We start from the raw sequence: 57671 nt of genomic DNA on the forward strand, positions 1-57671 counted from the left end.
TGCTATCTGTAAAAGGTCCGAGGGTTTTGTATTATCAATCTATTACTGAAGCGCCGGTGCCATTTGAGTTGTAAGTGTTGCGTTGAGCATTAATTTCTTTAGACCAATCATTACCATACCGCGCAGCTTGCTCTAAAACCATATCGGTGGCAATGGCTTGTTGATCTGGTGGATAGCCGTATTTTGCTAAAGTCTTCTTTACATTAATGCGCAGTTTGGCCTGTACACTTTTACGGAACTGCCAGTCAATAGATGCATCTCGACGTACTTGCTCTACTAAGAGTTTAGCTATTTCACGAAGTTGCTGATCACCCATAACTTCTTGTGCACTACCGTTATCAACTAGTGCGTCATAAAAAACAACCTCGTCTTCGCTCAAGCCCTGCTCGGCGCTAGCATTCGCTGCCTTACGGATATCCTTACCGATAGCAATGAGCTCTTCTATCACCTGGGCGGCTTCTATGGTGCCGTTTTTATAACGATTTAGCGCTTTTGTAAGCATTTCAGAAAACTTGGCGTCTTTTACGGCGTTACGGCCAAACTTAGCCTTGACCTCATCGTTAAGTAGCTTCTTTAAGGCTTCTACTGCCAAATTCTTGCGTTCCATTGCACGTATTTCAGCAAAAAACTCATCGCTAAGAACTGATATTTCTGGTTTTTCTAAACCTGCCGCCTCAAAAACATCCACAACTCCAACTGGCGCGATAGCTTTGTCTACAATTTGCTTCAGCGCGGTACGGTATTCATCGTCGCCGATAACGTTGCCCCTAGATGACACTTTTTCTATGCGCGATTTAACGGCTTGGAAAAATGCCACTTCCTCACGAATGGCTAGTGCTTCGGGTTGCGGCATTGCAAGAGCGAATGCCTTACTAAGTTCTAGTACATGCTGTTTAATGCGCTTTTCGCCATTTTCTATGCCTAAAATATGTTCCTCTGCATCTAAAATTATCTGCAATTTATCATTTGTTTGCGCATTAAAGTAGTTCTTATAGTTAAAAGTTCCAAACATATCACGCACGATTTCATAGCGCATTTTCATTTGAGCAACTGCTTCGGCGATGTCAAGTTGCGGGGAGCCTTCGCCACCACTTCGAGTATAGTCGGCCATAGCGTCACGTAACGCGCCTGCAACCCCTAAATAGTCCACTATAAGCCCACCGATTTTACCTGGCCAAACGCGGTTAACACGTGCGATTGCCTGCATAAGGTTATGCCCCTTAAGCGGCTTGTCCAGATACATTGTATGTAAACTAGGCACATCAAAGCCTGTTAACCACATATCGCAAACTATCACTAGTTCTAGCGGATCTTTGGGGTTTTTAATACGCTTTTCAATTGCTTTAATCCGCTTTTTGTTACGAATATGCGGCTGCAAATGCTCAGGGTCGCTAGCTGAACCGGTAATAATAACTTTTATTGCACCGCTTGCATCATCGTCGCTGTGCCATTCGGGGCGATATGCGATAATTTTTTCGTACAACTCAGCAGCTATTCCGCGGCTCATCGTCACAATCATTCCTTTACCCTCTATCACATCTTGTCGCGCTTCAAAGTGCTCAATTATGTCTAAGGCGATTGTGTTTAACCGTTCAGCATTACCAACAATCGCTTCTTTTTGGGCGTACTCTGCCTTAAGCTTGTCTTGCCGTGATAATTCTTCGCCCTCTAGCAATTCATCAACTTCTAGATCAAGCCATTCTTTGGTATCTTCGTCCATGCCCAAATCTACAAGTCGGCTTTCATAATATATTGGTACTGTTGCACCGTCTTCAACGGCTTGTTTCACATCATAAATGTCTACATAGTCACCAAATACAGCTGGTGTAGATTTGTCATCTGATTCTATGGGCGTACCAGTAAAGCCAATGTAGCTCGCGCCTGGTAGGGCGTCGCGCATATATTTTGCATATCCGTACACTAAATGCGCGTCACTTTCTCGAATTCGTGCTTTTAGCCCATATTGGCTTCTATGTGCTTCATCTACCATAACAATTACGCTTCGACGATTAGTTAATACTGGCAAAGTATCATCTTCGCCTTCAGGCGAGAACTTTTGAATAGTAGTAAATATGATTCCACCTGCATTTCTTTCAAGTAACTTGCGTAGGTCTCCACGATTTTCTGCTTGTTTGGGGTCTTCGCCTAATAGAATCTCGGCACGCGCTAAAGGTGCCAAACAACTGTCCATCAAGATCATTCCGATCAGTCACTACGACAATAGTTGGGATTTTGCAGCTCACGGCTTCGCATCATTTTGCCTGTATAAAACACCATGCTGAGTGATTTACCCGACCCTTGAGTATGCCACACAACGCCAGCACTTCTGGTCGCCATCATCGCTACTAGCACGCACAGTGCTTTGCTAGTGCTTTATTTACTACCCAATATTGGTGATACGCTGCTACTTTTTTTATAAACTGCGTTTCGTCTTTGTCGTCGCGTTCAAATACAATAAAGTTTTGTACTTATATCCAGCAGTCGTGCTTGGTCACATACGCCACGCGTCAGTATATCCATCATTGGTACGCGCCCGACTTCTTTTTCGCCATCTATAGTCTTCCATGGCATCATTCGCTCAGGTGAGCTACTTATTGTTCCCATTTCTGCTTCTATGCCATCACTAATAATGCATAGTTCATTAAATCTAAAGAAGTCGCTTATCTCGCGCTTGTAGGTCTGAATCTGGCGATATGCAGCTGCTAGGTCTGCTTTACTGTCAGCAGCGTTTTTAAGCTCAACTAAAACTAGTGGCAGACCATTAACAAACAACACAACATCCGGTCGACGATGAAAATCACCCTGTAGTACCGTTAATTGGTTAACTGCTACAAACTCGTTATTTAGTGCATTGTCAAAATCAGACACCTTAGCGCGGTCGTACTTTATATCGCCAGTATCATTGTTACGATATTCTACTGGTACGCCACTAACTAATAACTCATGAAAAGCGCGATTATTTTCGATAAGCGTTGGTTGTTGCGCCCGCACTATTCGTTTGTGTGCTTCACTCAGAGAAGTGGCAGGTATTTGTGGGTTTAGCCGTTCTAGCGCAGAATGTAAACGATTATTTAGCACAGTGTCATGATAATCACGATCGCACGTGCCGTCTGGACCAATTTCTGGGCCGTGCAATATTTGCCATCCCATTTGGCCAAGTGTTTCTAAAATTGATTGCTCTATTTGATCTTCAGTCATTTTTTCTATCTTACCAGAGTTTACAATTGGTATAGCATTATTATGAAATGCAACACGAAACCAGCCTCTTCATTGACTAGGTTTAGTACCTGTTCCTTTTGATGATTATTTCAACCACTTCTCTGAAAATTTGACCATCATTTTCAATAAAGACTCTTTGTTATACAACGTATCTGCCGGCAAAATAATTTTGTCTTTATTCTCAATGAGCTGTTTCAATAGTTTACCCAATTGTGGTTTTTTCTCATTGGGATAATATTTATCACGCAACAACCGTAGATAATACATCCGTACAACGGGTGACTGTTTTCTCATCATCAAAATCGATACCATTTCTGAAAATCCCATGCTTCCGTCAATAGCTGGTCTGTACGCATAACCTCAAGTGCTTGTTTTTTCACCATTGGCGGCACCCTGTAGACCAATTTCATCTTTGTCACCTTCCTGACCCAATAGCACCATTCTTCACATTCACTTCTTTGAATTCAACAGCGTATGCAGAACTTGTTTTCATATAGTATGTTTTCCAGCGTTTTGCCTTCATTAGCGTCTGAAACTCTTTTCAATAAATATGAAAGCACGTTCTGAAATTTACTTAGGTCAAATTGAATATCAGCTATAAAATCAGCATATTTGCTTCGGAACGTAGTTCGCAACATTCTGATTGATTGGGTTCACTAATTTAGCCGTATCAATCATGTTAGAATGATACGGATCATAAAGTTTGATGAGCAACTTCATAACATTAAAAATCCAACTCAATATGCTAGGTAACATGTAGTTCGGGAAATTCTCCGTAAGTATGCTTTCATCAAATCTAAACGTTTTATCAAATGGTTCAAAATCTCTCATACTTTTAACTTTCCGGATATTAGGCGGGGTAATAATGTGTCGCGGAGGGTGGTGAGGGTTTGGATTTCTTGTAAATTCGTCTCAATTATTTTAAATATTGATTTGATCCCATGTTGAAATTCTTCAAGTAAAGTTTCGGATGGTATTACAATATTTATGTTCTCGAAATGAGCCTTATTCAAGTTCGGCACCGCTGAGCCTGAACTAGCCATACTCCTTAATGTCGGCTTTTTTGAAGTTAGCACAAAATAGTTAAAGAACGTATAATTTTCATTTTTTGGAATTACTGAATTAATTTGCTGGTTTGTCTGCATTTCTTTGCCAGCTAATGAAATTACGCCCACAGTAGCGATACAACTTACTGTTGTTGACCATTTTGGTATATACTTATTAGCCTGACTGTTAGCTCCTAATGTTGATAAATTATCCGCTGTATTGATAATTATGGTTTGATTATGCATGTCTGGTACTTTTAAAAAAGGAACATCGTTTCCATAAAAATCACCTCTTGTTTTACTTGGAGTTTTGCCGGTTATAACTTGCCCAAGATCGGATATTGTACCAATAGACCAGGTTTTGGCGGCGGGATTGGTGATGAAGTAATGGCGGAAGAGGGCCTGCCCCATCTGCTCCAGCGTTTCGTTCATTTTGCGATTCAGTTCGATTTTTTCATCAATTAGTTTCAACTGCTGTCCAATATAACGCTGTTCCTCTATGCTGGGTAGTAAGATGGGCATACTAGGCACACTTTTGACAGATAAATGCATTACTGTGCTGCCACTACTATGAGCAATCATATAATCGCGGGCTAAAGGCGATTTAAGATAGTAGAATAGATAGTCTTTGTCTATTTTAGAGTCATTTTTAATCTCTAATTTAGATAGATCAAGTGAAAAACAAGCTTCTTCGCCAAGCTCTGGCATAATGATTGGGCTACCGATGACTTCTCTGTCTTGTGTGAGGTCAGTGTTCGCAATCAATATGTCCCCAGCGTTTGTCATTTGAGACAGCTTCATCTTTCCGGCGTAATATTTTATGCCATCAAATCTGAAACCACCGCCACGACCTACGCACTTAAGATTGATGAATGCCTTACCCTTGCCTTTTACCGAATAGTCTGCACTCCGGTAAGAAATACCCTTGATGACATCTACCAAATCTCCAAGCAAAACAGTCTGGGTCATTTTATGCCCAACCCTGTTTTTAGATGTAAAGTATAATGCATTTTACTTAACATTTGCCAAGTAGATGTAAAGTAAAACGTACACATATTCAAGATATGACAAGTTGACTTAAGCATAAAGCGTATGATACCATTTAAGTACAAATGAAGTCGGCTCTGAACTGTCACCGTATGGTGTGCGTGCCTAGGACAACTAGGATAGGAGCCGATTTCGCTTTTACTGCTATTTAAAATACCAAACATTTTCTATCCTTTTTTCTAATATCTTTAAATAATCTAAGCTGTCGGTTTTGCCTGTTTGCGTAGACCTTAATATTGCGCCCGCTGTTAAATCTGCTAATTGAATTAAATTATTTGTTTTTGAATCTACAAACCGTACTTTGGCAATCTTTTGCGAGCTAGAATTAATTTCTCGCCTAAAATATGCGGTGGCAGATTTTTTATAATTACGCCCAGAGTGGCCGTCTAGTCTAATATTTGCAGCATTTAGATCTGTTGTTTTTGACAAGACTTCTTTAATAGCATAGTTGTAAAACGAATCTTGTTTACTCTTAAGCTCATGGCTGCGTATAAGTGATTTGTCTATACATATAGCCCGCACTCTAAATTTGCTTTGACTCACTTTTTGCAGTAGCTGTAAAACAATTGATTTTTTTGTTTTGTTAAACTTAAATTCTCTTTCATCTGCCCAGCCGATTTCTCTGCGAAACTTTTTAATTGCTAAGGCAGTTTCTTCTGCATCAAGCGTATCATCAAATATTACACATGCAATTACAAAATGACTACTAGAGCCTTTGCCAAGCTTAAAGCCTGGGTCACCTGAGTCATCTATAAAAACTAGCTGTTTATTCATAGTTAATAGCCTATAGTTTTTAGGTTTTCTTTAATTTTTGCTTCTAGCTCGTGGCTTTTGGCAAATTGTTCGTTCAGGTCTGCGGTTAGGCGTTGCATTTTTTCTTCAAAAGCTTCATCGTCATCTTCGACCTTTTCGGCACCGACGTAACGCCCGGGCGTTAGTACAAAGTCGTGCTCTTTAATTTCGTCTAGGTTAGCGACTTTGGCAAAGCCAGGTACGTCTACATGCTCGCCGTTTTGAGTCTTGAAGCTGTGATAAGTTTCGGCAACTTTGGCGATGTCTTCTTCTGTAAGCTCACGATTCTTGCGATTGATCATTTTGCCTAAATTTCGGCCGTCTATGAACAAAACTTTGCCATGGCGATTAGTACGTTCACGCGATACAAACCACAAACAGCATGGTATGGCTACGTTAAAGAACAGCTGGCTCGGTAGTGTCACTATGCAATCTACCATGTCGTTTAGCACTAATTGTTTGCGTATTTCACCCTCGCCACCACTCTGGCTACTCATGCTACCATTTGCTAAAACAAAGCCAGCCGTACCACGTGGGCTAAGATGGTGAATAAAATGCTGTATCCAGGCATAGTTAGCGTTGCTTTTTGGTGGTATGCCAAACTTCCATCGAATGTCATCTTGCAAGTGTTCCTGCCCCCAATCGCTAATATTGAATGGTGGATTAGCAATAATGTAGTCAGCTTTTAAATCTGGCAGTTGATCGTTGGTTAGGGTGTCGCCACGGCGAATGTCCGCATCGATACCTCGTATTGCCATATTCATTTTTGCAAGCCGCCATGTTGTCTCGTTTAACTCTTGGCCGTAAACAGCAATATCATCAATTCGCCCAGCATGTTCTGCAATAAATTTTTCGCTCCAAACGAACATACCACCACTACCACAACAGGGATCATATACCCTGCCCTTGTATGGTTCTAGCATTTCTACTAAAAGCTTTACAATTGAGCGTGGTGTATAAAACTCGCCACCGTGTTTACCCTCGTTATTGGCGAACATACCCATAAAGTATTCGTATACTTGGCCAAGTAGATCCTTCGCATCAGTAGTCGCAAAACTAATATTAGTAAATAGGTCAATAAGCTCGCCTAGCCGGCGCTTGTCTAATGCTTCACGGGCGTAGTCTTTAGGCAAAACACTTCTTAAGACTGGGTTGTCGCGCTCAATAGCTTCCATAGCTTCATCGACTAAAACACCTATATTTGGCTGCTTTGCATTTGTTGTTAAGTTATCCCAGCGTGCTTCTTTAGGAATCCAAAACACATTGTCGGCAAGGTAAAAATCACGATCTTCTGGGTCAAAATTCTCACCCTCTGCTTTTTTATATTGTTCAGTGAACGCGTCCGAAACATATTTTAAAAATATTAAACCTAGTACAACGTACTTATAGTCAGAAGAGTTAATATTTCCGCGTAACTTATCTGCCGCCGCCCAAAGTTGCTTTTCTAATTCTTGAATATTCAATTTTAGCTCCTTTTATCTATAGTTTACCCTGGTTGATAACTGTTGCCAATTATATGTAAGTACGAAATAGAGTTTTTAAGAAAAGTTAGTGGCTTGCTTAATGAAATGAATGAGAAAATCGTGATCATTGGAATGATCACAATACTTTGATATTATTTACTTAAGACCTTCGGCAGTAGTCATTGAACTACACAGCGGAAGGCCTTTTTCATTTCGTCAGCAGATATTATTATTGCTTGTTTCATAATATTCCTTCTTCGGCAAAGCTAAAATGGCCTTTGTGAGTTATTATTACGTGGTCTAGCAGTTTTATGCCGAGTAGCTTACCTGATTCTTTAAGCCGATTTGTTATTTGGGTGTCGGCGTCGCTTGGTTGTAGTGTGCCACTAGGGTGGTTATGAATGACTATTATGCTGGCGGCTCGGTCGGTGATTGGGTCGGCAAAGACTTCGCGCGGGTGTACAAGACTAGCATTTAAGGTACCAATACTGATGAGCCGTTTTTGAATTAAGCGGTGTGCGCCGTCTAAGCTTAGTACAATTAAATGCTCTTGCTTAGCATCTTTTAGCTCTGGCACTAATGCGGAGGCTTTTTCTGCACTATCTATAACTGTAAAATCTTTAAATTCCCTTTCTGCTAGTTCAAAAAGGGCCACCAGTTTAGTGGCTGTTGCGGTACTAACACCTTTTATAGAAGTAAGTTGGTCTATGATTATTTTATAACCATTAGTGTCTATGAGTTTTTTGATGTTGCGCGATATTTTTGTTACATCTGCCCCTTTTACACCGCTACCTATTATTACCTGCAATAACTCTGTCTCGCTTAAAGATTTTGCGCCTTTGGTTATTAATTTTTCGCGCGGCCTATCTTTTTTATCTAGTTTTTGTATTTTTACCATAAAAACTATTCTACCCCTGTTCGGCTGTTTTTGCTAACATGTCTTGGGCTTGTTTTAGTACTATTTCGCCCCTTAGGTTTGCTGACATTGCCTTAAGTTCTTTTAGATTAAACCAACCAAACGCCATGAGCTCGTCGGTTTTTAGTTTTATTTGTTGACTGCCTATGCTACCAGTAAAGGTGTTTATTGTTAATGGCCCGATGGGGGTTACGATTTTATATTGCTTAAATAGATTTGGTTCATATAGGTCTACACTTAGCTCTTCTAGATAAGGTATTTCTTTACTATTTCTAGAACTTAATAGCAGCGTAACTTTGTTGTCTAGCTTAAGATCATTGATGTATCTTAGCATGCTCATGAATGGCGTTATACCGATTCCCCCTGCACAAAAAATTAAATTTCCAGGAACATCAGGGTGTAGTACAAAATTGCCAAAAGGCCCCATAACTTGCACCTCATCGCCCGGCAAGATATTTTCTAGAGCATGGGTAAACTTGCCCATTACCCTAATACCAAATTCTATATGGCCTTGTTCTGTTGGTGAGCTCGCAATAGAAAAACATCTATATGACGATGGTCTGCCTTTGTGTTTAAAACTAATACTTGCGTATTGACCTGGCAAAAAAGCTAGGGGCTTTTGATTAGGGTTTTCTAAGGCTAAAGTCAACTTCAAGATAGAAGGAGTCAAGTGCTCGGTGCTTCTCACTGTGTATCTGGACATATCGTTTAATTATACCAAATATACGGGTTCTATGCGGTTATTAGCACAAGTGTTTTCAGAATAGTATTTAACAATTTTACCGATAAATTTTCGTAGAATCATTCATTACTTAATTTGCGTTAATGAGGACTTAGTTTTAGCGGTATTTAAGTTGTTGCAATATCTCTATGCCGATACCCTATAAAGCCAATTACCAGCATAGATATCACAATTGACATCATTGCTACTGAGCTCCCTAGGCTGAAGTGATCAAGTGAGCCATCTGTGACATGCCAAAATGGCGATATAGCAAGAACTTTATCGCTCAGCTGTAGAATCGGGCCTAGAATGGTAAGCCCAAAACTAATGGCTATAGCTAACCAAGCTAAACCCCGCAAACGAGGTTTGAACCCTACCAGCGCAACTGAGATACTAACGAGTACAAGCATCGCTGGTGCTGTAAGTAATGATTGAATGATAATCTTTACCGGTTCTATATTGGTATCATTAAAATGAGCTATACCAGCTATCATTAGCCCCACTATTATCATGGCTAAAAAAGTTCCTGTTAGCGCTATAGCAACATGTGATGAAAACATTTTTCTACGGGTAACCGAGCCAGCTAGGAGCGGTTCAATACGATGAGAGCTTTCTTCACTGATAAGTCTGAATACAACTTGTGTGCCATATGCAGCAATTACTATTCCTATAATAGTAAGCAGCGTTTTTGCAAATTCAAAAGTAAAATTAATTCCCTGTGCGCCTTGGGCACCAATGAACCTAGAAATGCCTTCATTAGTCGCAAAAGTATCTCCAACTGATGCCAAAAGATACCCGAATGTCGCACCCACGAAAATGAACGCCAATGTCCAGCCGATGATTGCCGTTCTTTGGAGCCGAAAAGCGAGGCCAAATATAGTACCGCTTCTACCAGCGCGCGCGTTCCCTGGCTTATCTGCAATAATTCCTTGGCCAAAATCTCTCTTGGACTTCAGCATATATGCGAGTGTCATGACAATAGCCCCAAAGAACAATAAAGCCAGCAAAGGTGCGTAATTATTTGTAGCAGATACATCCGTTTTTTGGGCCCAGCCTAGAGGCGATAGTGATGCCATCCAGCTTGCGCCATCTACGGTGTCGGCCACTCCTCTAATAAGATAAGAGAAGCCTAAAAATGTCACAGCAAAACTTGTAGCAGTTCTACTGTCTGAAGTTAGCTGGGCTGTAAAAGCGGCTACAGAGCCAAAGAAGACTCCAGCGGTTGCCAGAGTCGCCCCTAAAGCCAAGCTAGAAGCAGCACTTGCACCAATAGCGATGAGTAAACCCGATACAAATGCACCAGCAAAAAATGACGCGCTAAACGCAATAGCTAGGGCGACGGTAAGAATGGTGTATCTGCCAACAACACTTGATGCAATTAGTTCTTCTTCCCCAGAATCCTCTTTTGCTCTGGTGTGCTTGATTACAAGCAAAATTGACATCAAGCTAACTAAAAAACTACCTAGAACTACGGTTCTCCAGGCAGTGAAACCTTCTGCACTCATTAAACTATTTACATTGCCGAATATCAAATTAAAGGCCGGGTTAGCCTGAACAGTCATTGTAAGGTTACGCTGATCTTCTAAGGTTGGGAATAAGTTTCCGTATGCAATATGAGAAGTGACCGCCAGCATTGTAACACCCATAATCCAAGGTAAAGCCGTCTTAATGCTTAGGCGTAGGGTTGTTTTGTATAAAACTAAGGTGCCTTCTAGCTTATTTGTCATAAAAACTACTCGGTTACATTTTCGTTATTTTCATATTTCTTTTTAAATAGCTCTTCTAGTGAAGGAGGTTCGGCTATGAGGCTTTTTATACCTGCTTTTGTAGCAATTTGCATAAAGTCTTCTAACGCACTGGTTTCGACGTTACAGTTTATGTGGTTTCCTTTAATAGATAGGTTCTCTACACCTTTTAGCTTTTTTAGGCCTTCGGGGATACTTTTTAGTTCTATACTGACCTTGCTGGATGTTTGCTTGCGCATTTCTTGCAAGCTACCAGTTTCTATTATAGTGCCGTCCCGAATTATACTTATGCGATCAGCCAAAGCTTCTACTTCACTCATGATATGGCTGGATAACAATACGGTTTTACCAGCCTTCTTATCTTTTAGTACTTCTTCTTGGAAAACCGCTTCCATAAGCGGATCTAGGCCAGATGTGGGCTCGTCGAATATATATAAATCTACATCAGAACAAAGAGCCGCAATAATGGCTACTTTTTGCCGGTTACCTTTTGAATACGTCCGACTTTTTTTAGTTGGATCAAGCTCAAATCTTTCTATAAGATGTTTACGGCGATTTTCATCAAAATTGTCTCTTAGTTTGGCTAGAATATCTATGGCTTCGCCGCCTGTTAAATCGGGCCATAGGCTGACATCACCTGGTACATAGGCAAGCCTTTTGTGGAGTTGCGCTACTTCCTTCCATGGATTACCACCTAAAAGACTAACTGAGCCTGAGTCTGACTTAAGTAGCCCTAGTAAAACCCGGATGGTGGTAGACTTTCCTGCACCGTTAGGGCCAAGGAACCCATGGACTTCCCCCTTTTCAACCGATAAAGACAGGTTACTAAGTGCTTGGAATTTACCAAAAGATTTATGTAGGTTTTGGATGTCTATTATTTTTTCTGCCATAGTTGTTTTGTACATATGTTTAATTTTACTAGAAGAAACAAGACTATGATACTGTCGCATTCATTTTGACGCATATATTTCATCATAACCCGCTATAGGACTAGGCCTATAAGAAAATATATAAAAGCGTATTTTTGTCTTAAATATTTATCGCTTTCGTCCTTTTGGACTCATCAGCACAAATACACATTTGTGGAGCGAACATGACAAGCAGACATAGGTTTAAGGAAAACATCACGGCTATACGGCCCGTGAACCTAAGGTTTGAACCTATATCCACTTGCCATATTCGCTCAGCGGGGGGTCAGCCCTTGAGGGTGTAGTTCTGTTCGTTCCAGAACGGTCCGTAGTCTCCTTCGTAAGGCACGACGCCCATGTCAGCCAGGTACCAGTCAGCTATTACGAGTTCCCCCGCGTAGTTGATTGTCGCCACTGTCAGCTGCAGGTAGTCGTTCTTGCCCCTGAAGGGTTCACCGATGATGATGCCCTTCGTTGTCGAGCTCTCGCTTCTGATATTGCAACGCTGGATCCTGAGCCCCGGCTCAAGATCGTCTAGGTTGAGAGCCCGCGGGTGAAGGGGGCTACGCTCGGGTAGCTCCGTCGTGACCACGAATTCGAGGCTGTGCTCGTTGCCGGCGTCGACGGTGAAGGTCTGTACAACAAGACCCTCCTGCATGACCGTGACTTTGAGTTTGTTCTTGTATAGATTCGCAAACATTTTTGTCCTTAGGGTTTCCTCATGGCAGGGTGCCTCTCGCATAGCGAGCGTGTGTTTTCTATAACACACAAGATGAGGTTTCGCTTCTGCTATAGAAACAAAAGCCAAATCTCACCTTGTGCTTATTCTGCTTGTCAATGTGCAAAGGGCCAAATAGCCTCTTAGCAACCCCTTGACGGGATACGACGATTATAGCATAATATGTAATATATTGCAATACTGAAATGGAGTTTTGTAAAGAGCAGTATATAGTCGTGCTCAGGAAATATCTCTATTCGCAACCAGCTCAATCTACAGCGTCATTCGTGATGATAGCTTCTAGCTCTTCGTCGGACATTTCACTGATGCAGTCAGCTAAATCGTAGTAATAGCAAGCACATGCAGAAAGGGTGTACTACAGTTTTTGGTATAATGGCCTAATGAAAAGAACTCCGTTTAGCCTTTCTGATATTACGTCTTTTATTGAAAAATTTCCGACACCTTTCCACATTTATGACGAAGCAGGTATTCGACAATCGGCGAAACTGCTTACTACTGGTTTTGAGTGGAATAAAGGATATGCTAACTTCTTTGCCGTCAAAGCACTGCCTAACCCAGCTATTCTTACAATACTTAAGCAAGAAGGCATGGGTGCGGACTGTAGCTCATTGTCAGAACTAATTTTGGCAGAACGGTGTGGGTTTACCGGCGAACAAATTATGTTCACGAGCAACGATACGCCAGCAAACGACTTTAAAAAAGCTTACGAACTTGGGGCTATTATTAACTTAGACGATATTACACATATTGCTAGCCTAGAATCCACTATAGGAACTCTCCCAGATATATTATGTTTTAGATTTAACCCTGGGCCTGAACGTGGCGGAAATGAAATTATTGGCAATCCTGCAGAAGCAAAGTACGGGTTAACCCGTGAACAACTTTTTAAGGCATATGCTACAGCGAAACAAAAAGGAGTAAAACGGTTTGGCCTACACACAATGATTGCCAGCAACGAACTTGACGTAGCATACTTTGTTAAAACAGCACGAATGATGTTTGAACTAGCCCTAGAGCTTAAAGAACAAGGTATAGTGCTAGAATTTATTAATTTAGGGGGTGGCTTAGGTATTCCATATAAACCAGACCAAAAAGAACTTGATATTCAAACGTTAAGCAAACAAATAGAAGATTTATACACGAGTCTACTGACCAAGAATGCGCTTAGCCCCAAACTCTATACAGAATGTGGTAGGTACGTTACTGGGCCACATGGCTATTTAGTCAGCACAGTTTTGCACCGTAAATCAACCTATAGAGAATATATTGGCCTTGACGCTACTATGGCAAACCTTATGCGTCCAGGCATGTACGGTGCATACCACCATATAACTGTTCTGGGCAAAGAGCAGCTCCCGGCAGACTCTGTCTATGACGTTACCGGCGGCTTATGTGAAAACAACGATAAATTTGCAATTCAACGTAAACTACCACCTACTGTTCCTGGTGATATCATCGTGATTCATGATACGGGTGCGCATGGTCACAGTATGGGCTTTAATTACAATGGTATGTTGCGATCTGCAGAGCTACTTCTTGAAACTAGTGGTACAGTACGGCAAATTCGGCGAGCAGAGACGATTGACGATTACTTCGCTACCCTAGCATTTTAGTCTGCTAAGTATTTATACTTGCCAATTAGTGCAACGACGGCAAAAAAACTATATATTTTGCAGAACAAGTTCTGGTGTTTTTGCAGTCCTCGTAAACGCTAAATCAACAATATTCAGTATCATGGATTCGTAATCTATGTGGGCATTTAACTTGCACGCCTTAGGAAACGAACCATAATCTTCTATGAGGCTGGGGAGTAAATTTGCTTCTAGAAAATGTGGTACGCCGTGTTCATCTAGCCGAATATCTATACGACCATAGTCCCTAGCACCGAGCGCAACAAAGGCATCGAGTGCAAGCTGGGAAACTTGTTGATTAACTGCAAGGTCATCTACTGTAAGTACAACTTCTGAATTTGCCTCTTTTATATTACTGCTAATAAAGCTAACATCAGTACCTTCTTGCTGTGTACTCAGTTCTATTGCCAAAGAATCATACCCATCTGAATCAGGCTTGCGCATAATAGCAACTGAATATTCTTGGCCTGATAAAAATTCTTCTACCAGTACATCAGACTGTAGGCTATTGGTAACGCTACGAACTTTTGCATTAATGGCCGCTTGGCCGTAGGCAATAGAGAAATCGTCTATACCGATACCTCCGCCCCTGTTAGCAGGTTTTATAAACACTGGGTATTTTAAATTATTATTCTGCCATGTGGCTGGCATGCCTCTTTTGCCAACGTAATATTTGGCTGTAGAAATGTCTGCTTCTAGCATTAGATCCTTGGCGATGTCTTTGTTTAGTTCTTGTATATGTGCCCGCTTGCTAGAGCCTGTGTAGGGAATGCCATGTATATCTAGATGTTCACTTATCCAGTACTTTATAGGTTCGTTATGCACCATACTAGACACTTCTGGTACAAATTTCATGCCTAAAAAAACTAAATCTGGTTTGCGTTTAATCAGTTTTTTTAGATCGTTTGGTGTATCAATGAGGGTAATACCTACGTGCAGGTAATGTTTTTGCAATGTTTTTTGTATAGCATTTCTTGAGCGTTCACTCATAGAACTTAGTACAGGTAACGAAGAGCTGACTATTTCTATGTGTTTGTGTATCTTCATGTTTTTGTCCCAACCAGACCTGCAATAGCACGCCATTAATTAACAATACGTAACAAGTTACCGTATCTCACAAAATGATAATAAGTTTTAGCTAACTAACAAAAATAGAGATGTTGCTTGTAACAACTAGTACATATTATTATACCACATGTAGTAATATATACCGATATTTTATTCTATTCTAAGGTATTTATTAATCTAGTGTACACCAGCTATGCTATCAGTTATAGAAACGCTTTAAGAGCCTGCGGGCTGTGTCTTTACCTAGGGCGTATAATAAAACTATTGACATAATTAAGGAGTTGCAACCATGGCAAAAAAGGATACACTGCGTAAACTAGGCGTTATGCGGTCTGGTGCGGTATCGGGTACCTACAAAAATGCAAAAGAAAGGCCAACAGAACTTCAGATGGACGGTGTCTATGATGCCGAAAAAGACCTTGTAGGTGGTGATAAAACCAGCAAAAAACATCAATCTTCTGAGGAGCCACCCATGTCTCATGAGCCTTCTAAAAATAATCAGCAGCCAGAAAAAACAAATGCAATGGCAATTGCAGGTTTTGTACTTGCTTTCTTTTTGCCACTTATAGGGCTGGTGCTGTCTATTGTAGGCTTGGTGCAAGTTAATAAAAAAGGCCAGAAAGGTAAAGGGTTGGCCATTGCTGGTATAATCATCTCTAGTTTTGTCGCCTTACTGCATCTTATCCTCACCATAATGGTAATTATCGCTGTCGTAAGCAGTAATTCTATTACATTAACTGAATACCGAGATAGTGCTGTTGGCTATACCATTAAATATCCAGAAAAATGGAAAGTAAGCCAGCAAAATATAGAAGGTGCTAAGGGCATAATTATTAAAGATGAATACAAAGAAACGGGCAAAACATACGGGCAAATTGAAGTCGTTTATCTGCCTGCTCCTGCAAATGGCTATACAAGTGATATCTTAACAGCCATATCAGATAGTATAAAAAAATCTAACCCAGAAACAACGACTACATACGAATCTAGACAGATAAAAAATGGGCTTGATACGTTAACGCTAGTAACAACCTATAAAGGCGAAACAGAAAAGGTTAAAGCAAAAACTACCATATTTCTAAAGAAAGATGGCTCTGTGTACACGATATCTACCCAGAGCCCAGAAGCAAACTGGGATAAATACCAGGACAGTTTTGACGAGATTCATAACACGTTTCAGTATAACTAGCTAACCCTTAGCCAAAAAACCATTTCGTGCCTTGTGGTATTACCTAAATAATTCCGCGTGTGGTGTGTATTTGCTATAGAACCGTACGTCTTGTAGCGCTTTGCTAAAATACACAGCAAAACATAAGGTTTATGGCATACGCTATATAGAATCACACTATATATGGAGGTACTATGCAAAATACAGATCACATTAAAACATACAAACAAAGTAAGGGGTATTTACACTCACAATTACTTGGACTACACGTAACCTTTATTGCTGTTTATATAGCTATTATAGCCTTAAGCATAGAAGGAGACACGGTTTTTAATATTGCTGGGCTTATTGTTGGTGAGTTTGATATTTCAATTATTCTGGTGGGTTTTATTGTACAAATGTTATTTTCGTTCGTTGTCATGAATCATTGGTCTAACACAATGTTTAAAATTACAGACAATGCAGTTGCTATCACAACAGGAATTATTAGTCAGCACACGCAAACCATTTCTCTAGATGATATTGTTGCTCCGCAGGTACATCAAAGCCCGCTTGGTACATACTATAGTTACGGTACTATAACGTTTAACGTACGCTTTTCAGACGAACCAATACAATTACGTGGAGTTTCAATGCCCAACACATTTATCGAAGATATGCGTATTCAAATGCGGAACAGTGCGCCATATTATAATATGGAACAATCTTTACCTTTAGCGTACATACGCACGCACCAACAAACTATTCATTAGTAGCTATTTTTAGTTTTGTTGTTTTTATTAAGTCTATAGTAAGTGCCGCCGTCCACGAGAATTGAGGTGATCCTGCAGGTGTGCCGTCTATAGGAGAATAATATTCTGCGCAGACTCCACCATTTGCTACCATTGCTATCGTTTGGTTTCGCATTACTTCTGCTTCTTTATGATAACCATAACGGCGTAGCCCATCTATAATCAGCCAATTCATATTAACCCACACTGGCCCACGCCAATAATTTTTAGGTAAAAACCAACGAGAATTAGTTGGCGTGGTAGTTACCCCATATGCAGGCCGCCATATACCATCCCCGTGTAAATCATTCATCATGGCTTGGGCTTGTTCAGTAGATAGTGCCCCAGAATATAGCGTTATAAAATTTGCAATAGTTTGTTCTTTAATAAGCTTTCCGGTTGTTACGTCCCTACTCCAAAAGGTGCCTTGTTCGTATAACTGGTCTATTTTTGCTTTGGTGTTTTTACAATGTGCCACCAAATCTGCATCAATAGAATAGTCAATTTCTGCCGCGATAGTCATTAACAAATCGTTCGCTCGTATAAAAATTGCATTAAATACTAGATCTTCTATGACAGGGGCTTTGGTATTTGATATACGCCGCGCATTATATCCATTTTGTTTTGCTTGCCTAATAATATTATAAAAAATGTATAAATCTATAGGTTCTGGCCGTTCGCTTGCAGGAACCTGTTTGGTATCTTTTCTTGTCTTATTTAGCAACTTTTCTAAATGTAAAAACTGCAATATCTTTAGTTTTAATGGAGTATAAGTTCTCATTATTTTTAGCCAATATGGTGTGTTATCAAGCCCGCATTCCCACGGATGTATCAGGCTTATGAACGGCGAATTATTGATGGTTCTTTCTCTATATAACCACGTATGATATGCAATTATCACAGGGAGCATTTCTTGGTACCATTCTTTACGTTCGATGGTAGACAATTGTATACCAACTCTATAGACTGCTTCTGCCAACATGGGTGGTTGGGTTATACAACTTGTTTGCACGTCTTGTAAACCGCTCCATTTTGAGCTTTGCCACTTGTCTGGGCCAAAATGATACCCTGGTTCATCAGAAAAAATGATATGAGGTATCATACCGTTATGCCACTGGCCTTTCGCAAGAGATCGTAGTTCTGCTTTGGCTTGTTCTATATTCGTCCATCGCAAACCAATAGCAATAAAGCAGCTATCCCAAAACCATTGATGCGGATACAGCCCGGGTGCAGGTTTCGTAGCGTTACCAACCCTATTTGCCTTTAATACTGCTTCTGCTTGGCTTATAAGCATTTTTTGTATTTGCATACATACATAGTACCTTGTTTGTATTTTTACATGTACTGTCCCGGTGCATGTTACACTACACATATTAGTCGTTTGCTAATACGTAAGGATTTCACATGGCTCACATAGCTATCATTATTGCTCCAAAAGACTTCAGAGATGAAGAATATTTTGAGCCGAAAAAAGAACTCGAAATGGCTGGCCACACTACTATTACAGCGAGCAAAGTCATTGGCACTATTCAAGGTTCGCGCGGGAAAACAACTACTGCACAAATACGTATACATGATATTACACCTAATAATTATGATGCTATCTTACTGGTGGGAGGCAGCGGTTCGTATGTATATGATGACGACGCAGAATTACATCATGTACTTAAACAGTTTGCCGATACTAATAAATACATAACTGCAATTTGCCATGCGCCTGTAATTTTAGCAAAAGCCGGCGTACTTGTAGGCAAGAATGCCACTGTTTTTTCGGGTGACATACCCGCTCTACTTAGCCGTGATGTGCATTTTCTAGACCAACCGGTTGTAACCGATGGATTTATTATTACTGCCAACGGTCCAAGCTCTGCAACAGCCTTTGGACGTGTCGTTGCAACTGCCTTAGCCAGCGAATAAGCACGTAGGTACAAATAAACGATACTGCTGCGGCGACTCGTTAGCTAGGCAAGACTTTAGCGTGCGTGCATAGACGTACTCTTGTAGATGTTACTTGCAAGCAAATCATCTATTTGGCGAGTAAGTTGTATAATTACAGGCGCGTTCTGTTCTTTTTTAGTCACTGCCCAGATAGGCCGATATAACGGTTTTGTCGCAACAATGTCTAACGTGCCGTTGTCTATAGACTCACTTACGAGGTGGCGTGGCAAAAGAGCTGTCCCCTTGCCGGCCACCGCCATTTCTTTTAGTAGTTCCATACTCGTAGAATAGAACACTGGTGTCACCCGTAAACCTTCTTTTTTAAATAATTTTACAAAATGTCTATAGCTCGTAGAGTCTTGGTTGATTGCCAACCAGTCATCAATAGAGGTTACTGCTTTATTTGGCGCCATATATGGTGCACAAACAAAAACAAATTCTTCATTATGTAGCTTATGTGTCGTTACTGAATTACCTATGGTAGTTGGCTGACCAGTTATTACTCCAATGTCTATTTTACTCGCTAATACGTCGTTAACAATTCGGCGTGAATTGTCTACCATTACTTCAAAGTTATTTTTTAGCAATGCATCGGTAGAGTTATATAAAAGATGTGCAATGCTATCTATAATGCCTACATTGTACTGACTTTTATCTTGCGCATTAGTAAGCGTAGCTTCCATTTTTTCTATTTCTACAGCAATTTTTTTTGCTGAGCGTGCTACTACTTCACCATCTGGAGTTAAAGTAATTGTATGTTTATTTCTTACACATAGCTTGGTGCCAAAAGCACGCTCTAAAGAAGCTACCGCAAGCGTTATAGCTGGTTGGGTAACTTTAAGTTTTTTTGCAGCTGCAGAAAAACTACCTGTATCTGCTACCGCTAAATACTTTTTAAACCTATGGTCCATTAATCTCTATTATACAGTATTAGGTTTTCTTATTTTTATTATTAGTTTGTTTTATATGAATTAGTGAATTATTATGTATATATCGTAACAATTGGGGGGTGTATGTCTAAAATTAAAATTGCAGTCGTTGGAGCAGGTAACTGTTTTTCATCGCTATATCAGGGTCTTGAATATTACAAAGACCATGATGATAGTTCTATTCCTGGCATTATGTGGGCAACTATTGGGGGATATCATCCTAGAGACATAGAAGTGGTGGCTGTATACGATGTAGATAAAAGAAAAGTAGGTAAACCTACTGGTGCGGCTATCTTTGCAAAACCAAATTGCGCACGGGTATTCCAACCTAATGTACCAAGTGGGCCGATGGTAGAAATGGGTACCGTATTAGATGGTGTGTCAGAGCACATGCTCACGCAACCAGAAGATCAAGGTTTTCGCTTATCTAAAGAAAAGCCAGTTGATATTGTAGCTTCACTTAAAAAATCCAAGGCAGATATACTGGTTAATTATTTACCTGTAGGATCACAGGCTGCAACTGAATTTTATGCGCAAGCTGCAATAGATGCACAGGTTGCCTTTTTAAACTGCATTCCTGTGTTTATTGCCAGTGACCCAACATGGGAGCAAAAATTTATTGACGCTGGGTTACCTATAATAGGCGATGACATGCGCTCACAACTTGGTGCAAGTGTGTTAAGCCAAGTTCTCCAAGAACTGGCGTTCGATAGAGGTCTTATTGTAGATTTTCACCAACAACTGAATATTGGTGGCAACACCGACTTTAATAATATGATGGTGCAATCCCGCCTTGCCAGTAAGAAAAAAAGTAAAGAAAACGTTATTAGAGCCCAAAACGATTTACGCAATATACCCGTAGCAGAGCACAGTTTATTTGCAGGTCCTAGCACTTATTTACCGTATCTAGAAGATAACAAGGTTGCTTATTTTAATTTGCGTTTACGCGGTTTTGGAGATGCACCAGTCACTATAGATGTAAAACTTTCCGTTCAAGATAGCGAAAACAGTGCTGGTGTTGTAATAGACGCTATACGGTATTTAAAAGTCGCTCGTGAATTAGGTGTTGTCGGTGCTTTGCGTGGGCCGAGTGCTTGGACACAAAAAACACCACCACAACAAATGATGTACGCCGATGCTAAGAATGAGTGCGAAGCTCTCGCTCATCGCAAACTCACTAATTCTGTTAAACGTAAATAAGTAACAGGTAAATAAGCATTAGCAATATGCTAATTTTGTCGTTATAATTGGGTACAGTAAGTATATAAAAAAATGGAACAAGAAAGCCTTAATGCAGCACGAGTACTGATGGGTGATAGCCTTGGCTTTCACATAGTGTTTGTGATGTTTGGTATCGGTTTGCCTGTTGTTTTTTCTCTACTAGAATTCATTGGTATTAAATATAAAAAACCTCGGCTAATAGATGCGGCTAAGTTTATATCCTACATAGCCACTGTGCTTGTTATTACTGGTGTAGTATCTGGAACATTAATTGCTATTCAGATGTCACTCATGTGGCCTAAACTACCAGAGTTTGGTAGCGCCATTATTGGGCTACCGTTTATGTTTGAAGGTTATGCGTTTGTGCTAGAAGCCTTATTCTTAGGTTATTACATGTATACATGGGATAAGATTAAGGGGTACCGACATTGGCTGCTTAGTCTTCCTATAATACTTGGCGCATTTTTATCTGCGTTTTTTATTACCAGCGTAAACTCATGGATGAACAAGCCAGGGGGATTTGATATTGTAGATGGCAAAATAGTCAATGCTGACGTATGGGCTGGAATTTTAACACCAACAACATTCTTTATGGTGAGCCATTCGGTGCTAGGATATTATTTAGCTATATTTTTAGCTGTCATTGCAGGCTACGCATGGTACATAATGCGCCACAAACCCAAAGGGGCTAGTAAAAAAACTGCAGAATATATTATAAGTAGATTTGCTCTGATTAGCTTTGCAGTCGTACTGAGTATTGGCGCCATAGGACACTTTCAAACACAATACCTCGCTACGTCCCAACCCAGAAAACTCGCTGCCATAGAATTAGTGCCGCAAACAACTACAAACGCACCGTATATTATTGGTGGAGAACTGAGCGCCGATGGTCAAAGTGTCGAAGGTGGGTTACGTATACCAAATGGCCTCAGTATTCTAGCTGGCAACAGCCCTAACACAGAAATTAAGGGATTAAATGAATTTCCTAAAGAAGATTGGCCAAATTTAATTGTTAATACGTTTTTTGAAATAAAGATGGCCTTAGTAGGTTTTCTTATTGCTGTACCGCTATTATTTTTAATGCTGTACCGCTTCCGCAGAAACAAGGCTTTTTCAAAACCACTCCTCATTGGATTTATTATAACCGCCCCTATAGCATTTGTTGTTGTAGAACTCGGCTGGATGGTCACCGAATTTGGCAGGCAACCTTACGTTGTCAATGGCTACCTAAGAACGTCCGAAGCATTCGTCAATAATCCTGGCGTCATTCAGTGGGGTTACATTTTCCCTATATTATTTGTACTGCTCCTGGTAGTTACCGTGCTTGCTGTACGACAGGTTATCAAAAAATATAGTTATTTAGTGACTGGTGATAAAAAGTGATAGCCTACGCGTTTGTATTATTACCAATTCTAGCGTATCTTCCCTTTTTCTTTATTGAATCATGGGCGGCGTTTCAAAGAATCGGCAAAAAAAACCCAACCAGCAACGAGTATCTACATATAACATGGGAAATGACGCACACCTTATTGATACTTGGTGTTAATTATTTTATATGGCTTTACGCAAGCATTGTCGTACAGGTAGGCCAAGCCGTGTACTGGGGTTTAATCATTGCTGGAGCTCTGTTTATAATAAGAGCCGTCCTGTATCTGTATATTTTCTATTCCCGACCTTCGAGCCCTCGTTTACACAATGGACTCGCTGACTGGTTGTTTGCAATTAGTCACGTACTCATTATTGGTTGTTTGTTATACGTGGTCATACGGGCAGGCATTGTGCTTGCAACAAACGATTATACTGTTAACACTCAGTTTCTACCCTGGATGTATCCGGGCTTAATAGTTATGTTCATTATTTGCGCAATACCACTTGTGCGTATGTATAAAATTACTCGCTAACGCACGCTTGGCATATACCATATGCTTCAAAATGATGTCGCGTTGGTTGCATGCCAGCTTGTATGGTTACTCTGTGCATTAAATTCTCTATGTCTCTGCTATGTACAATCATACTTTTATGACATACCTCGCATGTAACGTGGTGGTGATGTGGTTTAAATACATCACTCAATTCGTACGTGTATGTAAAACCAATCGGTACTTGCTGTATAACACCAGCTTGCATCAGCGAATGGATTGTTCTGTATATTGTGGCATAATGAATGGTATTATTTTCTGCCACGAGTTCCTGTATAGTGACTGGTCTTTCAGCCATGAGAAAGTATTCAAATATCCGTGTTCTGGGTTTCGTGATACTCATACCGTGTGCTTTTAGACGCTCTTTAAGTAATGTCGTTTGCATATTTATATATTATTGCAAATAATTTGCAATTTTAATATAAAGACTTGTATATTTTAACTAGCACAATAGTAAAATCGTAAAGAAAGAAGTCAATAAATGTCCACGTTATGGCAAGTATTCATTTTTAGTTTGATTGGCGGCATTGTAAGCCTCATTGGAGGAATATTGCTCCTTGCTAACAAAAATAATGCCCATCGTTTAGCTTTGTATGCAACACCGTTTGCTGCAGGTGCCCTTTTAGCGGCAGCTTTCATAGATCTGCTACCAGAAGCCGCACACCAAGGCAATGTAGACACCGCCTTATACGCGACGCTTGGGGGTATTCTCGTCTTTTTTATGTTAGAGAGATTCTTACGCTGGTTTCATCATCATCATGAACATGAACACGCGCAAAACTCTAGCAAATCTGACCCAAGAGTACCGCTTATTATTGTTGGTGACACGGTACACAACTTTATAGATGGCATCGCGATTGCAGCCGGCTTTTTAGTAGACCCAGCAACTGGTATTATTGTTACGCTTGCTGTTGCTGCGCACGAAATTCCACAAGAAATTGGAGATTTTGGCTTGCTGTTGAGCAAGGGCGTGGCCCGTAAAAATGTCATTGTTATTAATGTTTTAAGTGCATTAGCGACGACAGTTGCCGCCGTCGTGTTCTTTACTATTGGGCAGTCACACACAATACCTATGGATGTCGTACTTGGGATTGTGGCCGGATTCTTCATTTACGTTGCGGTCAGTGATATTATTCCAAGCATTCATAAAAGTGAAGACAAAGTAATTGCTGGCCCCCAAACGCTATTACTCCTTATAGGAGTGTTTATTGTTGGTAGTATTACGAGCGTACTCCACCAATACATCGACAGTGGGCACGATACCCATAACGAATCTGAGACGCATCTTTTAGAAGAGTCTGTGGATTATCATCAAGAAGACAATTAAAGCATACGATATACTTAGATAAATATTATCTGAGAACCGGGTTCGTAACGGTTATAAAACTGCCCAACAGATAGTACATCGTCAACACCTTCCCATAGGTCTTCTTTGCCCAAGTGGAACATTTCCATAGCGAGCTTACAGCCAAAAATATGTCCATCGGCTGCCTTAATAATTTCTAAGAACTCTGGTACTGGCGGAACATCTAGTTTTTCCATTTCTTTCATCATCATATGTGTTGCAAGATTCTCCATTCCTGGAAACACACCTACTAATTCCGGCATATGCATGCCGGTATTCCCAGCTATCGCTACTTTTAAATGTTCCATTCGTTTTTTCGTAATGGCATCAAGCCCAAAAAACGTAAAGAACATATCAACTTCTATGCCTTCTGAACGAGCCCCATTGGCCATAATTAACCCGGCATATACACCATCAATGCCAGATTTTGAAACGACTATCATCATTTTTTTTAGGTGCTGTGCGCCCATTTGTGGTTGTTGCACTGTTTCTTCCATGTGTATTCTCCTATAAACAGCTTGTTGGTTTTTTTAATCCGGCAATTTTGGAAGCATTCTTAAGTGGCCCCCCCGGAAATAATTGGTAAAATTGTTTAATATCTACAATGCCAGACTTGCCTACTTTACGAATATTAACTTCTTGTCCTTGGTAGTGTTGTTCGCGTAGCCAATTGAGCACGTCCCAGTGTTTTTGTGTAAGTTCAATATGTAGTTCGCTGGCCAGCGCTTGAGCGATATCACCATTCCACTGATCTGGATTGGTCATATAGCCTTCTATATCTACGTCTATGTGTTGCCCTGCAATTTCTTTTTGCATATATACCCCCTTTTACACTACTTTTTTACCTTTTAGGCTCATTTTATTTGGTATAAATGGAATTGGCCTACCCGGAAGGAGCAAATACCAATATATATACCGGAATGCTAATTTGCCAAGATGATTGATTCTACTCGGTCGTAAGAGTTTCATAGGCCCAATGCCAGCAAATGGAAAGGTACCTTCATATGGCTGAGTATCGTAATTAAAGTCTAGCAATAACGATTTACCGCCGCCTGTTTCTACAAAGCAGTTTGAGTGCCCGTCAAAAAAGCCTGTCAATGGCTGGTTATAGAGATAGGCGAGCACATTTTCTTGTACAACGTGCGCCTCAAAGTGTGCGACTGATCCGGCTTTAGAAGTGGCGACGTTCGTAGAGTCACCTATCGCAAAAATATCTGTGTATTTACTGGATTGTAAGGTATGTGGGTCAACCTCAACAAACCCTAAATCATCGGTAAAGTCTTGTTTCTGGAGTAGCTTCGTACCTACGTTCGTAGGGATCGTCACCAACATGTCATAGTCAAACGAACGACCATCATAGCAATACACTGTTTTATTTGGTCCGTCTACTTTTTCTGTGTAAAAATCGGTAACAACTTGTATGTTTTTTTCTGTAAGTAAATGGCCCAACTTTTCGGATGCGACAGGCTTAGTAAATGCTCCAGAGAGTGGTGTGACAAATAGTAACTCTACTTGTTCCCTGACGCCTTTCTTTTTAAAGTAATCATCTGCTAAGAATACGAATTCTAGTGGAGCAACAGGGCATTTTATTGGCATTTCTGTTATCTGCACTACAAGCCGCCCACCCTCAAAGGCTTGTAATGCACCTCGGACTGCTTCGGCTCCGTCTGGAGTGTAAAAATCAAATATACTTATATGCCACTGTTCATTCATTAATCCATCAGTCAGGAGTGGGTCTATTTGTGTACCCGTAGCAATAATTAAAACGTCATAAGAAATTTCTGTACCGTCTTCTGTTACAATCGTTTTCTTGCTTGGTGCAATATCTGTAACGTGCTGCTGAAGCAAGTAAACATGTTCATGTAACAGCGTACTTGTTCTTTTGTGTATTTCATCAAAAGAGTGGCGATTAAAAGGATACAGCAAGAAACCAGGCTGATAATAATGAAATTCTGCAGGATCTACTACCGTCACCATAACATCAGATGTTTTGGCAAACTTATTAGCGAGCATAACACCCGCTGTTCCAGCACCTATTATGACTATATGTTTTTTATCGTTCATTTTTATATATAATGGTTATACTTAATATAATACGCTGTTTTCTTAATATGGCAATCTAACCACTCAGGTTCTCTTCAACTTTGTACGGTATAATAGTCAGAGGTATATGAAATTTGTAAAAATCATTCTGTTAGCTACACTGTTGTTTATCTTTGTTTGGGGAGTATATTACATTATGGCCCGGCAAGGGGATGGGATTAAAGGCGCCCAACAAGACAATGGAGAAATTCAACAAGAGCCTACACCACCACCTTCTTTTGATAACGAAGCGTTGCAGGCGAAACTACAGGAAGTTTTAGATCAGTATCCCACACTAGAGACAGCAGTAGCGGTTCAGTCTGCCACTGATAATCAAACTGTTGCTATAGATGCTGTTGCAGCTTACACAGCAGCAAGTACAACAAAAGTAATCGTGGCTACCTATGCACTTAAGCAAATTGAACAAGGCGCTATCAGTTTTACCACCTACATAAGTGGTGAAACGTTAGAAAATCACCTAGAAAAGATGATAGGCAAAAGTGATAATGACTCTTGGAAAAGTCTCCTTGAATATTTTGGCTATAAAAAAATCGGGGCATATGCCAATGAAAACGGAGCACCTAGTTTTGATGCGATTGCAAATACTATCCCACCGCAAGACATGGCCAATTTTCTAAAAAATCTTCAAGCAGGAAGTCTTATTAATCAAGGAAATGTTCAGTATTTAGAAAACTTAATGAAAGAATCATACACTGGGCCGATAGCACTTAGTGATGAACACAGTACAATAATTAGAAAGGCTGGGTGGCTCGGCGATCGTGCGCACCTTGTGGGTGTCATTACATCTGGTGACAAAGCTGTTTCATATGCAATTTACACAAAAACAATAAGTAACTCAGCGTACCCATTTACGTCTGGATCGGCGCTCATAAATGAATTACTTAGTGCGATAACCGATTCTTTACAAATCTAGGAATACGTAACTTGGCCAGATAGATAGCTTTTATGCTGTTCTGTGCAACAGGCCCATATACACGGCTGTCTGTACTGTAGGGAGCATTATCTCCTTGGAGTGTAATGTATTCTTTTTCAATGTTAGTGATGCGTTTTATCACTTCTCGTTTATTAACTTCTGCGACAACAATGTCGCCTATTTTTAGATGACGTGCTTTCTTGCATATTATGTAATCACCTGAGTGCAGACTTGGTTGCATACTGTTCCCAACGACGCGCCTTAGCAACATAGAATTATTTTTTTGAATCAGTAAATAGTGTATCTGCTTCTGTAACGTTATGTAATAGTTGTTCACACGCAGCTTTATCTACCGTTTGTTTAACGATACTTGCTTGTTTGGCGAGGCGCCAAAATACATCATGTAACTGCGGAAACCTGGTAAGATGTTCTGGTTTAAAGTAATCGCTCCATAAAATATATGCTTCATCCTTCACACGTTGGGCGTGTTTTTCTTTAATATCTACCATCCGAACAAAGTTATTCCATTTATCTTGGCTATCTAGTTCACCAAGTGCTTCAATTTTTTCTATCATACGTAGACAAGTCTCTGCCGCGTGGCGCATACTGTCTGTTTCGTATATCCCACACGGTATATCACAATGTGCATACACTGGTTTAATCATTTTTCGTATTATCACACGCATCACCTCCATTTATATATATTAGTATACCTACTTTATGGATGGTTTTGTAAAACGGTCACTTTGGTCTTGGCGCCACTTATCAATTTCTGCATGATGACCACTAAGGAGCACCTTTGGTACGTGTAAGCCATTAAATTCTTCTGGGCGTGTGTACTGCGGATATTCCCTGTTGTTACCTTCGCTAAAACTTTCTATTTCTGCACTTTTTTCACCACCAAGGACACCAGGAATCAGCCGTGTCACACTATCGGCTACAACCATTGCCGCTAACTCTCCACCTGTTAGCACGTAGTGACCTATACAGATCTGTTCATCTACAATTGTCGTAATCCGTTCATCGTAGCCTTCGTAGCGAGCACAAATAATTATTAAGTCTGCCCCGGCACTTGCCAAGCGTTGTGCGTCTGATTGTGTGTAGTCATAGCCACGAGGCGTCATGAGGAGCACTCTTGCAGACGGCGAACTTTTTTTACAATAATTTACTGCTGCGAACAGAGGTTCTATCATTAAAAGCATACCGTCGCCGCCACCATATGGCGTGTCATCTACCATCTTTCGTGGGCCAAGCCCATATTCGCGCAGCGGCACAACTTCAAAGTCAATAAGCTGCTTATCTTGGGCTTTCCAGAGCATACTATTGCCAAGTACACCTGCAAACATATCTGGAAACAAACTAATGATATATATTTTCATCTGTTAATAGTATAGCAAACAGTTTGGTTACTATTGTTAGTGCCATAAAATAAAACCACCCGGTGTTTATACCGGGTGTTTTTATCACATAAAGCTCCCTTTTGCTTAACTTTTTTGAAGCAATCGGCTCGCACTGAGCTTATTTTAGTGTTTTGGGATTTATAGGTTTTAGACAAGTCGTAAACGACTTGATTAAATTATACGTCCAGATCGTCTAAATCTGCAAGTTCTTGGCGTGTTTTGCTTACAACGGAACTGTGGGAACTGCTATCTTCTGAGTCAGTCGTTTCGTCCTTATCATCAGTATTGTCTGATGTAGCGGGTCTTACTCCACCACTTGGATCTACAATTTTTAAGTTATAACGAGCATCATTTTTCGTACCAAGTGCGCGCAGTAAGCTACGAATACTCTGTGCGGTAGACCCACGCTTACCAATCACTCTTCCTAAATCTTCTGGTGCAACTGTTAACTCTAGTAATACTCCCTTTTCATCAATAGTCCTTGTGACTTCTACTGCATCTGGATTACCGACCAGTGATTTTACTATATATTCTACAAATTGTTGATCAATTGACGACATATTCTGACATCCTCCGTATTAATACTGTACTTACTAGTATAGCAAAAAGCTCACCTTTATACATCAATTGTGAGCTCTTAAAATGGTCAACTACTTATGCGTCTGCAGGTGCTGGAGCTTCTTCTGGGAGGTCTTTGGCTACTTCTTCGGCAACTGTCTCTTGCTCGGGTGCGGGTTGGTTGGCGCGTAATTTATCTGCTTTTCGTACTTTGCGATCTTTTACTGTACGCTCTTTTACCCAACTAGGTATAACAACACCTTCTTTTTTGAATATGCTCACAACTCGTTCAGACGGTTGTGCGCCATTATTAAGATATGTCTGTGATAAATCTTTGTCTAGTGTTAATTCTTTGGTGTGTGGGTTGTATGAGCCTAATTTTGCCACTACTTTACCACTGGTAGGGGTACGACGTGAGTCTTGTACAACTACACGGTAGTGGGGCATTTTTTTACGCCCAGTACGCTGCATTCTAATTGCTAACATATGCCTCTTTAAAACGTTTAACGATTAATAATAAGTTCCGAACGTATAGTCTATCTGTTTTTAGCGTTAAAGTCAAGCAGATGACCCCTATGATTTTGGTTCTGGCGTTTTATTGGCATAGCTTGCCAGTGCTAACTCTGCAGCCTGTTGTTGAGCAGCTTGTTTACTGGGGCCAGCACCCTGCCCTTTTAATTGACTATCCACAAATACACCAACCGTAAACAACTTTTCGTGATCTGGGCCTTCTTCTGATAAGACTTTATACTGAGGCGTTGCATTATCTACACTTTGAGCAATCTCTTGTAAACGTGACTTTGGGTCCATCCATGAACCAGTTGCCAGTATTGTTTCAAAGGTGGTCAGCAAGCTGTTACTTATAAATGTGCTGGCGGCATCATAGCCTTGATCAAGATAGATAGCGCCTATTACCGCTTCGTAGCAGTTCGCTAATATTTGCTGCCGAGCACGGTCACTACCGCGTTTTTCACCCCTAGACAGTCGTAAATAATCATTAAAGCCAAGTCGCTCACCAGCTGCACTAATACTTTCTGTCCGCACCAACGCACTACGCCAGTTGGTTAGTATACCTTCTGGCTCAGTGTAATTGCGATATAAATATTCGGTTACTACCAGTTCTAGTACTGCATCACCCAAAAATTCTAAGCGTTCGTTATGTTCTTTTACCGTCTTTTTGTGCTCGTTTAAATACGAACGGTGAGTAAATGCCGTGACCAACAACATGACGTCAGAAAATTTGCCGCCGAGCACCTGGCTAGCGAGTGTTTGATAGTTACTATAATCCTGCATCTCTAATATCCTTTAAGCCCAGTAGTATTAACTTACCAATATCTTCATATTCAATTTTTTCTAGCGCATCGTTCGCATCGAGCCATGCAATACTTTTCATAAAGTCTTCTTTACGGATGTTGTTTGTGTCACCCTTTGCCTGCACTAAATATATGTGAGTAGTCATAAGAATCAGGCTATTTTGGCGGCGATATTGAAAATTTATCTTGCCTAACCAGTTCATCACTTTCATCTCTTGCAGCCCTGTTTCTTCACGTATTTCTCGTTCTGCAGTTTCACGGGCTGTTTCACCTGGTTCTATATGCCCTTTTGGAATCGTCCACCGTTCTTTTGGGTCTTTGTGGAGCAATATTTCTATCTTATTTTTCTTATTTCTACGCCATACAATACCACCAGCCGTAGCCTCTTTGACTACTTCTGTAATACTTGGGCGTTTCCGATGAAAGTATTTTTTAAAACCTTCTATAGGTTTTGGTCTATTGATTGCCATGCATATTACTTTGCTTTCTTGGAGGAAGCTTTTTTGGGTTTTTGGGCCTCTATGGCTCTATAAGAAGTACCAAGTACACCATTTATGAACTTAGATGAATTTTCACCACCAAATGCCTTTGCAAGCTCTACGGCTTCGTTAATGACAACTTTTGGTGGAACATCTTTTTCGTATTTAAGTTCATAAAGTCCCATTCGTAAGATAACACGATCAATCCGCGCTATTTTATCAATGGGCCAATCTGGCGCTAATGGTTGCAGCTCACCATCTAGTTCGGCTTCTTTGTCTTGCACACCTGTTACTAAACTGACGATAAAGTCTTTATCTTCTATCGTTTCGCTATAGCGTGCAATGTTTCTGTCTAGCACAGAAGACATCTCAAATTCTGCATCATTGCAGCTAATACGAAATTCTGCTTCGTATAGTGTCTGCAGTGCTACTATTCTTCCTAGGTGTCTATTTGATGCCATGCTAACTGCTTTCTGGCGTGCTTATAAAGTGCGAGCCGTTACTTATCTGCTTTTTTGCCGCTTTCGCGACGAGTTGTGTAGGCTTTAACAGGTGATTTTGCATTCACTTGTCTTGCTAGTTTAACAACTTCGTGGCTACGGCGTGCCCCAGTTCTGCGAGGGGTGGTGCGCTTTTTTGGCTTACCCAAGGTGCTAACTCCTAAAGTTATCTATAAATTTAATTGATATTCTTGGCTATTATACCAGCACCTTATCTGCTTTACAAGATAAGCTTTATCATATACTTGCTTTTTAATAACGTTTATGCTATTATACTTATCATGAGTAACGCATACCCAAAACATATAAAAAATACACCAAATCAACAACCCTCAGACGAACGTACTGGGAATTTAAAAAAAATCATTGGAGCCGTAGCAATAGGTTTAGTGCTATTCGTTGGCGGTGCTAAATTGGTAGATGCTGCTAGGCCTGACTATGGTTTTAGCAAAAAGACCCATACCGAGGTAGCTCACCCTGGTGATACACCCTGGAGTATTGCTTCAAACATTGAAGGTGCAGATCAAATAGACACTCGTTTAGTAGTAGAATATTTAATTGAGACTAACCCAAATCTTAGCGATGGTTTGCAATTAGGCGAAGCTGTAGAAGTGCCAAATAAAGTTAAAGTTAACTAGTAATTTTAGGGTTTTACATCTTTTGTATATTTGGTAGCTATTATTCACCATTCAGCTAGTATTTGATAATTACAGCAATAGTTCAATAGTATGCTCTTGCTCGCAACACGAGAGATTTATTATATTACAGACGCACCTTAAACGACGAAGTTGATGAGTTTTTTGGGTACGTATATGACCTTTTTGGGGTCACTTTTTATATAGGTGGCAACGTTTTGATGTATACGGGCTTCTTGCTCGATGGCTTCTTTACTAGCACTGTGTTCAACTTCTATTTCGCCCCTTAACTTGCCGTTGACTTGCACCGCTATTTTCATAACATGTTCTACTAAATACCTCTCCTGGTACTCTGGCCACGGAGCAACGTGTACTGATGAATCATTGCCCAATTGGTGCCATAATTCTTCGCTGATATGTGGTGCAAATGGTGCCAGCAATTGCATAAGTGTAGCCAGCGCAAAACCCCAATCTTTGGCTATAAAACCATACTGAGCTTTCATAATGTATAACTCATTAACGTATTCCATTAAGGCGGCAATTGCAGTGTTAAAGCCCATGTTATGCATGTCTATGGTGACTTTTTTTATGGCCTTGTGTGTAGCTGTAAGCAACTCGCCCGATTCGTTCTTTGAATTGGTGCTAGCGGCGAGGTATTCTTGAGTGAGTGTCCACACCCGATTCAAAAAGCGATAACAGCCACCCATACCTTCAACAGACCAGTTTGCTTCTTGGTTCCATGGGCCAATAAATAGTTCCATGATACGAATCGCGTCGGCCCCGTAGCCTTGGTCTATGAGTTCGTCTGGTGCAATTACATTACCCCAGCTTTTACTCATCTTGCGGCCATCTGGCGCCAAAATCATACCATGATTACGTAGCGCCTTAAACGGTTCGTCAAAAGTTATGAGCCCGGCGTCGTACATCACTTTCGTCCACATACGCGCATACAATAGGTGCATAACGGCATGTTCGGCACCACCAATATAATCGTCTACTGGTAACCAAAATTGAGCCTTTTCGGCAGAAAATGGTGCTTCAGAATTATGAGGGTCGGCAAAACGCAAGAAATACCAACTGCTACAAGCAAAACCATCCATGGTGTCTGTTTCACGTTTGGCTGGCTTGCCACAAGTAGGGCACGCTACATTCACCCAATCAGACACGCTTGCAAGTACGCTTGTGCCCTCGCCTGTTGGTTGGTAACTCTTAACGGGCGGTAGTTGTACGGGTAGTTGTTCTAATGGCACTGGTACAGCCCCACAGCTAGCACAGTGAATAATTGGAATAGGTGCACCCCAGTATCGTTGGCGACTAATCAGCCAATCGCGAATTTTATAGTTGGTTACTTCTTTGCCGACGCCCTTTTTTTCTAAATCGGCAACAATACTTTCACGCGCTTCTGAACTGCTTGTACCATTATATGCACCAGAATTGACAAGAATACCTTCACCACAAAAAACTTCAAGCTCGTGACCGTCAATAACTTGTTTGGCACGACGGAGCATTTCTAGCCAATGGTCTACCCCGCCTTTAACTTTTTTTACACCACGAATGATCTGGTCATAGTCGTACCAGCCCAGCTGAAACGTTTCGTGTTTTTCTAAATTTGTTTTGCCTTGGTCTTTTGCGTCAACAAAAAATAAAAACCCTTGGCCGTACGAGCGCTTGTTTACATCCTTGACATCATTAAAGTAATACGAATAGACTGGTTCGCCCAAAGCGACCATTTTTTGATACTTATGAAAACCAGTTTCTTCTGCCAGTTCACGCATGGCTGTGGCTTCAAATGACTCGCCAGATTCTGATCCGCCACCAGGTAGCCATAAACCATCATTCGTGCCTGTTTTAATACCAAGGAACTTCTTTGTATTTTGGTCATACACTACAACCACAGACCCTGTTACGTCTTTACTGTCTGGCAAATATGTACCAAAGTCTTGCGCAACAACGTCAATAATTGGTAGGTCAAACTTTTTAGCAAATTCGTAGTCGCGCTTGTCGTGGGCAGGAACGGCCATAATAGCACCGGTACCATAGCCATATAGCACATAATCAGCAATCCAGATTGGTATTGCTACATTGTTTACCGGATTTATTGCGTAGGCACCGGTAAATACACCAGTTTTTTCACGGTCTGTTTCTTGACGTTCGACATCAGATTTTTTTTGGGTTGCAGCTATGTATGTATCAACTGCTTTGCGCTGATCTTTTGTAGTGATTTTTTGGACAAGTGGATGTTCTGGCGCCAACACCATAAACGTAGCCCCAAACAGTGTGTCTGGCCGAGTAGTAAAAACTTTTATAGATGTTGTGACATACTCAAGCACAACCGGCTCGACAGTACCACACACATGATTGGTGTGTGCATCAAAGTCAATGATTCTTCCACCAATATTATTATAAATATAATCAGCTCTGTCGGCCGGAACAATAGAATCATTATTTGCACGCAGTATAACTATTTCTTCTACGTTTCGTTTAATTTTGTCAAAATTAAACTCCCAATTTGTAGTATTTTCAAATTTTCTCTCTGCATCTAAAAACCCAGGTTGAACAAAGCCTGCTACCAATACCAACCTCTTGATTGGTGTATCTAATTTCTCTAATACCTTAAGTGCTGTTACTGCGCCGTAACTATGCCCTAAAAGCACGGTGCTTGCGCTAAATTCAGTATTATTCAAAACATATTCTGCCTGAACATCGGCATTTGGGTTATCTGTGTTTGGCAAGTCTGGGCTAAATACACTAGCATTAGATTGAGTGAGTTTTTCTGATAGCCAAGGAAAAAAACAATCTTTTGAAGATCCAGTGTAACCATGGAGTAATACGTAGTTTATGGATTCTTGCACGTTAAAAGTAATTTCGGCGCCTTGGCTTTTGCCAATCCAGTTACGTTGCATAGATTTAATAGATTCTGACCAATCCAATGATTCTAAATCATCTACAAGTCTGTCTGCATAATCTGTTATTTTAAAGAACCATTGTTTTAAAGGTTTCTTGGTAACAGCGTTGCCACAGCGCCAACACTTGCCTGATTCTACTTGTTCATTTGCAAGGACGGTTTTGTCGGTTTCGCACCACCACTGTAAACTATCTTTTTGGTAAGCCAAACCCCTGTTAAGTAGTAAAATAAAGAGCCATTGTGTCCACTTGTAGTAGCGAGGATCACTACTGTTGATTTCTCGTGACCAATCGTAGCTAAAACCCATTTGGGTAAGCTGTTGTTTAAATTTTGCAGTGTTTTCAGCTATTGCCCGTTCTGGACTAATATTATTTTTAATAGCATAATTTTCTGCAGGCAGACCAAACGCATCCCAGCCCATTGGGTGCATGACATTAAAGCCTTGCATACGGTAAAAGCGAGCCATTGCATCGCCAATTGTATAGTTACGTACATGCCCAACATGCATCGCAGCACCGCTTGGGTATGGAAAATATTCTAAAACATAGCGCTTTGGTTTTGTGCTATCTTCTGTGGTGGCATATATTTGAGATTTTTCCCATTTTTTTTGCCACTTTGGCTCAATCTCTCTTGGAGTGTACTTATTCATTATCTTGCTCATTATAATCTGTTATTGCATATCCGTAAACTGAGCAACTTTTTTTGCCATCCAAAAGTCTGATTGGCGTACGAGATGTTCAATATCACTCGGGTTGGCGAGCAGCTGCTTTACAGCTTCTTCTGCAAACACCTTGTTTTGCGATCCTTTGACTAAAATAATTGCTCCGCTACTGGCATTTTGTGCTGCCACCTTGCCCGCTTTTACTGGGCTAAGTGTACGAATTACTTTGCAGCCTTGTTGTTCTGCTGCCTCAGCGATATAGGTGTTTGCTTGTTCGCCGAGTGTAACAACAAGGTCTAGCTTGTCTGGGTGGCACAATGCACCTATTTTTTGATGCGCGATTTGCGATACTGCGCCCAATTCGTTCATACTCCCCAGTATTGCAATACGTTGCGGGGCTTTCATCTCGTATAAAGCGTGCAAGGCAGCCTCAGTAGCTAACGGGCTCGAATTATAGCTGTCATCAATAATTATGGTATTTTGTATACCATCTAATAAACGCATTCGGCCTGGTGGTGGCGTTATGGTACTGAGGCCCTTTTGTATTTGTTTGGTACTTAGTCCTAGTATATCTGCAACCGCAGTTGCCGCTGCGAGTGGTTTTACACTATGTTTCGCAGCAACGTTTACATCTGTTTCTACGGCATGTTTAGATGGAATACTAATATGTACTTTAAAGCTGTGGTGAGACGTGCGATGCGCAGAAACTTTATACTGTGCTGGTGCATTAAAACCGTATTTAATGACTTTTTTGCTACTTGGAACAAATAATTGAAGATATTTTTTATCGCAATCGTCGCTACCAACTACGAGGCTAGTGCTAAACTGTGCAACAGACAATTCTTCTTCTGCTACTTTTTCTACTTCCTCGAAAAACTCCATATGCTCTTCGCTTATGGCGCTCACTACGGCAATATCTGGGTTTACAATATTTTTAAAATTTTGAATATCACCAGGTGCATCTGTACCAAGTTCTAGTACAACAACATCGTATGGGAACCTTCCATATATATACTTTTGCCCCTTTAACCAAACTTTTAGCCAGCCAAAAGGATTTGTCAGGGTTGGTAATTGCTGACCAGTAAGCACAAAAGAAAGTGTAAGCGGTACATTATAATTACCATCTTGGTAGCATACTCTGTATTTTTGCTTAAGGACATTGGCAATAGCTAATTTGGTACCGGTTTTACCTACGCTACCTACTACGACAACAATAAGTGGGTTATGAGCTTTTAATATCGCCTTGGCTTGTCTGACAAAAATGCTTGTCAAAATACTCTTGATTATTTTTTTCATATCTCTTTATTACACGACACTACACGATACAAAGTCAACGATATGCATAATAATAGCGCATCTATATATCTCTAGACCATGAAAAATGTACTGACTTATCCAACTGTTCTTCTATATACCCGTCCGCAATATATGCTTGCGGTGCAAGTTCTATCACATACCGCGCAATTTCATATCGTGTACGTAGACCTGGATAACTATTTGAGGTACGCTCTTTATAATATATCTGTGGTCCGCTTATTACACGATAATCTTCCTTACCAATACCAAGTTCTTCCTTTATGCCACGCCAGAGTGCCTGGAGGGCATATTCATTGACTTTCATTTTTTCAGCCATTGATACACTAGCAAGTTCTGTGCGTACACGTTTTACTCCACTGCGCATCACTTGCTTTTCTTCTGCGAGACGATATGTATCACCAGATTTATCAGTGTAGTATATAGATGCCTCGACTACTCGTAATAGTCTTTGTAATACTTCACCATTCTGTACGAACTGCGATTCACCATTACACACTTCCCTCTGTAGTTCATCAACGTCTTTTGCACCATCTTTACCCCAAGATGTGGTGTCTAGACCATGATGTGTAAGTAGTTCGTTTATATGCATGTAATGAAAACGTCTTTCACGGTGTTAGATGTTTCATAATATAGTCTACAAAATGCTGTATTGGTGGAGCATAGGAGATTCGAACTCCTGACCTCCTGCATGCCATGCAGGCGCGCTAGCCAACTGCGCCAATGCCCCAAACACAATGATTATACCCTAGTTTACGGTTTATTTGCTACAATAAAAATACGATGAACGATGAAGATCTGCAAAATTTAATGCAAAATGATTCTAATGAAAATGTGCCAACGGTAGAAGGCAACGATACCGAACCACCCAAAAGTAACCAAAATTATGCATTTATTACACCAACTGAAGCAGGTTTTGTGCCTACTAACCCTAATGAAATAGCTGGGTTACCACGCCCACAACCCGGCATGACATTCACACCAACTGGTGGATCTGTTTCAAGTATCAATCACCAGCTCAACAGACAAAAAGAAGATACAGAGTCGCTAAACAACGAAACTCCCCCTAACCAGCAACAATAGAGCATTTTACTGTACCATTTGTAAGAAGGCTTGTTCGTCTATGATTTTTGTACCAAATTTTTCTGCTTTGGCAAGCTTACTCGACCCAATAGTACCCGCTGCTACGAGGTGTGTGGTATTTTTACCAACGGACGATTGAAACGTCCCGCCGCGTTGCCGTATTTTGTCTGCGGCAGCTTCCCTGCTCATACTACTTAGTGACCCAGTTATTGCAATATACATACCCTGTAATGAACCTTGTGTGGTCGTGGTCACTGATTGTGGGACTACACCATTGTAAGCAAATTTACGTAGTAGTTTACGGTTTTCTTGGTCCGAAAACCAAGAAATGATACTTTCCGCCACAACCTCTCCAACTCCGTCTATGGTTTGCAACTCATCTAATGATGCTGCGGATAAAGCTTCAAGTGTTTTGTAATGATTAACAAGTTCGATAGCTGTCTGGGCACCAACGTGCCGAATTCCTAGACCAAAAATAAACTTCGCAAGCGGTGGATTTTTTTTCTTTGCAATGGCTTCAACTAAGTTGCTAGCACTGAGATCGGCAAACCTATCTAATGTGCTGATTGTTTGTTTTTGTAGGGTATATAGGTCTGCCGCATCGCTAATAAGATGTGCATCAAGCAAGGCTTGCACGTTTTTTTCGCCGAGACCCTCTATATCTAGCGCTGCCTTAGAAGCGTAGTGTTGAATATGTCGCCAGGTCCTTGCTGGACAATTTACATTGATGCAACGCCATACAACTTCGTTGGTTGGTCGTGTTAGTTTTGTATTACATTCGGGGCAATGCACGGGCATCACAAATTCAGTTTCTGTACCATTGCGAAGTTCTTTTATAGGTTGTACAACTTCTGGGATAATGTCACCCGCTTTTTGAATAACAACAGTATCACCAATGCGCACGTCTTTACGCTGTATTTCTGAATCATTATGCATGGTTGCCATCTGGACGGTGCTACCAGCAACCACCACTGGTTCTAAGACAGCTACTGGCGTTGCAGCTCCCGTTCTGCCAATACTAATGAAGATGTCTCTTAGGATGGTTGTAGCAGTCTCTGCTGGGTATTTTAACGCCACTGCACCACGTGGGTTTTTACCAACCACGCCCAACGTTGCATACAGCTGTCTATCGTTTACTTTTATCACTAACCCGTCAGTATTGTACGGCAGTTCATGACGCTTATCTTTCCATGATTCGTAGTACGCCAGTATATCATCGGCACTGTTTAATAGCTTTGCTGTACGACTACTTGAAATAAACCCTAGTTCTGCAAACGTGTTATACACAAACTGATAGGTAGAGATTTGTTCTGGGTCATCGCGCAATATATCATACGGTATAAAATGCAGCTTACGGCTGGCTGCTACCTTAGCATCTAGTTGGCGCATCGTACCTGCTGCTAGATTACGAGGGTTGGCATATACTTTTTCTCCTGCATCTTGAAGCTGTTTGTTAATATGAGCAAAATCAGTTTTATACATAACAATTTCGCCGCGAAGTTCTGTGCGACCATCAGAAAATGGGTGATTATGAGGCAGCGCAAGTGGAACGCTTTTAATTGTCTTAACGTTATTGGTGATATCTTCGCCAACAAACCCGTCACCCCTTGTGATTGCTGTTTTAAGCACCCCATTTTGGTAGATAATAGCGCATGCCAAGCCATCCATTTTGATACTTGCCCAAAAATGGGTAGTGGCTACTTTACTATCAATTTTTGTAATCCTACTTAGCCAATCTTCTAGCTCTTGGGTGCTAAAAATATCACTTAAACCCAACATACGATGTTTGTGCTCTACCTTTTGAAAACCACTCAAGGGTGAGCTGACAATTCGTTGGGTTGGTGATGATGGTTCTATAAGTTCTGGATAGGTAGATTCTAAGTTTTCTAGTTCAGCATGCAATGCGTCGTATATGGCATCGTCTACAGTTGGTTTATCAAGCACATGGTACTCGTACGAATATGTGTTTAGTAGCTCAACGAGTTGTTTAATTCTTTGGCGTGGCTGTGGGCTGTTCATCAATTAAGCTCCGGTATAAATTAAATAAAGCTATGTGTCCGATCCCATATAGGGTAATGATACTTACATATACACTAAGCGGTACAAGACGCTGCCAGACAATAGCCAGTGGAAATACTACGACAAAAAATAAGCTACCAAGCACGACCAATATGGCAAATTGGCGACTAAATATTTTAAAACGACGCCCTTTTGTAAGCATTGCGGCAGCTCGCATAGCACCGATGGGGGTTGTACCTGGCAACATGGCAATATACAGGGCTGGCCACCACACCAATAACCAGTAAAGACTGAGCGCCATGAGTAAAGCCCCGATAGTGTACACAAATGTCGCTTCGAGTAGTGAACCGACAATTGGTAGTGCGTACAGCAGAATTGTAGAGGCAATAGACGCAGGAATAAGTGTTAGTAACAATAGCATCACCACTAGTACTAAAACAACAATATTATTAGGACCTTCGTAGTACGCTTGCCGAATAGTAATCTTTTGTAAGCCACGTAACTTTCTTAAAGCCCAAATCATAGCCATACTCACGATTGCTAGCAACAGTAGTTGCAGCATGGTATTGCTTGGGGCAGAAACATTAATGAGTGAAACACCAACAAGCGTAAAAGAGTCTACAACTCTCCCAGCACTTGTGCCAAGTGTACCTATGATATCTTCTTGCAAAGATTCACTGCTTGGTAACAGCGAAAAACTCGCTACAAACACAAAATTAATAACCGCATAGATAACTAAAATACCACCTAAAAATCGCCAAAAAGAGCTAATATCTAACCATGTCATTTTAGTGAGTTGTTTGTATGAAACTACTTTTTTGGTGTGAGTTTTCTGTTTCTTTTTCATGCTTTTGTGCCCATCTCACGCAATCGGGCTATTCTATCTTCTATTGGTGGATGAGTGCTAAACAAACCCGCTATATTTTTACCTTTTAGCGGGTTTGCAAAAAATAAATGAGCTGTAGATGTACTTTGTTTTTGCATAGCAGAACTGCTGTGCTCGATTTTTTCTAGTGCACTGGCAAGACCCTCTGGATAACGTGTCGTGAGCGCCCCAGTCGCATCAGCTAAATATTCTCTTTTTCTAGAAATAGAAAGCTGGATAATCGTCGCCACTATGGGGGCGATTATAAGGGCTACAATGAGCACGATATACATTATTGGACTGCTATTTCTGTTATCGTTATTAAAGCTACCCCAAAATAAACCACGTAAAATCATGTCGCTAATAATAGAAACTACTGCAACTAAGCCAAATACTACTATTGCGACCCGTATATCGTAGTTTTGAATATGCCCCATTTCATGCGCCATAACTCCTTGAAGCTCACTATCGTCCATAGTATTTAATAGCCCGGTAGTAACAGCGACAGAAGCGTGCCGAGGATCACGCCCAGTGGCAAATGCATTGAGGGCAGGATCGTCCATAATATAGACCTTGGGCATAGGTAAACCGTTAGTAATCGCCAAATTTTCTACTGTACGCCACAATCTTGGGTTGTCTGATTTTTGGATTTCTTGAGCGTTATTTATTGCTAAGGCGGCTTTATCTGAACCAAAATAGCTCCATGCAATATACCCTAGAGCAAATACGAGTGCGTAAATAGTAATAAAATAGTCACCAAAATACCAAGCAGCCCCTGCAGCTACAGCAGCTATCAAGAAAAAAAAGCCGAGTATCAGAAAAATAGTTTTGCGCTTGTTGGCGGCAATTTCGCTATACATATGTGTCGAGTTTAGTTAAAATTTTACGTCTACAGGTTTTTCGGCTTTGGCGGTCTCTGCTTCATCAAGCTCAAAGAATTCGCGCTCTTTAAAGCCTAGGCTATTGGCAAAAATATTGTTTGGAAACGTCTTGATTTTAATATTAAGATCACGTGCCGAACCGTTATAGAAGCGGCGAGATGCTTGTATCTTATCTTCTGTGTCAACAAGTTCTTCTTGCAACTGTTTAAAATTTTCATTCGCTTTTAAGTCTGGATACGCTTCTGCAACAGCGAATAAACTCTTAAGAGCATCACTGAGCATGTTATCGGCCTGTGCTGTCTCTGCAACTGACTGAGCGTTCATTGCATTGGCACGAGCTTCGGTAACTTTGGTAAACACACTTTTTTCATGTGACGCATACCCTTGAACAGTGTTGACCAAATTTGGTATCAAGTCTAAACGACGTTTCAGCTGGACGGTTATGTCGCTCCAGGCTTCTTCTACCCGAACATTTAGTTTTACCAAACCGTTATATGTAGCAATAAGGTAAATTGCTAGCAGTACAACAATACCAAGAACTATCCATAGTACAATCATATTTAAAACTCCTTTATACCACTAATTATAGACGCAATATAACGGTGTTGCTAGTAGTAATATTTTACTGTTTATGGTGGGCGAGGAGGGACTTGAACCCTCAAGGCATTTCTGCCAACGGATTTTAAGTCCGTCGCGTATACCAATTCCGCCACTCGCCCATGTAGATATACAACAGTATACCAAAATGGAGGCACCTACGGGTAACGCTCCCGTCTACGCAGTTTTGCAGACTGCTGCCTAACTTCTCGGCCAAGGCGCCTTACTTACAAAATTATACAGTATACAGGGCCACTTGTGCATGAAGTTGTACTTCATGTATTTCATCGCTTCACAATCTCTACGATATTTTTAGGGTAAATGAGTCATTACATTATCTTATTGGATATCATTAAGAAATATAACCGTGCTACTTAATTGTAAAGTAGCACCCTACGATAGGTGCTACATACTTAGATTGCTATCTTTTCACAGATCTTTTACAAGACACCACGACGGCGACGGCGCCTATTCACTCCTGCCACAGATACTGGTGATAAAGGTCGTCCAATCATAATATTGTTCCTTTCTTAGTTATTACTACTCTTCTTCTACAATTTCACTTAATTCTTTCAGAGCACTAGCGATTTTTTCAGGATGTATTCTACCCTCGTCTAATAATTCTCCACCAGCATCGATAAGCGCTGCCTTTAAGCCCTTCGCCCATAGCTGCTCAATAACTAAGACACCTGCAGCTGTGTTGTTTTCCATTGCCATACCAATTTTTTCTATATCTTCTTCTGTTATTAGTTCATGACCGGCTTCTATGCCAAAACTAGCAAAGGCCTCTTTTAGCTCTGCTGGTTGATCGTTTAGTTCGCCACCCATCACATTGCCATCTGCATCTTTCATAATGAAAAGCAAATCTATAACTCTTATTGTACCCTTCTGTGTTGCTATGGAGAGTTCCTCTAGCACACTACCATCAAAGTTGTTACCTTTAAACCCAACAACTATATAATCTACTGGTCCTAACATATATTACCTCCATTAGCTTTGTTCTAGTTATTATTATACTCTTGCATGCAAGGAAAAGCTAAGCCATAAGCGTTATAAAGAGCATAATAACGAAGTGGAATAACCCCCCTGGCTTAGCACGTGCTATTAGGATCTTTAATTAGTCGTAGAGCTGTTGTCAGTAGTGGTGGTTGTATCCGATGGTGTTGTAGGTGATGCAGGTGTTGTGTTGGTAGTGTCTTCTGTCTTTTGTGTTTGGCTTTCTGTAATGGTCTGTTGTGTAGTTTTTACAGACTCTTGTAGACTATTGATTGACTTGTTGACAGCATCTATTGAATCGTTAATCTTTTGGTTCTGTTGATACTGATTATAAGCTAGCCCTAAAATTATAAGTAAAGCAATTACCAGTAATACTCCTAAAAGAATACTCAGCCCATTTGATGATTTTTTACTTGTAGGTTCCATAATGCCTCCCAGCGTTTATATAACCATTATACTCTTAATTGCTAACTATGGCTGTGATTACACTCTTTTATACAAGGTGGTGATGTTTTAAATAAATTTGTTTTTTGTGAGCCATCTAAAAGAAAATGCTCCCCAAATTGGTGGTAAGAAGAAAGTAAATAATCTATAAGATACAGTCATTGCATAAGCTGAACTCTGGTCTACGCCAGCACTAACTAACCCGGCTGATATGATAGCTTCTTGGACACCAATTCCACCAGGCACAGGTGCAATACCGCCAAGCAAAGTTGCACTCACCACAATAACTAATGCAGTCGCTATTGAAATATCTACTCCGAATGCCTGCGCTGTAATAACCATAGTTGTTCCCAACACGAGTTGCGATAACAAATTGCTCCCAAAAAGCGTAACTAGCCTAATAGGGTGTTCAGCGAGGCTAGAAAACGACCCTATAACATCTTTTAATATATTGATCAGTTTTAGTCTAAGAGTTTTTGAGTTATAAAGTACAATTAAGCCTATTAGAATTATTCCACCTGCAATAGAAAGCACTATTACCCAATCTGTGTTGATATTATTCTTTAGATTCAAATTTACGTCACCAAAAATAATTGCAATTACCAAAATTGTCATCTGCACTAAAAATCCGGTAAAGCTGTCTAGTGCACCCTGTGTTATTGCTGTAACATATGGGACTTTAAATTTCTTTAGATAGGCAACATTGGTAGCTACCCTACTAGCGGTACTTGGGACTGCAAGACCAATAAACTGGATAGCAGATTGCAAAATAAGAGTTGGTTTAAAAGGTATCGGTGCGGTAACTGCCGACATCATAGATGTTGCATTTGGTACTAAAATGAGTTGTGCTACAAAGAAAGCTAGCATGAACCATACTAAATCAGCCGATTTTATAGCGTTCCAAACTTCTGTAAAATCTATATTGGTAATTTGCTGTATGAGCGCATATGTCGCCAGAGCCATAAGACCCGTGAGCAATAGATCGCGTTTTGAAATGTTTCTTACTTTGGTTAGGCTAAGTACACTCATATTTAGTAGTCTTTTTTACCTTATACTTTAGTCTAGCACACCAAAATATTTACTGTACGATTACAAAACTATGCTATATTTGCAGACACGTATAGCTTTATAGATGGCATGATTGTATTAAATAAATTATTTTTATAGCGGTAGTAGAATAAAAAACTTTGAATGGCAATTATTTACAGTTAGATAGTTATATATACTTGGTAGTTTTTAAAGCAGATTTAGGTAGTTGCTCGTTCGGGAGATATCCACGAGCCTCCTGTATCAACTTTGCGTAGAACTTTTTATTATTTTTAATACATCTTAGAATAGACGTAAGCTGAACCACATTCATAACATAAAATATAAAATACATAATTGGCGAATACAGGCTCATTCTCATTTTTTCTCTATTAGGCATGTGTTCATCCGGCCAAACTGTCCAAAGTACATATAACGTTATAGCTACATATGCACCTAACAGGGCAAATGGGTATGCCTTTGCAATACTAAGATAAATTATATACACGAGAAGTATTGGTTCTATTAGCAGTACAAGCTCACCAAACAGCGCCATGGGCAGACGATACAAGGTTAGCATCCTACTATATTTTTCATCATTGTTCAGTAATAGTGAACCATGCTTAACTAAATTTTGCAGCATTCCGAGTTTCCAACGATATCTTTGTATAAATAATGACTTGTAAGATTGGACTCCTTCTGTAATTGCCAAAACATCAGCAGCATATATTATTCGCTGATTAATATTGCCACTGGAAACTATTTTGAGGCTCAGACCAATGTCTTCTGTCTGAGTATCTGTATCATAAAATTTTGCCTTTTTGATAATATCCATACGATAAGTAGAAGCAACTCCTCCTATAATAAATTCGCTGTTGGTTAATGTGTAGAACTTTTTAGATCTATAACCAATCATATGTTCAAATTTCTGCAGCAATCCAAGTAACGTTCCATTATCCATTATCTGTACATTCGCTGCCATTCCTACTATGCGAGGATCTTCAAAGTGTCTCACTGCATTAGAAATTGCATTCTTATCAATTATAGAGTCTGCGTCTAGTGACATCATTAACTCACCAGTTGCAGCAGTTTTTAGAGCATGATTCATGGCTTCACCCTTGCCAACATTTTTTTGTTTTCTCAATAAATGAATATTTCTATTTGGATGTAATTGGATATACCTCCATACAAGACTACGTGTAGCGTCACTAGATGCATCATCAACAACTAAAATTTGTAATTTACGATATGAATTTTTTCTGATAGATTCCAACGTCTTGATTATCCCGACCTCCTCATTGTGTGCAGGAACAATGATTGTAACTAGCGGGCGATATTTCCTTCTTATAGTTTTAGATATTTTTCGTTTACGAAAAAATTGCTTAATATCATATAAATTAGCTCCAGCTATATATATCCCAAAATGAATTGTGTTGATAATAGCTATCATAGCGAATAAATAGAATGCTATGTCTTTAAACATCTTTGACTCCAACAAATTCAAATTCATACATTGTACGATTTTGATATCGTATACCACTGCACGTTTGAAGAGTTAATATTGGAGGTCCGCTGTATTTAAGTACAGAATTATCAGCTGGATTTACAGTATACGAATGATTAAACCGATACATAAAGACCTTGTTGTCAGTAGTCGTAATTGTTGCTATATCACCAACCTTTAGGAGGGGTAGTTTACCAAACACTACAGATCTAGCATGGCCGTAAATAAATGTGTTACCTTCTTGCTGATTGGGCTGGGCTGAAATAACAGCATACTGAGCTGCATTCTTTGTTAATGTCCAGTCCTGCGTTACCGTATTGTAGTATCCCTTAATTACCTCTACCTTAACGCCTAAAGCATCAATTTCAATATTTAAAGGCAAAGAATTTGTTTCAGCTACTTGTGGAGTAACACCTACATTATTGGGTGCTACAAAGTGATCTGTTGCCATAATATAATCTAAGGAGTCTCTTGAAACTAAGCTTAAGAGACCCAATAGTACTAGTATAATTGCTACAATGATACTGCTAACTTGATTGCGTGAAATCTTCATTCAATCACTCCGCTATCAACTGGTTGTAACAATCATATATAATAACAATCTTTTTTATTATTTTGTGATCGTCCTAGATACTACCAACCTAGCAATCGTTGACAATAATATAATTGCACCAACAACAATACTCGTTATTGCAATTATTGTTAATATTTCGTTGCCACCAGTATTTGGTAGTACAACACCTCCGGTTACAACGGCACCGGCGCCTTTTCCGCCTTCGTACATATAGTACTCCTCTCCTTGTTAACCTGAGAGGGTGTTGAGCCAATACAAAAGAGGGCTAAACGCCCTCTCGTTAGATATAATTATACTATACTCTTTTTTTGTTTATTTGTAAACTATATTTTTAATAATCTTACTTCGTCTATATATGCTATATTACTTGCTCCAGCAATTGCAATAATTTGAATACTGGCAGTTACTACATTTGCGGATGTAGGAGTATATGAAAGTGTCACCTGTTCATCATCGGAACTCTGTTTAGTATACAAATATTTACCACTTATCCAATTACCAGATGCGTCATATTCATCCATATAAAAACCAATGCCACTTGTTAATGATTCTGCACTGACAAATATACTTATAGAGTATACGTTTCCTGATGAGACGTCTACCTTATCAGAAAATATATGTGAGTTTATAGTCGTGTTGCTAGTTAATTTAATTGAGTTACGAACAGAGTCATGACTGCCATGTCCATTTGAATCAAGCACAATCTGGCTAGGCGAATCTGTAATCCAACCGTCAATACCATTCTCAAAACTAGAATTACTAATTAAATTTTCGCCTATTGGATTAGGTGTAGGCTCTGGAGCTGGACCACTCGTTGTTACAATCCACCTGACTGAATCAATATAAGCTGTAATTCCAGAATTTGCTGTAATAATAATTTGTAATTTGACCTTTGCAACTCCATCTGAAGTTGGTGTGTATGCAAACGACATATCTTTTGTATACCAAGCTCCTAGTGTCTGTAAATATTGGCCACTCACCCAGTTGCCATACATGTCATATTCATCAATGTAACAACCTATACTTCCGGATGTTTGATTAGTTATATTGACAAATCCTTTGACTACATAGGTATCCAGTGGATTTACAATTATGGTAGGTGAAAATATATGAATGTTTGCAGCTGGGCTTGCTTTTACCTTTACTGATGTTACTGGCTCTGGGGTGTTCCCGTTTGATTTTGTATCAATAGTTACATTGGTTGGACTATCCGTCGTCCAACCATTTCCAATACTTGTGCCATTCACTGGGTCTGAAACCATATTATCAGAAGCCTCACTTTGGACTAAACCATCACTAATATTCGTAACCTTAATATTTTTTTGGTTTACATAAGCAGCGATTTGCGACAGATTTGCTGTACTGTATTGGTAGTCTTCAGGATCGACACTCGGATTATCGCGAACTTCATGAAATACCAAGATAAGCCACGTATTATTTGCAATTGCATCATCAATATAGCTTCTTACAGTGTCCACACTAACTCCATACTGTACTTGCTGGACGCGCAATAAATAATCTGTATAAGGCCAAGTGTTATAGCCGGTATCTGCGAACCCTCTGTGGCTTGAATAGTATTTTGCTATAGCAGCCATTACTTTACTATCGTAATCACCGTAAGGAGTTGCAAATGCTTTCGGATTAATTCCTTGTGCCACTAATGCTGCTTTGCTGTTGGCCACTTCAGCTTCAAGTTTCTTTGCAGTCAATCCTGACATTTCTTTGTGGCTTACGCCATGAGATCCAATTTCCCATCCATAAGAGTCTCTAAGTGTTTTAATTTGACTCCATGTCATATAAGACATATCACTGTCAGCTGGACACTTATTAGGAATAGTAGTCATGCCAACACAGTTCGTAATAACATAATTTGTACCTGTATAACCATACTCTGCTAGTACGGGCGCTGCTGAATTGATACTACTCGTTAATCCGTCATCAAATGTAAATGAAATTTTAGCTTGAGATGCATTGTTCAAGACTTCAGCTCGGACTGGTTCAGCGTAAATAATAATTAGTGCTGTTAGCGATATTAATGTTGGTAAAACTAATTTCGTATATTTTTTGAATACAAGTAAATTCACGATGTTATACAATTCCTTAATTACGTCAGAGTCACCCGATTAGTATATGAATATAATATTCTATATCTATTTTTGCTAATTTGTCAATATTATTATAATCATAAGCTTAACAATACACACACAGCCCTGAACTTCATACGGGCAGTATTGTTATAGAAACATTTATATTTTTGTGCCAGTTTTCATCTTACCCCTTTATGTATTTCTACCCAACTGCTAGGCAAGCTACTATATAAATAGTCTATTCTCTAGAACTATTGCCTCGTCTATCTTCTGGTTTATTCATATTTTTCCTATGCTATATGGCACTTTATGTATATTGTGTATAACGTACTAAAGTATTTGTTACGCTAGCTGGGAACTCGCTACTCGCTATTAGATTTATATATCATTTTACCTACCTATTTGAATCAATAGTTTTCACGTACATACAAATTAATGCTGTATATACTCATATACTGAAACAAAAGGTACACCTTGATATAACAAATGTCGTGGTAGACATATTTATGTAAAAATTTTTAACAATAAATTGAGATTCTGGCCGTAAAGTAGCAATTTTTAAATATGTTAGGTTCATAAATTACGCAATAAAAACCTGTTATCTAGTCTGGCAAATTTTTGGTGCCCGATAACCAGTGCATTTCTAACCTTTAATTAAAGTAACGTAGACAACTATAAGCAACAGAAGTTAGTCAAGCAGTTTAATATGTCTGAAGATTTAATAACTCCTTGATAAAAAGTTTATATACAAGAATGATTGACGTCTAGATTCTTCACTACATACTGGGTCAGTGAAATGAATCCACCGGGCGTAAGAGAAGCAACGCTACAGTTAGTCTTAGCATTAGCAAGGCTCGCACCACTTGGTCGCCAGTTAGGTAGCCCATTTAAATTACTGCTAGAACTAATATTATTGCCGGTTATCTCTTTCCACTGAACAGCCGTTGAATACAGTCCGATATCAGCACCCTTTGACTCATAATAAGCACCAAAGCCTTCAATAGCTGCAGTGTTGCGCACAAGTGCCTGATTACTGCCCGATTGCCAAGTATTCATTGTTTCAACATCAAGCCACCAGACATAAGCACTTGTGTCAGAGTTTAAGCCTTTACTGTTGGCGGCTGACTTAAAAATACCTTCAGTATAAATTGAGCGGTTCCAGCCGTACAACCAAGAACATGCATTGTCATTAGCACCGTTACAAACACCATAGGGATTGACTGGTACATTTCCATTGCTGTCAGTTGAAGTAGTAGGCCATGTAGTAATTTGATCTATTACTTCGCCTGGATTAGCAGTGTTTACATATACTTGATACTTTGATTGTTTTGATCCAACTTTTTGCTTTACTAGCCCAAACAAGTTGGTCTGCCAAACAGTCGTTAGGCTTTGCAGCATTACCACCATTTACACCAACAATGCCAAAATAATGGTCAGTAGGTAATTTCTTGCCACACTGTGGGTAAGAGATGTCATAGCCTTTCATTTCTAAGGTTGGTGCTGGTCTTGGAGAACTTCCTCCGCGTGTAGGTTTAGCTGCAAATGCGGTAGCTGGTAGAAAGCCAAATGATAATATTGATAGCGATAAAACTGCAAGTGTAAGTAATTTCTTCATATAAACCAAGTATAACAGATTAGGGGTATTCTAACGAGCTTGAGTCCTTTATGGGTCATAGCATAAAGCGCCGATATAATCGGCGCTTTTTAGGAGGTTATTGTCTAAATTTTTTGGTGCGGGTACAGGGACTCTAACCCTGGACCTCGTCCTTGGCAAGGACGCGCTCTAAACAACTGAGCTACACCCGCATGTGTAACGCTCTATGATTATAGTTAAGTTTGTTAGCGTTTTCAAGTGGACCACTCTATTAAAATAGACAAAACATAATACTACATATAAAGATCATCGCACACGTCTAAACAGGTTGTTTTGGTGGCTCCTCCCAGACTCGAACTGGGGACACAAGGCTCTTCAGGCCTCTGCTCTACCAACTGAGCTAAAGAGCCACATAGTAGTCTAAAAAATGTAATATGGTGGGTGATGAGGGATTCGAACCCCCGACCCCCTCGGTGTAAACGAGGTGCTCTAGCCAACTGAGCTAATCACCCAACGTGCATACTTGGTGCGCGAGAGAGGACTTGAACCTCCACGAGCGCAATGCCCACTGGCCCCTCAAGCCAGCGCGTCTACCAATTCCGCCACTCGCGCGTGATATACGCGTGTACAATGATACCTGTTTTTATAGCCTATAGCAAGTAGTTGTTTATGTTCTTGGCATGTGGTCGTACAGGTGTGACAACGAATAGTCGCTCCGCACGTACTGCTGCGTGTCTTTTTGCAATACATCAATTTTAACCCCTGGATTTAAAATGCCATATGGGTCGCATATTTGCTTTATTTTCCTAAATATACCATATATTTCATCGCCATACTGTAAGCCAAGGTATGGTGCCCGCAGCCTTCCATCGTTATGCGCACCTGTAATTACACCGCCCATAGATAGCACCATGCCATAGTATGAATCCATTAGTTTGTACATTTTTTGTCTATCGCCAATATTAGAAAGATCAAAAAACGGCTGTACATGCAAATTGCCACTGCCAGCATGGCCCCAAACACACGGTGGGTCTAATTGAAAATTACTAAATAAGCTGTAGACATTTTGCATAAATTCTGCAAATTTTTCAGTTGGAAAGATAGCATCTTCTATAACAGGTAGTGCTTTTTTTGCACCTAGGTTTTGCCATAACACGGCTGCTGCACTGTGCCTCACCTTCCAGTAGTCTTCTTGTTCTGTTGGATCTTTTGTGGCGACAAATGACACAGCAAAATCTTCTAGAACTTTTTTGGCTTTTTTGGTGTATTTTTTTTGCTTACGAGCAGCCAGGTTATCAAACTCTACAAATAATACTACTTTTGATGAGTTATCTTTAATGACGCTGTTGATCTGGTTAGGATTATGCTCGAGAAGGAATTTTATTAAGTTGCCATCAATCATTTCTAGTGTGCTCGGGCCAAGTTCGCGCAGTTTATTCACTGCAGCACCAGCTTTTGCAATATCATCAAAGAAACCAACGAGTAGCGTTTTTTGGGGGTTATACGTTTCTGTATCTAATACAATTTCTGTCACAATGCCCAGTGTACCTTGCGAGCCAATGAAAAGAGGTGTTAAGTCAAAAGAACCATCGTTGCCTTTGATAGACCAGATATCATAGCCAGAAACACTTCTTGTCACTGATGGAACGTAGCCTTCTATGGCTTTTTTGCTATCGTTCAATACATTGTCTATTGCTCTATATAACTCACCCTCAAAAGAAGGCAGACCTTTTTTTTGGCCTAACTCTTTTTTAGATATTCGCTTGGTAGTAATAACTTCCCCGTTTGCTAACACCACCCGCAATTGTTTTGCATAATCTTTCGTTACACCATATTTTACTGACTTTTCACCGGCTGCATTATTAGCTACCGCACCACCCACTGTTGAATATTCTAACGATGCAGGGTATGGTGGCAAAAATTGACCATGTGTTAGTAGTGTTTGCTGTAATTTGCCATAGTTAATACCTGGTTGTACGCTTACAAAACCTTTGTTGGAGTCTAGCGTTAATACCTTATTCATGTGTGCCGGAAATACTATCATTACTCCTTGGCCCAAAGATCCACCAGAAAAATCAGTACCTGAGCCTCTTGCAGTCAGTGGTACTAACCTGCCTCGTTCTGCAAGCTGCCACGAAAACCGAGCAATCTTTCTGACATCGTTTTCTGCCCTCGGGTATACGATAATTTGTGGGGTAATTTTGTATATACTACCGTCGGTTGAAAAATATTCTCTAGCGTCTATTGAAGTTAATACCTCTCCTACGACATGTTGTTGCAGATACTGCGCTACTTTGCTCATACGATAAATTTTTTGCCTTTTACTATACTCAATAATACCATAAGCACTTGGTAAGGATAAGGCTTTCTTATTTAATTATTGTCTTGTACCGCTTTGGTTGTATTGACTTGCCAGTTGTATACATTCTTAAACCGTTCTGCGGCAGTATTCAGTGTCATTTCATTAAGATTATACACTGGGATATTTGTCGTATATGTAATTTTTGGTTGATGCAAGCCAATTGCAGGTACGTCTTTGCGCCATGTTTCTAAAAATGATTTATACTTTACAGCCCGAAGTGATTCGTCTTGCCTAGAACGACCATCTTCTAGTGATTGATCTGCTTTTGTAGATGAATACATAGAAAAATTATAGCCTGGTTTCGCTTCTGGTTTCGCTTGCGAAGAGTGCCAATACACGTACACGTCTGGATCGGCACCAATATTAATTGCATACATAAGTATATCGTAGTCTTTTGTGGCTAAACTCGTTGTACTAATATCATCTGAGTTTTCTAATACAACGTTCGTCTTGATACCATACTGACTCCATTGTTTTTGTATCTCTTCAGAAAACGCCGCATAATCTGTCGTGTTTTCTGACACAAATTGTAGTGTTAGTTCTTTGCCGTCTTTCTTCCTATAAGGTTCATCTTCACCCCACAGCCAGCCGAGCTCGTTGAGGGTTGTATTTACTGCGTCTGGATTGGGTTTTTGTTGCAATAATTCATCGTTATAGCCTATTTGGCCTTTAAGTAGTGGCGAGCGAACGGCAGTTGTAGGATACGAAAGCTGCGAAGAAATTTTATACGGATCTGTTGCTTGCAGCAACGCTTGACGCATCTTAACATCTGACAACAAAGGTCGGCTGGTGTTCATAAAGATCATGACGGCACTCGTTTGGTTAAAACGCATTACATTATCGTTTTGATTATCCTTTGGATCTACGAGCGCCCCAACTACATCTTTGTTATTTAAGGCATTTTTTAGGGCTTTTTCATCTGGATACGTTTTAATAGTAAAGCCATCTAGTTGAACTGGCCCACGATGATACTGCGGATTCTTAACGAGTGATATTGTTTCTGATAGGGCCTTATTGGTACTTTTATCAACCGTAACTGTTTTTAGCTTAAACGGACCACTCCCAATCGCTTCTTGTGTATTAAACTTGCTACTACGTAGTTGGTCTTTTGGGACATCCTTAAGAACGTGCTCTGGTATTAAGCCGGTTGTGAGCAAGTGTGCGAATGGGCTATAGGCATTGGGCAATGTAAACCGAACAGTAAGGTCATCTACCTTCTCTACTTTGACACCGCGCCATGTGGTATAAAGTGGTGATTTTGTATCTGGATTCTGAATTGATTTATACGTAAATACCACGTCGTCTGCAGTTATTTTTTGTCCGTCATGCCAGTAGGCATCATCACGAAGCGTAACGGTATATACCTTAGAGCTTGCGTCACCTTTCCATTCTTTTGCTAAATCACCAATCAACTGGTTATTTTCATCGTAAGTCAATAACGAGGCAAATAATAATGCCGATACCGAACTGTCTGCAGATGAACTTGCAAAAATAGGATTAACGTTTTTTATGTTACCAATTACCCCCTCATTATAGACGCCTCCAGAAGTAGGTTTAATCACTAAATATGCTGCTTGCAAACCTCGTATTTGAATAAGTAAGCCGCCAGCTAGTAGCGATACGAGCACTAACCAAGTAATGAAAAAACGTTTAGCAAATTGCCAGTTATGAGCACGCCTAAATATATGACGTTCTAGATTTTTGTTAGCCGATTCTGCTTTAGTAGCGATAGCTTTTTTGCGCGCCCTAAATTTGCGTCGCAAGCGAAGCCTATTATAGTTGTTAAACATACCTGCTATGCGCTCACTATTCCAAGAATAATTGACAACACAAAAATAGTTGCGCACACAATTGTTAATTGAAATAGTGTTTTGTCTGATCCACGTCGTACTGAATTTATCTCTGCGCTACCACCAAAACCTGCGCCAAGTCCTGCGCCTCTTGTTTGCATTAGTATAAATATTGTCATGAGCACCGCACTACCTATCGTCACGTAATCATAGATACTATTCATCGCTCACTAACCTTTCATATGTAATTGTCACTATATAGTTTACCAAGCCTATCACAATTCCTGCAACCATAGCCCACCAAAAATTATTAATTTCTAGGGGTAGATACAAAAAACTTAATATATATAACACAACACCATTAATAATAATTAAAAATAACCCTACTGTGACAGCAATAAGTGGTAAAGAAATAATTATGAGTAGTGGCTTTACAATTGCATTCAGCACTGCAAGGAGCAAAGCACCTATGATATAGGTACGTACACCTCCATTAATCGTCAATATACCCGCGTATGCGCTAATAGCTAAGCCGGCGTAATTGGCTGCTGTACGAGTAAGAAATAGAATGAATTGTTTTCGCATAGTTCTGGTATAGTATAGCGCTACTCCAGTATTTTTGCGCCATTTTTCGTTATTACTACATCATCTTCTATACGGATACCAATGCTATGCTTCCTACTGTGAAGCCCTGGTTCTATTGTTATGACCATACCTTCAGATAAAGGCAGCGAATAATCTGCTGCGTCATGAACATCGAGCCCTACGTGATGACCAATAGCATAAGGAAACACCGTCTGCACGGGTTCTTGTGTGATAAGTGCATGTTTTTTTGCTACGTCTAGCAATTGGGTTTGGGCTTGCAATTGTATGTCTTTCCAAAATATGCCAGGTTTTAAAGAAGCGATTATGTTTGCCTGCACAGCAGCTACATCATCTATCAGCATTTGAAGCTTTTGGTTGTGACCGACGACGATTGTTCTTGAAATATCTGCTGCATACCCACAGTGTTCTGCACCAACGTCAAATAGCAGCCCTGCGCCTGTTTTGATTGGTGTGTCTGATGGTGCGTGATGCACTATCACGGCATTTTGGTCAGTTGCTACAATTGGCTGATAGGCGTTCATCATATTATTTTCATAAAAAGCTGCGGTAATTTCGTTTGCAACAGATGTCTCTGTGCGACCTACAAGTTCTGCTGGATTGTTAATATATTTAGATAAAACAGTTTGCGTTACCTGTACGGCTGAAGTTATCGCTGCAATTTCATGTGGCTTTTTTATCATACGCATGGCTGCCACATACGGACGAACATCTATAGGCACAATACCTGCCTTTGTAAGCCTATTGAGCCAATAACGACGATACGGGTTAGCGTATTGTCCATGGCTACGTGCACGTGCTGGCTTATTAAATAAGACCTCGCCTTTTTTTGATAGTTTTTGTAAACGAACGAGCAACTCTGTTTGAGTTATACAGCCGTTTAGACCAGCGGCAGTCGCAGCATATTCGTATTCATGAACATCATCAAACATTATTTCTACTTTAGTATGGCGTGGTAACACAAGATATGAATTACCTGTTTTTGTATCGATATAGAGCGCAATATTAGGCAAAGTAATACCTGATAAATAGAGTATGTTACTATCTTGCCTAAATGGATACGTTGTATCTGCATTGCGGCTCAACGGAGCATTGCCAGCTACCAAAATAGCAGTAGCATCTTTGGGTATATTGGTAAGTAGTTCTTGTCGGTGCTTATGGAGCTGTTGATTCATTAATTACTCTTCTTTCTTTATGTAAGACATTATTAGGTGAGCCTTTTTGCTCCCTACAGCGCTAGCTATTTCATCTAGTGTTGCATTGGCAATACCTGCAAGTGATCCAAATTTTTTTAATAACGTACGCTTTGTTATGGGCCCAATCCCTGGAATAGTGTCTAGCTGACTTTCTCTTTGACGAGATATTTTTAGTGTACTATGGTAGCTCACTGCAAATCTATGTGATTCATCACGAATGCGCTGCAACAGTTTTATAAGATGTGCGGTATTGGGAAGATCTAAAACCTGAAAATCATCTGAAGTGTCTGTAATATATCCTTGCAGCTGATGTAACTTTTCAAGGTTCACGCTTACATAACTTTTTTTTGTATGAAGTACTATCTCTTCATATTTTTTGGCGAGTCCTATCATTGGTATGGTTAGACCTGCTGCATTTCGGGCTTTTAGAGCTGCAGCCAGCTGACCTTTCCCACCGTCTATTAAAAAAATATCCGGTAGTTGCCACGTTTTTTGTGAAGATTTTTTAAGACGTCTTGCAATAACTTCTTCCATATGAGCAAAATCATCGTTACCTGGTATACGCATTTTAAATTTTCTATACGCTCCTTTGTCAGCAATACCATTAGTAAAAACGACCATACTCGCAACAGTGTCTGTACCACTCATGTGACTAATGTCATACCCTTCTATACGTTTTGGTGG

The 57671-nt window shown here is 40.1% G+C and carries 57 protein-coding genes, 7 tRNA genes and 4 pseudogenes (1 of these 68 running past the window's edge); 10 read left to right on the forward strand and 58 right to left on the reverse strand.

What is annotated here, in order from left to right:
- Window positions 1-34: 34 nt before the first annotated feature.
- The 10 genes and pseudogenes from H6795_02825 to H6795_02870 all read right to left on the reverse strand — a co-directional run bounded on the left by H6795_02825 (window position 35) and on the right by H6795_02870 (window position 12557).
- A pseudogene (locus H6795_02825) lies at window positions 35-3207 on the reverse strand (type I restriction endonuclease subunit R).
- Window positions 3208-3303: 96 nt separating this feature from the next.
- Complete coding sequence (locus tag H6795_02830; protein ID MCB9817445.1) at window positions 3304-3546, reverse strand: hypothetical protein; 243 nt, start codon at window positions 3544-3546, stop codon at window positions 3304-3306.
- 500 nt (window positions 3547-4046) lie between these two features.
- Window positions 4047-5234 carry a restriction endonuclease subunit S gene (locus tag H6795_02835; GenBank protein MCB9817446.1) on the reverse strand — a complete coding sequence of 396 codons (1188 nt, stop codon included), beginning with the start codon at window positions 5232-5234 and terminating at the stop codon, window positions 4047-4049.
- A 222-nt stretch (window positions 5235-5456) separates the two neighbouring features.
- Window positions 5457-6086 carry a DUF3800 domain-containing protein gene (locus H6795_02840; GenBank protein ID MCB9817447.1) on the reverse strand — a complete coding sequence of 210 codons (630 nt, stop codon included), beginning with the start codon at window positions 6084-6086 and terminating at the stop codon, window positions 5457-5459.
- Between the two features lie 2 nt (window positions 6087-6088).
- Window positions 6089-7567: an SAM-dependent DNA methyltransferase gene (locus H6795_02845; protein ID MCB9817448.1), complete on the reverse strand. Its 1479-nt coding sequence runs from the start codon at window positions 7565-7567 to the stop codon at window positions 6089-6091.
- A 241-nt stretch (window positions 7568-7808) separates the two neighbouring features.
- Complete coding sequence (radC, locus tag H6795_02850; GenBank protein ID MCB9817449.1) at window positions 7809-8465, reverse strand: DNA repair protein RadC; 657 nt, start codon at window positions 8463-8465, stop codon at window positions 7809-7811.
- 10 nt (window positions 8466-8475) lie between these two features.
- Window positions 8476-9186: an FAD-dependent oxidoreductase gene (locus H6795_02855; GenBank protein ID MCB9817450.1), complete on the reverse strand. Its 711-nt coding sequence runs from the start codon at window positions 9184-9186 to the stop codon at window positions 8476-8478.
- 146 nt (window positions 9187-9332) lie between these two features.
- Window positions 9333-10931, reverse strand: coding sequence for a hypothetical protein (locus H6795_02860; GenBank protein MCB9817451.1), 1599 nt, complete (start codon window positions 10929-10931; stop codon window positions 9333-9335).
- A 5-nt stretch (window positions 10932-10936) separates the two neighbouring features.
- Window positions 10937-11839, reverse strand: coding sequence for an ABC transporter ATP-binding protein (locus H6795_02865; GenBank protein MCB9817452.1), 903 nt, complete (start codon window positions 11837-11839; stop codon window positions 10937-10939).
- Window positions 11840-12143: 304 nt separating this feature from the next.
- Window positions 12144-12557 carry a hypothetical protein gene (locus tag H6795_02870; protein ID MCB9817453.1) on the reverse strand — a complete coding sequence of 138 codons (414 nt, stop codon included), beginning with the start codon at window positions 12555-12557 and terminating at the stop codon, window positions 12144-12146.
- Between the two features lie 419 nt (window positions 12558-12976).
- Between H6795_02870 and H6795_02875 the strand changes: the two genes are divergently transcribed.
- Window positions 12977-14209 carry a diaminopimelate decarboxylase gene (locus H6795_02875; protein ID MCB9817454.1) on the forward strand — a complete coding sequence of 411 codons (1233 nt, stop codon included), beginning with the start codon at window positions 12977-12979 and terminating at the stop codon, window positions 14207-14209.
- 48 nt (window positions 14210-14257) lie between these two features.
- Here the strand turns inward: H6795_02875 and H6795_02880 are convergent, their stop codons facing one another.
- On the reverse strand, window positions 14258-15274 hold the full coding sequence (locus H6795_02880) for a hypothetical protein (protein ID MCB9817455.1): 1017 nt from the start codon (window positions 15272-15274) through the stop codon (window positions 14258-14260).
- Between the two features lie 310 nt (window positions 15275-15584).
- On the opposite strand from H6795_02880, the gene H6795_02885 reads away from it, so the two are divergent.
- Entirely contained in the window at window positions 15585-16484 is a 900-nt protein-coding gene (locus H6795_02885; GenBank protein ID MCB9817456.1) for a DUF4190 domain-containing protein, read from the forward strand.
- Window positions 16485-16657: 173 nt separating this feature from the next.
- Window positions 16658-17215: a PH domain-containing protein gene (locus tag H6795_02890; GenBank protein MCB9817457.1), complete on the forward strand. Its 558-nt coding sequence runs from the start codon at window positions 16658-16660 to the stop codon at window positions 17213-17215.
- Here H6795_02890 and H6795_02895 read toward each other — a convergent pair.
- Window positions 17205-18542 (reverse strand): glycoside hydrolase, encoded by a 1338-nt coding sequence (locus tag H6795_02895; GenBank protein ID MCB9817458.1) that lies wholly within the window; start codon window positions 18540-18542, stop codon window positions 17205-17207. The genes H6795_02890 and H6795_02895 overlap by 11 nt on opposite strands.
- Window positions 18543-18637: 95 nt before the next feature.
- Here H6795_02895 and H6795_02900 point away from each other — a divergent pair, with 95 nt between their 5' ends.
- Window positions 18638-19150 (forward strand): DJ-1/PfpI family protein, encoded by a 513-nt coding sequence (locus H6795_02900; GenBank protein ID MCB9817459.1) that lies wholly within the window; start codon window positions 18638-18640, stop codon window positions 19148-19150.
- Between the two features lie 56 nt (window positions 19151-19206).
- On the opposite strand, the gene H6795_02905 is transcribed toward H6795_02900, so the two are convergent.
- On the reverse strand, window positions 19207-20082 hold the full coding sequence (locus tag H6795_02905) for a LysR family transcriptional regulator (GenBank protein MCB9817460.1): 876 nt from the start codon (window positions 20080-20082) through the stop codon (window positions 19207-19209).
- A 102-nt stretch (window positions 20083-20184) separates the two neighbouring features.
- Between H6795_02905 and H6795_02910 the strand changes: the two genes are divergently transcribed.
- Window positions 20185-21300, forward strand: a complete 1116-nt coding sequence (locus H6795_02910; protein MCB9817461.1) for an inositol-3-phosphate synthase — start codon at window positions 20185-20187, stop codon at window positions 21298-21300.
- 72 nt (window positions 21301-21372) lie between these two features.
- The gene (locus H6795_02915) at window positions 21373-22704 is read left to right on the forward strand and encodes a cytochrome ubiquinol oxidase subunit I (GenBank protein ID MCB9817462.1); all 1332 of its coding nucleotides are present in this window, start codon (window positions 21373-21375) and stop codon (window positions 22702-22704) included.
- Window positions 22705-23211: 507 nt separating this feature from the next.
- Here the strand turns inward: H6795_02915 and H6795_02920 are convergent.
- Entirely contained in the window at window positions 23212-23625 is a 414-nt protein-coding gene (locus H6795_02920) for a transcriptional repressor (protein MCB9817463.1), read from the reverse strand.
- A gap of 96 nt (window positions 23626-23721) precedes the next feature.
- On the opposite strand from H6795_02920, the gene H6795_02925 reads away from it, so the two are divergent.
- Window positions 23722-24567 (forward strand): ZIP family metal transporter, encoded by an 846-nt coding sequence (locus tag H6795_02925; GenBank protein ID MCB9817464.1) that lies wholly within the window; start codon window positions 23722-23724, stop codon window positions 24565-24567.
- A gap of 14 nt (window positions 24568-24581) precedes the next feature.
- Here H6795_02925 and H6795_02930 read toward each other — a convergent pair whose 3' ends face one another.
- The 3 genes from H6795_02930 to H6795_02940 are packed head-to-tail and all read right to left on the reverse strand — an operon-like array spanning window position 24582 to window position 26649.
- Complete coding sequence (locus tag H6795_02930; protein MCB9817465.1) at window positions 24582-25055, reverse strand: DsrE/DsrF/DrsH-like family protein; 474 nt, start codon at window positions 25053-25055, stop codon at window positions 24582-24584.
- 37 nt (window positions 25056-25092) lie between these two features.
- Window positions 25093-25401, reverse strand: coding sequence for a TusE/DsrC/DsvC family sulfur relay protein (locus H6795_02935; protein MCB9817466.1), 309 nt, complete (start codon window positions 25399-25401; stop codon window positions 25093-25095).
- A gap of 12 nt (window positions 25402-25413) precedes the next feature.
- Entirely contained in the window at window positions 25414-26649 is a 1236-nt protein-coding gene (locus H6795_02940) for an NAD(P)/FAD-dependent oxidoreductase (GenBank protein ID MCB9817467.1), read from the reverse strand.
- A 106-nt stretch (window positions 26650-26755) separates the two neighbouring features.
- Between H6795_02940 and H6795_02945 the strand changes: the two genes are divergently transcribed.
- Window positions 26756-27601, forward strand: coding sequence for a serine hydrolase (locus H6795_02945; GenBank protein MCB9817468.1), 846 nt, complete (start codon window positions 26756-26758; stop codon window positions 27599-27601).
- Here the strand turns inward: H6795_02945 and H6795_02950 are convergent.
- The 9 genes from H6795_02950 to H6795_02990 all read right to left on the reverse strand — a co-directional run bounded on the left by H6795_02950 (window position 27570) and on the right by H6795_02990 (window position 32000).
- Window positions 27570-27842, reverse strand: a complete 273-nt coding sequence (locus tag H6795_02950; GenBank protein MCB9817469.1) for a S26 family signal peptidase — start codon at window positions 27840-27842, stop codon at window positions 27570-27572. The genes H6795_02945 and H6795_02950 overlap by 32 nt on opposite strands.
- Window positions 27843-27876: 34 nt before the next feature.
- On the reverse strand, window positions 27877-28281 hold the full coding sequence (gene sodN / locus H6795_02955) for a superoxide dismutase, Ni (GenBank protein ID MCB9817470.1): 405 nt from the start codon (window positions 28279-28281) through the stop codon (window positions 27877-27879).
- A gap of 33 nt (window positions 28282-28314) precedes the next feature.
- Window positions 28315-28980 (reverse strand): tRNA (guanosine(37)-N1)-methyltransferase TrmD, encoded by a 666-nt coding sequence (gene trmD, locus H6795_02960; GenBank protein MCB9817471.1) that lies wholly within the window; start codon window positions 28978-28980, stop codon window positions 28315-28317.
- A 197-nt stretch (window positions 28981-29177) separates the two neighbouring features.
- On the reverse strand, window positions 29178-29552 hold the full coding sequence (locus H6795_02965) for a KH domain-containing protein (GenBank protein ID MCB9817472.1): 375 nt from the start codon (window positions 29550-29552) through the stop codon (window positions 29178-29180).
- 103 nt (window positions 29553-29655) lie between these two features.
- Window positions 29656-30045, reverse strand: coding sequence for a 30S ribosomal protein S16 (gene rpsP / locus H6795_02970; protein MCB9817473.1), 390 nt, complete (start codon window positions 30043-30045; stop codon window positions 29656-29658).
- An 87-nt stretch (window positions 30046-30132) separates the two neighbouring features.
- The gene (gene rnc, locus H6795_02975) at window positions 30133-30852 is read right to left on the reverse strand and encodes a ribonuclease III (protein ID MCB9817474.1); all 720 of its coding nucleotides are present in this window, start codon (window positions 30850-30852) and stop codon (window positions 30133-30135) included.
- Window positions 30839-31342 (reverse strand): NUDIX domain-containing protein, encoded by a 504-nt coding sequence (locus tag H6795_02980; GenBank protein MCB9817475.1) that lies wholly within the window; start codon window positions 31340-31342, stop codon window positions 30839-30841. Before H6795_02980 ends, rnc begins: the two co-directional genes overlap by 14 nt.
- A 5-nt stretch (window positions 31343-31347) precedes the next feature.
- A complete protein-coding gene (nusB, locus tag H6795_02985) occupies window positions 31348-31812 on the reverse strand; it encodes a transcription antitermination factor NusB (GenBank protein MCB9817476.1) in 465 nt (154 codons plus the stop codon).
- 38 nt (window positions 31813-31850) lie between these two features.
- Window positions 31851-32000 carry a hypothetical protein gene (locus H6795_02990; GenBank protein MCB9817477.1) on the reverse strand — a complete coding sequence of 50 codons (150 nt, stop codon included), beginning with the start codon at window positions 31998-32000 and terminating at the stop codon, window positions 31851-31853.
- Between the two features lie 132 nt (window positions 32001-32132).
- Here H6795_02990 and H6795_02995 point away from each other — a divergent pair, with 132 nt between their 5' ends.
- Window positions 32133-32489, forward strand: a complete 357-nt coding sequence (locus H6795_02995; protein MCB9817478.1) for a hypothetical protein — start codon at window positions 32133-32135, stop codon at window positions 32487-32489.
- A gap of 137 nt (window positions 32490-32626) precedes the next feature.
- Here the strand turns inward: H6795_02995 and H6795_03000 are convergent, their stop codons facing one another.
- The 7 genes and pseudogenes from H6795_03000 to H6795_03030 form a co-directional block, all read right to left on the reverse strand.
- On the reverse strand, window positions 32627-33994 hold the full coding sequence (locus H6795_03000) for a class I tRNA ligase family protein (GenBank protein MCB9817479.1): 1368 nt from the start codon (window positions 33992-33994) through the stop codon (window positions 32627-32629).
- Window positions 33995-34033: 39 nt separating this feature from the next.
- A pseudogene (locus H6795_03005) lies at window positions 34034-34447 on the reverse strand (NUDIX hydrolase).
- A pseudogene (locus H6795_03010) lies at window positions 34433-34972 on the reverse strand (class I tRNA ligase family protein). The pseudogenes H6795_03005 and H6795_03010 overlap by 15 nt, the downstream one beginning before the upstream one ends.
- Before the next feature lie 354 nt (window positions 34973-35326).
- Window positions 35327-36040: pseudogene (locus H6795_03015) on the reverse strand (class I tRNA ligase family protein).
- Window positions 36041-36061: 21 nt separating this feature from the next.
- Complete coding sequence (locus H6795_03020; protein MCB9817480.1) at window positions 36062-37348, reverse strand: UDP-N-acetylmuramoyl-tripeptide--D-alanyl-D-alanine ligase; 1287 nt, start codon at window positions 37346-37348, stop codon at window positions 36062-36064.
- A gap of 61 nt (window positions 37349-37409) precedes the next feature.
- Window positions 37410-37958 (reverse strand): hypothetical protein, encoded by a 549-nt coding sequence (locus tag H6795_03025; GenBank protein MCB9817481.1) that lies wholly within the window; start codon window positions 37956-37958, stop codon window positions 37410-37412.
- Between the two features lie 61 nt (window positions 37959-38019).
- Window positions 38020-38096, reverse strand: a tRNA-Ala gene (locus tag H6795_03030).
- Window positions 38097-38149: 53 nt separating this feature from the next.
- Here H6795_03030 and H6795_03035 point away from each other — a divergent pair.
- Entirely contained in the window at window positions 38150-38449 is a 300-nt protein-coding gene (locus H6795_03035; GenBank protein MCB9817482.1) for a hypothetical protein, read from the forward strand.
- Window positions 38450-38455: 6 nt separating this feature from the next.
- On the opposite strand, the gene ligA is transcribed toward H6795_03035, so the two are convergent.
- The 25 genes from ligA to H6795_03160 all read right to left on the reverse strand — a co-directional run.
- Window positions 38456-40468, reverse strand: a complete 2013-nt coding sequence (gene ligA / locus H6795_03040; GenBank protein MCB9817483.1) for an NAD-dependent DNA ligase LigA — start codon at window positions 40466-40468, stop codon at window positions 38456-38458.
- Window positions 40437-41315: a hypothetical protein gene (locus H6795_03045; GenBank protein ID MCB9817484.1), complete on the reverse strand. Its 879-nt coding sequence runs from the start codon at window positions 41313-41315 to the stop codon at window positions 40437-40439. The genes ligA and H6795_03045 overlap by 32 nt, the downstream gene beginning before the upstream one ends.
- Window positions 41312-42193 carry a zinc metalloprotease HtpX gene (gene htpX, locus H6795_03050; GenBank protein MCB9817485.1) on the reverse strand — a complete coding sequence of 294 codons (882 nt, stop codon included), beginning with the start codon at window positions 42191-42193 and terminating at the stop codon, window positions 41312-41314. Before htpX ends, H6795_03045 begins: the two co-directional genes overlap by 4 nt.
- Window positions 42194-42208: 15 nt before the next feature.
- Entirely contained in the window at window positions 42209-42772 is a 564-nt protein-coding gene (locus H6795_03055) for a LemA family protein (protein ID MCB9817486.1), read from the reverse strand.
- Between the two features lie 74 nt (window positions 42773-42846).
- Window positions 42847-42933, reverse strand: a tRNA-Leu gene (locus H6795_03060).
- 27 nt (window positions 42934-42960) lie between these two features.
- Window positions 42961-43034 (reverse strand) — tRNA-Cys (locus H6795_03065).
- Between the two features lie 317 nt (window positions 43035-43351).
- Window positions 43352-43789: a DUF1269 domain-containing protein gene (locus tag H6795_03070; GenBank protein ID MCB9817487.1), complete on the reverse strand. Its 438-nt coding sequence runs from the start codon at window positions 43787-43789 to the stop codon at window positions 43352-43354.
- A 135-nt stretch (window positions 43790-43924) separates the two neighbouring features.
- Complete coding sequence (locus H6795_03075; protein ID MCB9817488.1) at window positions 43925-44233, reverse strand: hypothetical protein; 309 nt, start codon at window positions 44231-44233, stop codon at window positions 43925-43927.
- A gap of 87 nt (window positions 44234-44320) precedes the next feature.
- The gene (locus H6795_03080) at window positions 44321-45280 is read right to left on the reverse strand and encodes a flippase-like domain-containing protein (GenBank protein ID MCB9817489.1); all 960 of its coding nucleotides are present in this window, start codon (window positions 45278-45280) and stop codon (window positions 44321-44323) included.
- Between the two features lie 187 nt (window positions 45281-45467).
- Window positions 45468-46760, reverse strand: coding sequence for a glycosyltransferase (locus H6795_03085; GenBank protein ID MCB9817490.1), 1293 nt, complete (start codon window positions 46758-46760; stop codon window positions 45468-45470).
- Window positions 46753-47334, reverse strand: a complete 582-nt coding sequence (locus H6795_03090; protein ID MCB9817491.1) for a sortase — start codon at window positions 47332-47334, stop codon at window positions 46753-46755. The genes H6795_03085 and H6795_03090 overlap by 8 nt, the downstream gene beginning before the upstream one ends.
- Before the next feature lie 57 nt (window positions 47335-47391).
- Window positions 47392-47565, reverse strand: a complete 174-nt coding sequence (locus tag H6795_03095; protein MCB9817492.1) for a hypothetical protein — start codon at window positions 47563-47565, stop codon at window positions 47392-47394.
- Between the two features lie 113 nt (window positions 47566-47678).
- Window positions 47679-49439, reverse strand: coding sequence for a polysaccharide deacetylase family protein (locus tag H6795_03100; protein MCB9817493.1), 1761 nt, complete (start codon window positions 49437-49439; stop codon window positions 47679-47681).
- A 744-nt stretch (window positions 49440-50183) separates the two neighbouring features.
- Window positions 50184-50804, reverse strand: coding sequence for a hypothetical protein (locus tag H6795_03105; protein MCB9817494.1), 621 nt, complete (start codon window positions 50802-50804; stop codon window positions 50184-50186).
- Complete coding sequence (locus tag H6795_03110) at window positions 50734-51057, reverse strand: hypothetical protein (GenBank protein MCB9817495.1); 324 nt, start codon at window positions 51055-51057, stop codon at window positions 50734-50736. Before H6795_03110 ends, H6795_03105 begins: the two co-directional genes overlap by 71 nt.
- Window positions 51058-51171: 114 nt before the next feature.
- Window positions 51172-51248: transfer RNA gene (locus H6795_03115), tRNA-Gly, on the reverse strand.
- A gap of 122 nt (window positions 51249-51370) precedes the next feature.
- Window positions 51371-51446 (reverse strand) — tRNA-Phe (locus H6795_03120).
- 25 nt (window positions 51447-51471) lie between these two features.
- Window positions 51472-51548: transfer RNA gene (locus tag H6795_03125), tRNA-Val, on the reverse strand.
- A gap of 12 nt (window positions 51549-51560) precedes the next feature.
- Window positions 51561-51648: transfer RNA gene (locus H6795_03130), tRNA-Leu, on the reverse strand.
- Window positions 51649-51703: 55 nt separating this feature from the next.
- The gene (locus tag H6795_03135; protein MCB9817496.1) at window positions 51704-53338 is read right to left on the reverse strand and encodes an FAD-binding oxidoreductase; all 1635 of its coding nucleotides are present in this window, start codon (window positions 53336-53338) and stop codon (window positions 51704-51706) included.
- 71 nt (window positions 53339-53409) lie between these two features.
- Window positions 53410-55188: a peptide ABC transporter substrate-binding protein gene (locus tag H6795_03140; GenBank protein ID MCB9817497.1), complete on the reverse strand. Its 1779-nt coding sequence runs from the start codon at window positions 55186-55188 to the stop codon at window positions 53410-53412.
- Between the two features lie 5 nt (window positions 55189-55193).
- Window positions 55194-55412, reverse strand: a complete 219-nt coding sequence (gene secG / locus H6795_03145) for a preprotein translocase subunit SecG (protein ID MCB9817498.1) — start codon at window positions 55410-55412, stop codon at window positions 55194-55196.
- Window positions 55405-55773 carry a phage holin family protein gene (locus H6795_03150; protein MCB9817499.1) on the reverse strand — a complete coding sequence of 123 codons (369 nt, stop codon included), beginning with the start codon at window positions 55771-55773 and terminating at the stop codon, window positions 55405-55407. The genes secG and H6795_03150 overlap by 8 nt, the downstream gene beginning before the upstream one ends.
- Before the next feature lie 20 nt (window positions 55774-55793).
- A complete protein-coding gene (locus tag H6795_03155) occupies window positions 55794-56966 on the reverse strand; it encodes an aminopeptidase P family protein (GenBank protein MCB9817500.1) in 1173 nt (390 codons plus the stop codon).
- Window positions 56967-56969: 3 nt separating this feature from the next.
- Window positions 56970-57671, reverse strand: the end of a protein-coding gene (locus H6795_03160) for an excinuclease ABC subunit UvrC (protein MCB9817501.1). The gene runs 795 nt beyond the window's last position; the window shows 702 of its 1497 coding nt (coding positions 796-1497); the start codon falls outside the window, past its right edge — the gene reads right to left on this strand; its stop codon occupies window positions 56970-56972.

The sequence above is a fragment of the Candidatus Nomurabacteria bacterium genome, from assembly GCA_020631975.1.
Lineage (GTDB): Bacteria > Patescibacteriota > Saccharimonadia > Saccharimonadales > CAIOMD01 > JACKGO01.

Excerpts from the sequence above, each read along its gene's own strand:
- H6795_02830 (MCB9817445.1), bottom strand. The coding sequence starts at position 3,546 with ATGGGATTTTCAGAAATGGTATCGATTTTGATGATGAGAAAACAGTCA.
- H6795_02835 (MCB9817446.1), bottom strand. The coding sequence starts at position 5,234 with ATGACCCAGACTGTTTTGCTTGGAGATTTGGTAGATGTCATCAAGGGT.
- H6795_02840 (MCB9817447.1), bottom strand. The coding sequence starts at position 6,086 with ATGAATAAACAGCTAGTTTTTATAGATGACTCAGGTGACCCAGGCTTT.
- radC (MCB9817449.1), bottom strand. The coding sequence starts at position 8,465 with ATGGTAAAAATACAAAAACTAGATAAAAAAGATAGGCCGCGCGAAAAA.
- H6795_02855 (MCB9817450.1), bottom strand. The coding sequence starts at position 9,186 with ATGTCCAGATACACAGTGAGAAGCACCGAGCACTTGACTCCTTCTATC.
- H6795_02860 (MCB9817451.1), bottom strand. The coding sequence starts at position 10,931 with ATGACAAATAAGCTAGAAGGCACCTTAGTTTTATACAAAACAACCCTA.
- H6795_02865 (MCB9817452.1), bottom strand. The coding sequence starts at position 11,839 with ATGGCAGAAAAAATAATAGACATCCAAAACCTACATAAATCTTTTGGT.
- H6795_02870 (MCB9817453.1), bottom strand. The coding sequence starts at position 12,557 with ATGTTTGCGAATCTATACAAGAACAAACTCAAAGTCACGGTCATGCAG.
- H6795_02875 (MCB9817454.1), top strand. The coding sequence starts at position 12,977 with ATGAAAAGAACTCCGTTTAGCCTTTCTGATATTACGTCTTTTATTGAA.
- H6795_02880 (MCB9817455.1), bottom strand. The coding sequence starts at position 15,274 with ATGAAGATACACAAACACATAGAAATAGTCAGCTCTTCGTTACCTGTA.
- H6795_02885 (MCB9817456.1), top strand. The coding sequence starts at position 15,585 with ATGGCAAAAAAGGATACACTGCGTAAACTAGGCGTTATGCGGTCTGGT.
- H6795_02890 (MCB9817457.1), top strand. The coding sequence starts at position 16,658 with ATGCAAAATACAGATCACATTAAAACATACAAACAAAGTAAGGGGTAT.
- H6795_02895 (MCB9817458.1), bottom strand. The coding sequence starts at position 18,542 with ATGCAAATACAAAAAATGCTTATAAGCCAAGCAGAAGCAGTATTAAAG.
- H6795_02900 (MCB9817459.1), top strand. The coding sequence starts at position 18,638 with ATGGCTCACATAGCTATCATTATTGCTCCAAAAGACTTCAGAGATGAA.
- H6795_02905 (MCB9817460.1), bottom strand. The coding sequence starts at position 20,082 with ATGGACCATAGGTTTAAAAAGTATTTAGCGGTAGCAGATACAGGTAGT.
- H6795_02910 (MCB9817461.1), top strand. The coding sequence starts at position 20,185 with ATGTCTAAAATTAAAATTGCAGTCGTTGGAGCAGGTAACTGTTTTTCA.
- H6795_02915 (MCB9817462.1), top strand. The coding sequence starts at position 21,373 with ATGGAACAAGAAAGCCTTAATGCAGCACGAGTACTGATGGGTGATAGC.
- H6795_02920 (MCB9817463.1), bottom strand. The coding sequence starts at position 23,625 with ATGCAAACGACATTACTTAAAGAGCGTCTAAAAGCACACGGTATGAGT.
- H6795_02925 (MCB9817464.1), top strand. The coding sequence starts at position 23,722 with ATGTCCACGTTATGGCAAGTATTCATTTTTAGTTTGATTGGCGGCATT.
- H6795_02930 (MCB9817465.1), bottom strand. The coding sequence starts at position 25,055 with ATGGGCGCACAGCACCTAAAAAAAATGATGATAGTCGTTTCAAAATCT.
- H6795_02935 (MCB9817466.1), bottom strand. The coding sequence starts at position 25,401 with ATGCAAAAAGAAATTGCAGGGCAACACATAGACGTAGATATAGAAGGC.
- H6795_02940 (MCB9817467.1), bottom strand. The coding sequence starts at position 26,649 with ATGAACGATAAAAAACATATAGTCATAATAGGTGCTGGAACAGCGGGT.
- H6795_02945 (MCB9817468.1), top strand. The coding sequence starts at position 26,756 with ATGAAATTTGTAAAAATCATTCTGTTAGCTACACTGTTGTTTATCTTT.
- H6795_02950 (MCB9817469.1), bottom strand. The coding sequence starts at position 27,842 with ATGCAACCAAGTCTGCACTCAGGTGATTACATAATATGCAAGAAAGCA.
- trmD (MCB9817471.1), bottom strand. The coding sequence starts at position 28,980 with ATGAAAATATATATCATTAGTTTGTTTCCAGATATGTTTGCAGGTGTA.
- rpsP (MCB9817473.1), bottom strand. The coding sequence starts at position 30,045 with ATGTTAGCAATTAGAATGCAGCGTACTGGGCGTAAAAAAATGCCCCAC.
- rnc (MCB9817474.1), bottom strand. The coding sequence starts at position 30,852 with ATGCAGGATTATAGTAACTATCAAACACTCGCTAGCCAGGTGCTCGGC.
- H6795_02980 (MCB9817475.1), bottom strand. The coding sequence starts at position 31,342 with ATGGCAATCAATAGACCAAAACCTATAGAAGGTTTTAAAAAATACTTT.
- nusB (MCB9817476.1), bottom strand. The coding sequence starts at position 31,812 with ATGGCATCAAATAGACACCTAGGAAGAATAGTAGCACTGCAGACACTA.
- H6795_02995 (MCB9817478.1), top strand. The coding sequence starts at position 32,133 with ATGAGTAACGCATACCCAAAACATATAAAAAATACACCAAATCAACAA.
- H6795_03000 (MCB9817479.1), bottom strand. The coding sequence starts at position 33,994 with ATGCTCCGTCGTGCCAAACAAGTTATTGACGGTCACGAGCTTGAAGTT.
- H6795_03020 (MCB9817480.1), bottom strand. The coding sequence starts at position 37,348 with ATGAAAAAAATAATCAAGAGTATTTTGACAAGCATTTTTGTCAGACAA.
- H6795_03025 (MCB9817481.1), bottom strand. The coding sequence starts at position 37,958 with ATGCATATAAACGAACTACTTACACATCATGGTCTAGACACCACATCT.
- H6795_03035 (MCB9817482.1), top strand. The coding sequence starts at position 38,150 with ATGAACGATGAAGATCTGCAAAATTTAATGCAAAATGATTCTAATGAA.
- ligA (MCB9817483.1), bottom strand. The coding sequence starts at position 40,468 with ATGAACAGCCCACAGCCACGCCAAAGAATTAAACAACTCGTTGAGCTA.
- H6795_03045 (MCB9817484.1), bottom strand. The coding sequence starts at position 41,315 with ATGAAAAAGAAACAGAAAACTCACACCAAAAAAGTAGTTTCATACAAA.
- htpX (MCB9817485.1), bottom strand. The coding sequence starts at position 42,193 with ATGTATAGCGAAATTGCCGCCAACAAGCGCAAAACTATTTTTCTGATA.
- H6795_03055 (MCB9817486.1), bottom strand. The coding sequence starts at position 42,772 with ATGATTGTACTATGGATAGTTCTTGGTATTGTTGTACTGCTAGCAATT.
- H6795_03070 (MCB9817487.1), bottom strand. The coding sequence starts at position 43,789 with ATGTTAGGACCAGTAGATTATATAGTTGTTGGGTTTAAAGGTAACAAC.
- H6795_03075 (MCB9817488.1), bottom strand. The coding sequence starts at position 44,233 with ATGGAACCTACAAGTAAAAAATCATCAAATGGGCTGAGTATTCTTTTA.
- H6795_03080 (MCB9817489.1), bottom strand. The coding sequence starts at position 45,280 with ATGAGTGTACTTAGCCTAACCAAAGTAAGAAACATTTCAAAACGCGAT.
- H6795_03085 (MCB9817490.1), bottom strand. The coding sequence starts at position 46,760 with ATGTTTAAAGACATAGCATTCTATTTATTCGCTATGATAGCTATTATC.
- H6795_03090 (MCB9817491.1), bottom strand. The coding sequence starts at position 47,334 with ATGAAGATTTCACGCAATCAAGTTAGCAGTATCATTGTAGCAATTATA.
- H6795_03095 (MCB9817492.1), bottom strand. The coding sequence starts at position 47,565 with ATGTACGAAGGCGGAAAAGGCGCCGGTGCCGTTGTAACCGGAGGTGTT.
- H6795_03110 (MCB9817495.1), bottom strand. The coding sequence starts at position 51,057 with ATGAAGAAATTACTTACACTTGCAGTTTTATCGCTATCAATATTATCA.
- H6795_03135 (MCB9817496.1), bottom strand. The coding sequence starts at position 53,338 with ATGAGCAAAGTAGCGCAGTATCTGCAACAACATGTCGTAGGAGAGGTA.
- H6795_03140 (MCB9817497.1), bottom strand. The coding sequence starts at position 55,188 with ATGTTTAACAACTATAATAGGCTTCGCTTGCGACGCAAATTTAGGGCG.
- secG (MCB9817498.1), bottom strand. The coding sequence starts at position 55,412 with ATGAATAGTATCTATGATTACGTGACGATAGGTAGTGCGGTGCTCATG.
- H6795_03150 (MCB9817499.1), bottom strand. The coding sequence starts at position 55,773 with ATGCGAAAACAATTCATTCTATTTCTTACTCGTACAGCAGCCAATTAC.
- H6795_03155 (MCB9817500.1), bottom strand. The coding sequence starts at position 56,966 with ATGAATCAACAGCTCCATAAGCACCGACAAGAACTACTTACCAATATA.